At 68.5% G+C, this 57,671-nt stretch carries 50 protein-coding genes, 3 tRNA genes and 1 pseudogene (2 of these 54 cut by a window edge); 22 read left to right on the plus strand and 32 right to left on the minus strand.

The window, feature by feature from the left end; all coding sequences use genetic code 11:
• A protein-coding gene (locus ITJ57_RS15050; RefSeq protein WP_194670879.1) for a LacI family DNA-binding transcriptional regulator crosses the window boundary here: on the minus strand, positions 1-512 show its 5' portion. 358 nt of this gene lie to the left of the window's left edge; the window shows 512 of its 870 coding nt (coding positions 1-512); the start codon lies at positions 510-512; its stop codon lies off the left edge, out of view.
• 74 nt (positions 513-586) lie between these two features.
• Here ITJ57_RS15050 and ITJ57_RS15055 point away from each other — a divergent pair, with 74 nt between their 5' ends.
• The 5 genes and pseudogenes from ITJ57_RS15055 (at position 587) to ITJ57_RS15075 (ending at position 3,957) form a co-directional block, all read left to right on the plus strand.
• The gene (locus ITJ57_RS15055) at positions 587-1,810 is read left to right on the plus strand and encodes an ROK family transcriptional regulator (protein ID WP_194670880.1); all 1,224 of its coding nucleotides are present in this window, start codon (positions 587-589) and stop codon (positions 1,808-1,810) included.
• Between the two features lie 373 nt (positions 1,811-2,183).
• A pseudogene (locus ITJ57_RS15060) lies at positions 2,184-2,291 on the plus strand (recombinase family protein); the annotation flags it as partial.
• 104 nt (positions 2,292-2,395) lie between these two features.
• On the plus strand, positions 2,396-2,992 hold the full coding sequence (locus ITJ57_RS15065; RefSeq protein WP_194670881.1) for a helix-turn-helix transcriptional regulator: 597 nt from the start codon (positions 2,396-2,398) through the stop codon (positions 2,990-2,992).
• On the plus strand, positions 2,989-3,522 hold the full coding sequence (locus ITJ57_RS15070; protein ID WP_194670882.1) for a tetratricopeptide repeat protein: 534 nt from the start codon (positions 2,989-2,991) through the stop codon (positions 3,520-3,522). The genes ITJ57_RS15065 and ITJ57_RS15070 overlap by 4 nt, the downstream gene beginning before the upstream one ends.
• A gap of 69 nt (positions 3,523-3,591) precedes the next feature.
• Entirely contained in the window at positions 3,592-3,957 is a 366-nt protein-coding gene (locus tag ITJ57_RS15075) for a hypothetical protein (RefSeq protein ID WP_194670883.1), read from the plus strand.
• A 262-nt stretch (positions 3,958-4,219) separates the two neighbouring features.
• On the opposite strand, the gene ITJ57_RS15080 is transcribed toward ITJ57_RS15075, so the two are convergent.
• Positions 4,220-4,330 (minus strand) — tRNA-Ala (locus tag ITJ57_RS15080).
• Between the two features lie 1,099 nt (positions 4,331-5,429).
• Here ITJ57_RS15080 and ITJ57_RS15085 point away from each other — a divergent pair.
• The 3 genes from ITJ57_RS15085 to xerC all read left to right on the plus strand — a co-directional run bounded on the left by ITJ57_RS15085 (position 5,430) and on the right by xerC (position 7,536).
• Entirely contained in the window at positions 5,430-5,729 is a 300-nt protein-coding gene (locus ITJ57_RS15085) for a hypothetical protein (RefSeq protein WP_194670884.1), read from the plus strand.
• 467 nt (positions 5,730-6,196) lie between these two features.
• On the plus strand, positions 6,197-6,385 hold the full coding sequence (locus tag ITJ57_RS15090) for a helix-turn-helix domain-containing protein (RefSeq protein WP_228507278.1): 189 nt from the start codon (positions 6,197-6,199) through the stop codon (positions 6,383-6,385).
• On the plus strand, positions 6,382-7,536 hold the full coding sequence (gene xerC, locus ITJ57_RS15095) for a tyrosine-type recombinase/integrase (RefSeq protein WP_194670885.1): 1,155 nt from the start codon (positions 6,382-6,384) through the stop codon (positions 7,534-7,536). Before ITJ57_RS15090 ends, xerC begins: the two co-directional genes overlap by 4 nt.
• A gap of 174 nt (positions 7,537-7,710) precedes the next feature.
• On the opposite strand, the gene ITJ57_RS15100 is transcribed toward xerC, so the two are convergent.
• The 6 genes from ITJ57_RS15100 to topA all read right to left on the minus strand — a co-directional run bounded on the left by ITJ57_RS15100 (position 7,711) and on the right by topA (position 15,014).
• Positions 7,711-7,786: transfer RNA gene (locus ITJ57_RS15100), tRNA-Thr, on the minus strand.
• A gap of 35 nt (positions 7,787-7,821) precedes the next feature.
• Entirely contained in the window at positions 7,822-8,463 is a 642-nt protein-coding gene (locus ITJ57_RS15105; protein ID WP_056776292.1) for a TetR/AcrR family transcriptional regulator, read from the minus strand.
• A 13-nt stretch (positions 8,464-8,476) separates the two neighbouring features.
• On the minus strand, positions 8,477-10,099 hold the full coding sequence (locus tag ITJ57_RS15110; RefSeq protein ID WP_370582442.1) for an alpha/beta hydrolase: 1,623 nt from the start codon (positions 10,097-10,099) through the stop codon (positions 8,477-8,479).
• Between the two features lie 9 nt (positions 10,100-10,108).
• Positions 10,109-11,242, minus strand: a complete 1,134-nt coding sequence (locus ITJ57_RS15115; RefSeq protein ID WP_194670886.1) for a DNA polymerase III subunit delta' — start codon at positions 11,240-11,242, stop codon at positions 10,109-10,111.
• 242 nt (positions 11,243-11,484) lie between these two features.
• The gene (gene tmk / locus ITJ57_RS15120) at positions 11,485-12,120 is read right to left on the minus strand and encodes a dTMP kinase (protein ID WP_194670887.1); all 636 of its coding nucleotides are present in this window, start codon (positions 12,118-12,120) and stop codon (positions 11,485-11,487) included.
• Entirely contained in the window at positions 12,117-15,014 is a 2,898-nt protein-coding gene (topA, locus tag ITJ57_RS15125; RefSeq protein WP_370582443.1) for a type I DNA topoisomerase, read from the minus strand. Before topA ends, tmk begins: the two co-directional genes overlap by 4 nt.
• A gap of 120 nt (positions 15,015-15,134) precedes the next feature.
• Between topA and ITJ57_RS15130 the strand changes: the two genes are divergently transcribed.
• Positions 15,135-15,380, plus strand: a complete 246-nt coding sequence (locus ITJ57_RS15130; RefSeq protein ID WP_056014545.1) for a hypothetical protein — start codon at positions 15,135-15,137, stop codon at positions 15,378-15,380.
• 19 nt (positions 15,381-15,399) lie between these two features.
• Here ITJ57_RS15130 and ITJ57_RS15135 read toward each other — a convergent pair whose 3' ends face one another.
• Genes ITJ57_RS15135 through ITJ57_RS15145 form a run of 3 tightly spaced genes read right to left on the minus strand, consistent with a single transcriptional unit; the run spans position 15,400 to position 16,382 of the window.
• On the minus strand, positions 15,400-15,816 hold the full coding sequence (locus ITJ57_RS15135; protein ID WP_194670889.1) for an Rv3654c family TadE-like protein: 417 nt from the start codon (positions 15,814-15,816) through the stop codon (positions 15,400-15,402).
• Entirely contained in the window at positions 15,813-16,166 is a 354-nt protein-coding gene (locus ITJ57_RS15140; RefSeq protein ID WP_194670890.1) for a TadE family type IV pilus minor pilin, read from the minus strand. The genes ITJ57_RS15135 and ITJ57_RS15140 overlap by 4 nt, the downstream gene beginning before the upstream one ends.
• Before the next feature lie 3 nt (positions 16,167-16,169).
• Positions 16,170-16,382, minus strand: coding sequence for a DUF4244 domain-containing protein (locus ITJ57_RS15145; RefSeq protein ID WP_194670891.1), 213 nt, complete (start codon positions 16,380-16,382; stop codon positions 16,170-16,172).
• Positions 16,383-16,556: 174 nt separating this feature from the next.
• Between ITJ57_RS15145 and ITJ57_RS15150 the strand changes: the two genes are divergently transcribed.
• Together ITJ57_RS15150 and ITJ57_RS15155 are read left to right on the plus strand one after the other, a co-directional pair.
• On the plus strand, positions 16,557-16,907 hold the full coding sequence (locus ITJ57_RS15150; protein ID WP_370582444.1) for a PadR family transcriptional regulator: 351 nt from the start codon (positions 16,557-16,559) through the stop codon (positions 16,905-16,907).
• Entirely contained in the window at positions 16,904-17,467 is a 564-nt protein-coding gene (locus ITJ57_RS15155; protein WP_228507279.1) for a hypothetical protein, read from the plus strand. Before ITJ57_RS15150 ends, ITJ57_RS15155 begins: the two co-directional genes overlap by 4 nt.
• A 39-nt stretch (positions 17,468-17,506) precedes the next feature.
• Here ITJ57_RS15155 and ITJ57_RS15160 read toward each other — a convergent pair whose 3' ends face one another.
• From ITJ57_RS15160 to ITJ57_RS15170, 3 genes are all read right to left on the minus strand, one after another.
• Positions 17,507-18,574 (minus strand): type II secretion system F family protein, encoded by a 1,068-nt coding sequence (locus ITJ57_RS15160; protein WP_194670892.1) that lies wholly within the window; start codon positions 18,572-18,574, stop codon positions 17,507-17,509.
• The gene (locus tag ITJ57_RS15165; protein ID WP_194670893.1) at positions 18,571-19,605 is read right to left on the minus strand and encodes a TadA family conjugal transfer-associated ATPase; all 1,035 of its coding nucleotides are present in this window, start codon (positions 19,603-19,605) and stop codon (positions 18,571-18,573) included. The genes ITJ57_RS15160 and ITJ57_RS15165 overlap by 4 nt, the downstream gene beginning before the upstream one ends.
• A 172-nt stretch (positions 19,606-19,777) precedes the next feature.
• On the minus strand, positions 19,778-20,857 hold the full coding sequence (locus ITJ57_RS15170; protein WP_370582445.1) for a LacI family DNA-binding transcriptional regulator: 1,080 nt from the start codon (positions 20,855-20,857) through the stop codon (positions 19,778-19,780).
• 151 nt (positions 20,858-21,008) lie between these two features.
• On the opposite strand from ITJ57_RS15170, the gene ITJ57_RS15175 reads away from it, so the two are divergent.
• From ITJ57_RS15175 to acs, 4 genes are all read left to right on the plus strand, one after another.
• The gene (locus ITJ57_RS15175) at positions 21,009-21,956 is read left to right on the plus strand and encodes a nucleoside hydrolase (protein ID WP_194670894.1); all 948 of its coding nucleotides are present in this window, start codon (positions 21,009-21,011) and stop codon (positions 21,954-21,956) included.
• A gap of 53 nt (positions 21,957-22,009) precedes the next feature.
• Complete coding sequence (locus ITJ57_RS15180) at positions 22,010-23,395, plus strand: MFS transporter (protein ID WP_194671487.1); 1,386 nt, start codon at positions 22,010-22,012, stop codon at positions 23,393-23,395.
• A 12-nt stretch (positions 23,396-23,407) separates the two neighbouring features.
• The gene (locus ITJ57_RS15185; protein WP_194670895.1) at positions 23,408-24,346 is read left to right on the plus strand and encodes a ribokinase; all 939 of its coding nucleotides are present in this window, start codon (positions 23,408-23,410) and stop codon (positions 24,344-24,346) included.
• Between the two features lie 454 nt (positions 24,347-24,800).
• The gene (gene acs, locus ITJ57_RS15190; protein WP_194670896.1) at positions 24,801-26,792 is read left to right on the plus strand and encodes an acetate--CoA ligase; all 1,992 of its coding nucleotides are present in this window, start codon (positions 24,801-24,803) and stop codon (positions 26,790-26,792) included.
• A 76-nt stretch (positions 26,793-26,868) separates the two neighbouring features.
• On the opposite strand, the gene ITJ57_RS15195 is transcribed toward acs, so the two are convergent.
• Both ITJ57_RS15195 and ITJ57_RS15200 read right to left on the minus strand, forming a co-directional pair.
• Entirely contained in the window at positions 26,869-27,339 is a 471-nt protein-coding gene (locus tag ITJ57_RS15195; RefSeq protein WP_194670897.1) for a RidA family protein, read from the minus strand.
• Positions 27,340-27,362: 23 nt separating this feature from the next.
• A complete protein-coding gene (locus ITJ57_RS15200; protein WP_164488328.1) occupies positions 27,363-27,518 on the minus strand; it encodes a hypothetical protein in 156 nt (51 codons plus the stop codon).
• A 108-nt stretch (positions 27,519-27,626) separates the two neighbouring features.
• Here ITJ57_RS15200 and ITJ57_RS15205 point away from each other — a divergent pair, with 108 nt between their 5' ends.
• The 3 genes from ITJ57_RS15205 (at position 27,627) to ITJ57_RS15215 (ending at position 33,769) form a co-directional block, all read left to right on the plus strand.
• Positions 27,627-29,969: a transglycosylase domain-containing protein gene (locus ITJ57_RS15205; protein ID WP_194670898.1), complete on the plus strand. Its 2,343-nt coding sequence runs from the start codon at positions 27,627-27,629 to the stop codon at positions 29,967-29,969.
• 120 nt (positions 29,970-30,089) lie between these two features.
• Entirely contained in the window at positions 30,090-32,642 is a 2,553-nt protein-coding gene (locus ITJ57_RS15210) for a transglycosylase domain-containing protein (protein WP_194670899.1), read from the plus strand.
• 152 nt (positions 32,643-32,794) lie between these two features.
• Positions 32,795-33,769, plus strand: coding sequence for a metallophosphoesterase (locus tag ITJ57_RS15215; RefSeq protein WP_228507281.1), 975 nt, complete (start codon positions 32,795-32,797; stop codon positions 33,767-33,769).
• Positions 33,770-34,076: 307 nt separating this feature from the next.
• On the opposite strand, the gene ITJ57_RS15220 is transcribed toward ITJ57_RS15215, so the two are convergent.
• The 4 genes from ITJ57_RS15220 to ITJ57_RS15235 form a co-directional block, all read right to left on the minus strand.
• A tRNA-Pro gene (locus ITJ57_RS15220) sits at positions 34,077-34,150 on the minus strand.
• A 123-nt stretch (positions 34,151-34,273) separates the two neighbouring features.
• Positions 34,274-34,810, minus strand: coding sequence for a hypothetical protein (locus ITJ57_RS15225; RefSeq protein ID WP_194670900.1), 537 nt, complete (start codon positions 34,808-34,810; stop codon positions 34,274-34,276).
• 245 nt (positions 34,811-35,055) lie between these two features.
• On the minus strand, positions 35,056-35,604 hold the full coding sequence (locus tag ITJ57_RS15230; protein ID WP_194670901.1) for a hypothetical protein: 549 nt from the start codon (positions 35,602-35,604) through the stop codon (positions 35,056-35,058).
• Positions 35,605-35,726: 122 nt separating this feature from the next.
• Positions 35,727-37,532, minus strand: a complete 1,806-nt coding sequence (locus ITJ57_RS15235) for a DUF4012 domain-containing protein (RefSeq protein ID WP_194670902.1) — start codon at positions 37,530-37,532, stop codon at positions 35,727-35,729.
• Positions 37,533-37,710: 178 nt separating this feature from the next.
• Here ITJ57_RS15235 and ITJ57_RS15240 point away from each other — a divergent pair, with 178 nt between their 5' ends.
• The gene (locus ITJ57_RS15240) at positions 37,711-38,148 is read left to right on the plus strand and encodes a VanZ family protein (RefSeq protein WP_194670903.1); all 438 of its coding nucleotides are present in this window, start codon (positions 37,711-37,713) and stop codon (positions 38,146-38,148) included.
• On the opposite strand, the gene ITJ57_RS15245 is transcribed toward ITJ57_RS15240, so the two are convergent.
• The 6 genes from ITJ57_RS15245 to ITJ57_RS15270 all read right to left on the minus strand — a co-directional run bounded on the left by ITJ57_RS15245 (position 38,124) and on the right by ITJ57_RS15270 (position 45,033).
• Positions 38,124-39,434: a UDP-glucose/GDP-mannose dehydrogenase family protein gene (locus ITJ57_RS15245; protein ID WP_056014500.1), complete on the minus strand. Its 1,311-nt coding sequence runs from the start codon at positions 39,432-39,434 to the stop codon at positions 38,124-38,126. The two genes, ITJ57_RS15240 and ITJ57_RS15245, sit on opposite strands and share 25 nt — an antisense overlap.
• Entirely contained in the window at positions 39,431-40,081 is a 651-nt protein-coding gene (locus ITJ57_RS15250) for a thymidine kinase (protein ID WP_194670904.1), read from the minus strand. Before ITJ57_RS15250 ends, ITJ57_RS15245 begins: the two co-directional genes overlap by 4 nt.
• A 93-nt stretch (positions 40,082-40,174) precedes the next feature.
• Entirely contained in the window at positions 40,175-41,641 is a 1,467-nt protein-coding gene (locus tag ITJ57_RS15255; RefSeq protein WP_194670905.1) for a malate:quinone oxidoreductase, read from the minus strand.
• Positions 41,642-41,775: 134 nt separating this feature from the next.
• Positions 41,776-42,498, minus strand: coding sequence for an SGNH/GDSL hydrolase family protein (locus tag ITJ57_RS15260; protein ID WP_194670906.1), 723 nt, complete (start codon positions 42,496-42,498; stop codon positions 41,776-41,778).
• Between the two features lie 29 nt (positions 42,499-42,527).
• Positions 42,528-43,595, minus strand: a complete 1,068-nt coding sequence (locus ITJ57_RS15265; RefSeq protein WP_194670907.1) for an aspartate-semialdehyde dehydrogenase — start codon at positions 43,593-43,595, stop codon at positions 42,528-42,530.
• 151 nt (positions 43,596-43,746) lie between these two features.
• Complete coding sequence (locus ITJ57_RS15270; protein WP_056014485.1) at positions 43,747-45,033, minus strand: aspartate kinase; 1,287 nt, start codon at positions 45,031-45,033, stop codon at positions 43,747-43,749.
• Positions 45,034-45,235: 202 nt separating this feature from the next.
• On the opposite strand from ITJ57_RS15270, the gene ITJ57_RS15275 reads away from it, so the two are divergent.
• On the plus strand, positions 45,236-45,985 hold the full coding sequence (locus ITJ57_RS15275) for a GNAT family N-acetyltransferase (protein ID WP_194670908.1): 750 nt from the start codon (positions 45,236-45,238) through the stop codon (positions 45,983-45,985).
• Between the two features lie 9 nt (positions 45,986-45,994).
• On the opposite strand, the gene recR is transcribed toward ITJ57_RS15275, so the two are convergent.
• From recR to ITJ57_RS15305, 6 genes are all read right to left on the minus strand, one after another.
• The gene (gene recR / locus ITJ57_RS15280) at positions 45,995-46,594 is read right to left on the minus strand and encodes a recombination mediator RecR (protein WP_056014479.1); all 600 of its coding nucleotides are present in this window, start codon (positions 46,592-46,594) and stop codon (positions 45,995-45,997) included.
• A 3-nt stretch (positions 46,595-46,597) separates the two neighbouring features.
• Positions 46,598-49,261 (minus strand): DNA polymerase III subunit gamma and tau, encoded by a 2,664-nt coding sequence (locus tag ITJ57_RS15285; protein WP_194670909.1) that lies wholly within the window; start codon positions 49,259-49,261, stop codon positions 46,598-46,600.
• 71 nt (positions 49,262-49,332) lie between these two features.
• Positions 49,333-51,090 (minus strand): beta-galactosidase, encoded by a 1,758-nt coding sequence (locus ITJ57_RS15290; protein WP_194670910.1) that lies wholly within the window; start codon positions 51,088-51,090, stop codon positions 49,333-49,335.
• Between the two features lie 168 nt (positions 51,091-51,258).
• Positions 51,259-52,611: a sugar ABC transporter substrate-binding protein gene (locus ITJ57_RS15295; protein WP_056014470.1), complete on the minus strand. Its 1,353-nt coding sequence runs from the start codon at positions 52,609-52,611 to the stop codon at positions 51,259-51,261.
• Between the two features lie 196 nt (positions 52,612-52,807).
• Complete coding sequence (locus ITJ57_RS15300; protein WP_056014467.1) at positions 52,808-53,758, minus strand: carbohydrate ABC transporter permease; 951 nt, start codon at positions 53,756-53,758, stop codon at positions 52,808-52,810.
• Entirely contained in the window at positions 53,758-54,681 is a 924-nt protein-coding gene (locus ITJ57_RS15305; protein ID WP_056014464.1) for a carbohydrate ABC transporter permease, read from the minus strand. Before ITJ57_RS15305 ends, ITJ57_RS15300 begins: the two co-directional genes overlap by 1 nt.
• 146 nt (positions 54,682-54,827) lie before the next feature.
• Here ITJ57_RS15305 and ITJ57_RS15310 point away from each other — a divergent pair, with 146 nt between their 5' ends.
• Together ITJ57_RS15310 and ITJ57_RS15315 are read left to right on the plus strand one after the other, a co-directional pair.
• A complete protein-coding gene (locus ITJ57_RS15310; RefSeq protein WP_228507283.1) occupies positions 54,828-55,868 on the plus strand; it encodes a LacI family DNA-binding transcriptional regulator in 1,041 nt (346 codons plus the stop codon).
• Positions 55,869-56,201: 333 nt separating this feature from the next.
• Positions 56,202-57,671, plus strand: the 5' end (the start) of a protein-coding gene (locus ITJ57_RS15315; RefSeq protein ID WP_194670911.1) for a glycoside hydrolase. 2,433 nt of this gene lie beyond the right edge of the window; only the first 1,470 of its 3,903 coding nucleotides appear in the window; its start codon is at positions 56,202-56,204; its stop codon lies beyond the right edge, outside the window.

A 57,671-nucleotide genomic window follows, 5' to 3' on the forward strand; every position in this document is an offset into this window, starting at 1 on the left:
CCGATCGAGACGGTGTCCACGTCGGGCAGGTCGGACGCGAGCGTGAACGCCTCCATCCTGGACAGCGTGTGAGTGAGCTCCCTCGGGCCGGTGACGTGCGCGAGCTGCCGGTGCCCGAGCGAGACGAGGTGATCGACGGCCTCGTGCATCGTGACCGCGTCGTTGGTCCAGACCGCCGGGAGGCCCTGCGCCGTCGCCGGTGCACCGATCACGATCGCCGGGATTCCGGACCGCTCGACGAAGGCCACCCGCTCGTCGTCGTCAATGAGGTCCACGAGGATGACGGCGCTCACTGCTCCGTCCTGGTGCCAGCGCCCCAGCTGCAGCAGTTCCTCCTCCCGAGTCGGCAGGACTCGGAGGAGCACCGACAGGCCGTGCGGGCGGACCACGCGATCGATGCCGGCGATGAGCTCGTGGTAGAACGGCTCCTCCCCGTAGATCTCCGAGGCACGGAACAGCGTGAGGCCGATCGGCCTGGGCTGCGCGATAGTCTGTTCGGCGTCGAGACCCATCGGGACGCGGCCTTTCGTGAGAAGTGGTCGTGTGGCCCTCACACTACGCGCTCGAACATCGCCGGGAGGGGAAGATGGCCAGACGTGAGTCCGTGCAGTCGGGTCCCGGCAGCCAGGCGCTCATCGTCGACCTGATCCGCTCGGCCGGCACGATCAGCCGTACCGAACTCACCGAGGCGACGGGCCTGACCCAGCCGTCGATCTCGAACATCGTCCGCCGCCTCATCGAGGACGGGCTCGTCCGTGAGACCGGTCGGGCTGCGCCGAGAGGCGGCAAGCCGCGGACCCTCCTCGAGATCAACGCGAGCGCCAAGTACGGCGTCGGGATCCAGCTCGGGTTCGAGTCGATCACGCTCGTCGCAACCGACGTCCGTGGTGGCGTCGTCGGCCGACAGCTCGTCGACGGGGCGGGCTCGGCCACGCCGGAGCAGGTGACCGACCGGCTGGTCACGCTCTACCGCGACTTCGTCGCCGGCGTCGGGCTCGCGGCGCCGTCGATCGCGGGCGTCGCCGTCGTCGCCCCCGGTCCGATCGCCCAACTCGGCGGTGTCCTTCTCGGCCCGCCCACGCTCGTCCGCTGGGACGACTTCCCCCTGCAGCAGGCGTTGCAGGAGAGCCTCGACGTTCCAGTGGTCGTCGACAACGACGCCGCCGCCGCCGCTGTCGGTGAATTCTGGAGCCGCCAGGTGTCGCGCACGGAGTCCTTCGCGTGCGTCTACATGGGCACGGGGATCGGCGCAGGCATGGTGCTGGGCGGTGCGCTCTATCGTGGTTCAAGCTCGAACGCCGGCGAGCTGGGTCACATCAGCATCGAGGTCGACGGTGTCCCCTGCCACTGCGGCAACCGCGGGTGCCTGGAGCGCTACGCGGCGCCGGCAGCCGTGATGGCGGCGGCCGATGCGGTGCGCGACCGACTCGGGGACTTGGGCCTCGGCTTCGCACCGGACACACTCAGTCGCGATTTCGACCAGCTCGCCCGCGCCGCCGTCAGCGGTCACGAGGCGGCCCTCGACCTCATCCGCTTCTCGGCCGACCGTGTCGCCGCCGCCTCGGTGACCCTCGCAAACCTCCTCGACCTCGATCGGCTCGTCCTCGCTGGCCCCGGCATGGCGGTCGCCGGGTCGCTCTACGCCCGGGCGATCCGCGAACGCCTCGAGCAGCGCTTCTTCGCCAGGCGTGCCCACCCGATCGTCGTCGAGCTCTCCGCCAACCCTCGCGATGCGGCTGCGATCGGTGCCGCGTCGCTCGTCCTGCAGGGCTCGATCGCACCGGGCCACGGCCCGGCACTCACCCGCTGAGGCGCTGCAGCGGTCGCCAGAGTGATCGGCTCGGCGGACAGTTTCCAGGTCATCGACGACTTCTGGATGCGACGAATTCCGGGAAATCGACCGGCCCTATCCCACCTGGGGCGAAGAAGTGGCGGACACAAGCGGTGACGCTCGCCTACAGCTCTTCCGTCGAGAATCCACTGGATGAAGACGTCGACCCAATGGTGAAACCGTAAGCAGGTTCGGTTGGTCCGTTGATCCATGACAAGTCATAGACGCGACGTCCGTCTGGCTTTCGGCGCACCTCGACAGAGAAGCGTTCGCCCTCAACGTCAATCAACATTGATGACAAGGGTACGTCCTCACGGTGAGCGAAGACATCCGGCACGACGAAGTTCGCGCCCCTGCCACGTCGACCGGCCAGCTCATGCTCCACCTGCTCGCCACCCTCGCCGAGTACGAGCGCGAGCTCATCGTCGAACGCATCCACGCCGGCATCGCCGCGGCACGCGATTTCGACAGCTCCGGAGAAATCGTGATCCGGCTATGAGCGCGATGACGCCGATCTGGTAATACGTTAGAACTGAAATCATTTTTCAGATTAGGAATGATGGCATGTCGACCTCTCCGTCACCGCACACCCCCGCCCAGGTCATGAAGGCGCTGGCGCTACCTGTCCGACTCGAAGCCCTCAACTTTCTCATGTCCTCAGGTCCGGCGACATCTTCGACGATTGCTCGGGCGATCGGCGAGAGCCCCTCGAACTGCAGCTACCACCTTCGAGCATTGCTGCGTGTGGGACTCGTGGAGGATGCTGAATCGCCGAGCGCACGAGAACGATTGTGGAAGGCGTCCGTGACCGGGGTGCGCTCGAGCGGTTCGTCCGCAGGACCGGAGGAAGCGCAATCCGCTGCAGATCTCAGCGCGGCGGTCTTGCAACTCGACCAACGCCTCGCCCGCAACTACCTCGCAAATCGTGAGCAGCTCGGCCGAGAGTGGCAGGAAGCCGAGGCGATTTCCAGCTATGCACTGCGCGCCAGCCCCTCCGAAACACGCCAGCTCCTGAAAGACATCGACGCGCTCATCCGCCCTTTCATAGCCCCACTGCGAACAGAGGCACCGACAGACGCCGAGATCGTCCAACTCAGCCTCCAAGCCTTTCTGAAATCAGCGGCAACCACGCCCCCGAACCCGACGAGGACCCCATCATGACCGACACACTGACTCCAGAACTCGAAATCGCCATCACCGTCGGATTCGAGAATCGAGATCGAAACAACATGGCCCCTACCATCGAGTATTTCCATCGCCTCCTAGAGCAGCATCCCGAGAACCCCGCCGTACTCTACGAAGTGGGCGGCTCCTACGACACGGATGGCCAGGAAGAAACAGCAGCGGGCTACTACGAGCAGGCCCTGGCGAAGGGTCTCAGCGGTGACATCAGACGCAGGTGTCTCCTGCAGTACGGTTCAACACTGCGAAATCTGGGACGGCATCACGAGTCACTGGCGACATTCGCGCAGGGACGGGCTGAGCTTCCGGATTCCGACTCGATGCGTATATTCGAGGCGCTTTCGTTTCATGCAGCAGGTCGCTTTGACGAAGGCTTCGGAGAGCTGCTCCTACTCATCGCCGAGCGTCTGGACAGTGCCGAAGTCGTCCGATACGCGGTCGCCATCGAGGGCAATGGCCGTCACCTCATCGACAGGGCCGAATCGGGGACACCCATGATTGTCCGCTGAGGCACTCGACCAGACCAGCTCGAGAACGATCGTTCGCGGTCTGAGTGCACGATCGTGCAAAGTAGACACGTGAACGAAATCCATGCGGAGCTCAGCCGAGAGGCGACCGAGGCCCTGAACGCCTCGATGCCCGATGCAGTCATCACTGCCAGTCGCGCACGAATCGCGATGTATATGCTCTTCACCGCGTGGCTCCTCGTCCCCGCCTTGGGTTTCTTGGTCGCGATCTTCGGCCCGGCGCTCGTCAACAGCTTCCCTGGCTTCGTGACGATGGTCGGCCTGATCGTCTTGGTGTTGATAGCGGTAATGGTGACGGCCTTGGTGATCGCCCTCCGCGCCAAGCGAGCATTCAACCAGATCGCTCAGATCATCCAACGTGAACGCCACGCAACCCTCGTCCGCGTGGTGAATCGCCAGATATTCGTGCGCCGCTAAGTCGCACGTCGCACCAGCGACGCTGAAGGGCGTTTCCGAGGCGATGAAATCCGCGCTCTCCAACCAAGGTCCGAGCCTTACCTGACCGCCGCCGTGCGCCGGTATCCGTGGGCGTTGCTGTCAGCCGTTGCTGTCAGCGTTGCTGTCAATCGGGCCGAGAACCACACCTGACCGCCAAAATGGAGGGGTAATCGCGGATGGGGTCGAGGCAGAAAAAAGCCGCTGACCTGGGTTTTCCAGGGCAACTGCCGGGTGATGCTGGTGGAGCCGCCCAAGGGAATCGAACCCTTGACCTTCTCATTGCGAGTGAGGGCGAGGGGGTCCGCGACAATACGTAGAAGTCCACTCATCAGGCACTTTTCATGCACGCGGCCGCACCAGTCCACCAGGACTAACCCACGTTGCTGTCATGGGCCTCGCATGGCCCGTTCAGCCAGGACGAACTACTTGAGGACCAAGCGACGGCGGTCGCGCACTGGAGACCCGCAGCTGAAAGCTGACTCGGTGGCGGCGCGCTCGTCCTCACCAGTCGCAGCGCTCGATCGAGCGCTGCATGCACGCTGTGGCGGCAGATCGCTTCCCAACAGGGTGCGGCTTGATTCCGCGGGGTATGGCACATTTGCCAAACGTCTGCCACGTATCTCTCTAGCGTGGGCGCCAGCTGAGTCAGCAAGCAAATAGGTGAATGCTCAATGCGCGCCTACGCCGATAGGCGGTAGGCCGGAGCTACCTGAGTCTGACACTTGCCAGAACGGACCTTTTGGTCATGGCCGAGACACTCGCGCACGCCTGCGGTGGCGCCGGCATGATGAGCGGGTAACGTTGAACTGTCGGGCTTAATTCACCAATGTTGTACTCCTGGGATGGCATTCGTTAGACTCATTTCTACCGCCTTATTCGAAAGCGGACGCACGAAGAAGTGCACAAGATGGGGGAACAATGAAACTTAGAGTATTTGCCACTACCGCCGCCGGTGCTGCGATGACTATCGCTGCGATGCTCTTTGCGTCCCCGGCTATAGCAGTACCAGCCGCGGGCGCGGCCCATGAAGCGGGGGCTTCCCAGAGGGCAAACACAAGCGAGGTCTCAGCACAAGGTGCAGCCGCCGTCGATTACGTCGCCGCCGAGGGCAGCGCGGCCGCAGAGGACAGCACATCCGCCCTCCGTAGGCCATGTGACTATGTGTACGGGGCGAAATGCGTCACGTGGGTGACGGACTATTACAGCTGTCACAACATCTTCCAGATCACCACGGACGTCCGGAAGCACAAAGCCTGTGCTTTGTTCATCGACCAGAACATTGTGACGGTCTGGCCGTGATAGGAGCCCGCTCGCGCCACGGTTGTCTCGCGACGCGAGCGGGCGCCTTCGCCCTGGTAGTCAGCCCGCTGCTCCTCTTGACGGCCTGCAGCTCAGAACTCCAGTCATCCTTCTGCACGGACTACCAGCACTCCTGGAACGAGTTCACAAGTGTGCGAGACGACAGCAGCGCGACGCCCGAAGCCTTGATTGCCGCCGGGCAGGAAATCCGTGAGCGCTGGGAAGAACTCCGGACCGACTCCGGGGCGCCCGAAGATGTGACGGGCATGCTCGGCATTTCCCTGAGCACCTTTTCCTCTGCGTGGAGTGCAAGTTCACCGGCAGAGCGAGGAAAGTACGAGCGCTCCCTGGCTAATGAGCGAGGATACATCGCGCTACAGTGTTCGAAAATTGATGCTGACATCGACTTCTCTGGAGACGTATCACCTATCGAAACACCAAAGGTTAATTAACCAGCCACGTCTGTTTAGCGATACAGGAGTTCTACTCTAGAGCGAAAATGTGGGCATCGCCGATATCTGACCTGAAGCAGGACACTGGTGAATTACCCACAAATCGAAGTCGCGCAAGAGACTAGGCTCGGGTAACTCGCCGCCGAACTTGGCCCTGATCTGCAGAGGAGAGAAAGACCCGAGCGCGATCCAGTCTTGAAGAACTCATCTTCATCACGTGGATACAGATCAAACTGAAACTCAGTCCTGGCCCACGCACGTCGATTTCTGTACAGCATCCTGCTAGCGGCTGTGACGAAAATACGACCAATAAGTCCAGCTCCCGAAGCTGATCCTCCCCGAGCAAAGGGAGCGTTATGGTCAGACCACCGATCAACCAGCCATCTCGGGTCCGCCGCTAACGGCGAACACCGGCAAGAGCAGTCGTAGGGCAACCACTCAGGCGCCCAAGGACTGATCGGATCGTCATGCCAATCGACAAGCTACTACTCACCGCCGAAGAAGCAGCAGAATCACTCGGAGTAGGACGCTCCACCGTCTATGACCTCATGAGGCTCGGTCGCCTGTCCAGCGTCAAGATCGGACGTGCCAGACGCATCCCCGTCGCCGCCCTGCACCGCTTTGCCGGGCAGCTCGCAGCTGAAGACCAGGCGTGAGTCAGCGCGCAAACGGTGAGGGGTCGATCTACAAACGAAAGAACGGAACCTGGAGCGGCGCGACGCACGTGCTGGCCCCTGACGGTGCGAGGAAGCGCCGCACCGTCTACGGCCACACGAAAGCCGAGGTGGCCTCCAAACTCCGCGACCTGCAGACCCAGACCGAGGACGGCGTGCCCGCAGCAGTGTCCGGGTGGACTGTGCGGTCCTACTCCGCCTACTGGCTCGAACACATCGCCCCCAACACGCTCCGCCCGACAACGCTCGCGAACTACGAGTGGATCCTGAACAAGCACGTGTTGCCCGCCGTTGGCGGGAAGAAGCTCGAGCAACTCACCCCGCAGAACGTCCGCGAGCTCCACACCGCGGTCGCAAGGACCGGGGTGTCCGCTCACACGGTGCGCCTCGCGCACGCAGTCCTTCGGAGCATCCTCAGCGAAGCGGCGCGCGAGCAGCACATCGCTCGCAATGTCGCCTCGCTGGTCCGGGCTCCGAAGATCGAACATATCGAGGTCGAGCCATGGACAGCCCAGGAAGCGTCGACGTTCCTCGAGTCGAGCCGGGACTCGCAGTTCGCGCAGCTCTACGTCGTCGCGCTGACCCTCGGACTGAGGCGCGGGGAGATCCTCGGACTCCGATGGGCGGACATCAATGCAGAGCGCACCCAACTCCGTGTGAGGCAGACAGCGCACCGTGCCGGTGCCGGCCAGGGCATCACCATCGGTCCGACCAAGACAGCTCGATCGAAACGCACGCTCCCCCTACCCGAGAAGACGGCCACGACACTCCGTGCCCGCGCGAGCATTCAGCAAGCCGACCTCAGGGCAGCGGGTGAGGGGTGGGTCGAGACCGGTCTGGTCTTCACCACGACTCTCGGCACGCCTATCGAACCGAGCAACCTGCGGCGCACCTTCGATAAGGACATCGCGGCTGCGGGCGTCCGCCGGATCCGCTTCCACGACATGCGTCACACCTGTGCGTCGCTGCTGCTCGCGCAGGGAGTGCAGATGCGGGTCGTCATGGAAGTGCTCGGCCACTCCAACATGGCCATCACATCAGACATCTATTCACACGTTGCGCCGACCACGCTCCGGAGCGCATCAGAGGCCATGAACAGCGCGCTCGACGTCAACGATTCAGGGCTGAAGTGAGCGTTCCAGTCCGCGGTCGTCCGCCCCGATCCACTGCCGTTGCTGTACGCGTTGCTGTACGGGACGCCGAATCCCTCACTTGTCCCGCAGATTCGGGCAGGAGAGAAGGACTGTCGGCGGCAAGAAAATAGCCGCTGACCTGGGGTTTCCAGGGCAACGGCCGGGTGATGCTGGTGGAGCCGCCCAAGGGAATCGAACCCTTGACCTTCTCATTACGAGTGAGATGCTCTGCCGACTGAGCTAGGGCGGCGCGTGCGCTGGTCGCCCGGCGCACGAGTATCCATGTTAGCGCAGCTTTTGCACGGTCGTGTACAGCTCGGCGAAAGAACGACGGATCCGCTCCGCGAGCGACCCGGGGGTCGGCGCATCGGCCCAGCAACGCCACGCGTGGCGGAGCCCCGCGAACCCCACCATCGTCATCATCCAACACCGGTCGAAGAGGGCTTCCGAGTCACCCGCGAGCGCGGGCTCGTCGTTCAGCACCCGCCGCTCGACGACCTTGTACAGGCCTTCTTCGAAACCGCGCATGCTCGCGATCCGCGCCCCGAGGAGGTGCGGGTGATCACGCAGTACGTCCTTGCGGAGGTGGTGGATCTCCACGTCCTCGTCGGCATCGCCCACCGTCCGGGCCAACAACTCACCGAGATCGGTGAGAACGTCGGTCGCCGGGCCCGCGGTCAGGAAGGCTTCGAGGGCGTCGCCGTCGGGGATCAACGGGATGTCGCCGATCAGCGCCTCCTCCTTCGTCCCGAAGTAGTTGAAGAAGGTCCGCGGTGAGATCTCCGCCCGTCGGCTCACCTCCTCGACCGTCACGTTCTCGAGGCCGTGCTCCCCCGCGAGCGTCAACACCGCGTGCTGGATCGCCCGACGCGTCGCGAGGCGCTTCCGCTCGCGAAGCCCGAGTTCGGCCGGCACCGTCATGGTCATCGAGGTCCCGCCATCAACTGCACATCGGGTCCTTCGACGGTACGGTGCCGTCGATGAGGTACTGGTCGACCGCCTGGTTCACGCAGTCGCTGCCCTTGTTGTAGCCGGTGTGCCCCTCGCCCTTGTAGGTGATGAGCTGGCCCTGGTCGAGCTGCTCCGCGAGGTTCTGCGCCCACACGTACGGGGTGGCCGGGTCGTTCGTCGTTCCGACGACGAGGATCGGAGCGGCGCCCTTCGCGTGGATCTCGCCACGCTCGGTCCGCGTCTGGTACGGCCAGTTCGCGCAGAACGTGTCGCCGTAGGCCATGTACTCGCCGATCACCGGAGCAGCCTGCTCGAGTTCCTTGGCTTCGTCGGCCATCTTCGTCTTGTCGTCGTCGTAGCTGTAGTCGAGGCAGTTGATCGCGTTGAAGGCCTCGGTCTGGTTGTCGGTGTACTTGCCGGTGTCGCCGCGGCCGTTGTACCCGTCGGCGAACTGGAACGCGATGTCGGTGCGGCCCTGCATGACCTCGTCGAACATCCGACTCAGGTACGGCCAGGCGTCTGCCTGGTACAGCGGGTAGATGATCGCGGTGAGCAGCGTGTTGCCGCCGAGCTCGCGACCGTCGTCGGCGGGGATCGGCTTGGCGTCCACCTCGTCGAGGAGGGTCTTGATCTCCGTCATCGCGTCGTCGACCGAACCGGAGAACGGGCAGTCCGTCCCCGACATGCAGTCCTCGAGGTAGGCGCGCAACGCGCTCTCGAAGCCCTTGGCCTGCTCCTTCACCACCTCGAAGTTCGAGGTCGACGGATCGATCGCACCGTCGAGGACGAGGCGACCGACGTTCTTCGGGAAGAGCTCGGCGTAGGTCGCGCCGAGGAAGGTGCCGTACGAGTAACCGAGGTAGTAGAGCTGCTTGTCGCCGACGGCAGCGCGCAGCATGTCGAGGTCCTTGGCGGCACTCTGCGTGTCGACGAACTCGAGCATCTTCCCGGTCTCCTCCGCACAGGCGTCACCGAAGTCCTTCGCAGCCTTCTCGTTGGCGGCGATCCACTCGTCGGAACCGCGCTCGCCCGGCGTGACGTCGTACAGGTACGCGTCCATCTCCGAATCACTCAGGCAGGTGACGGGCGTCGACTTGCCGACACCACGAGGGTCGAAGCCGACGACGTCGAAGTTCTCCTGGAGGTCCTTGTCGACGGCGAAGTCGAGGCTGTCGGCGACGAGGCTGTAGCCGGAACCACCGGGGCCGCCGGGGTTCATGAAGAGCGAACCGATCGGCTTGCCGTTCGTCGCCTGGTGACGCACGAGTGCGAGGGACAGCTCACCGTCGGACGGGTTGTCCCAGTCGATGGGCGCCTTCGCCGTGGCGCACTCGAAGCCGTCGACGCACCCGCTGGTCTTCCAGTCGAGCTGCTGCTCGTAGAAGGGCTTCAGCGCCGCATCGACGTCGCTGGTCGACGCTGAGGACGACGGCGTCGGTTCGGCTGCCTTCGGGGGCAGGAAGGCGGTGACACATCCACTCAGCGTGAGGGCCGCCACCGCGAGACCGGCGACGAGCGCGACCCGTGCCGTCCGCCGCGCACCGGGACCCCTGCGGCGGGATCCACCGGCCGTTCCCATCGAGGCCGACGGCTGCTGCCTGGGCGAAGTCACAGAGGCTCCCTACCGGACCGCCGACACGAGCATGGCCTCCAAGGCCAGCGCCGGGGCGACGTTCCCTTCGATTCGTGTGCGGGCGACGGAGATCGCCTCCAAGGTATCGATCGTAACCGCAGGTGTCGTCCGCCGAGCGGCTTCCTCGAGTTCCGGACGCAATTCCCGGTTGATGATCGTGGCGTCGTGCCCCAGCTGGAGGAGCACGATGTCGCGATAGAGCGACAGCAGGTCGACCATGATGCGGTCGAGCCCGTCGCGGAGGCTTCGTGTCGCGCGCCGCTTCTGATCCTCCTCCATCGCCCGCACCTGCGAGCGGAGAGCGGGAGGCACCGATTGGCCGGGCTCGACCCCGAGCGACCGCAGCGTGCTCTCGCGCTCGGCCTCGTCCCGCAGTGACGTGTACGCCTTCGCGTCGTCGCCGGCGAGTTCCAGGAGGCGCCCGGCCGTGACCACGGCCTGGCCGGCACTACGGATGTCGAGGACGGCACGGAGCGTGGACTCACGACGTTGCCGCGCTCCGGTGTCGGTTGCCAGACGATGGGCCATCCCGACGTGGCTCTGGGCCTCGCGGGCCGCTCGCTCGGCGATGTCGTGGGCTACACCGTCGCGTCGCTCCAGCAGCTCCGCGACATCGTCGATGGTCGGCACGCCGAGCCGGACGGAGCGCACGCGGGACCGGATCGTCGGCAGGAGGTCCGCCTCGCTGGGCGCGCACAGGACCCAGATCGTGCTGCTCGGCGGCTCCTCGAGCGACTTCAGCAGCAGATTGGAGGTGCGCTCGGTCATGCGGTCGGCGTCTTCCACGACCATGACGCGGAAACGAGCCACGGACGGTGCACGGTAGGCGTTGCGAACCAGGTCGCGGACCTCGTCGATCGTGATGATGACGCGGTCGGTGCTCAGCGCGGACAGGTCGGGGTGGGTGCGAGCTTCAACCTGCCTGCGGGTGACGTCGTCTCCCCCGGGCTCCCGGCTGAGGAGTGCCGCAGCGAACGCGTACGCCAGGGTCGACCGGCCGGAACCCGGCGGACCGGTGATGAGCCAGGCGTGGGTCAGGCCCTTGGGTTCGACCGGGTCCGACGCGGCCTGCAACAACTCGATCGCGTCGCGTTGACCCGTCAAGTCGGTCCAGGAAGCCATGGCTCAACGATACCGGGCGCCACCGACCGCGGCTGGCGGGGGTGCAGGTATCTGAGCCGACGGGCGCTCGCTGAGCCGCCCACCGGTCACTGACCCGCCCACCGGTCACTGAGCTTGCGAAGTGCCGAGCTCACGCCCTCGAGACACCACGCCGCCCTTCGACAAGCTCAGGGACCCGAGTTGGTGTTCAGCCAGGGACCGGAGGTCCCGTCGACAAGCTCGGGGCGCGGCGGGCTGCGCGATCAGAGGAGTGGCGCGATCCGCTCGCGGATGTCGGCCGCGAGCTCCTCGGGCGGCAGGGCGGCGTCGACGACGAGGAACCGCTGCGGTTCCGCCGCCGCGAGTGCGAGGAACGATTCGCGCACGCGGGTGTGGAAATCCTGCGCCTCGGCCTCCAGCCGGTCGAACCGCTTGTTGGCGTTGTCGAGCCGACCTCGGGCGACGGCGACGTCCAGGTCGAGGAGCACGGTGACGTCGGGGAGGAGGTCCTCCGCCGCCCACAGCGAGATGCCCCGGATCTGCCCGGCGTCGAGGACCCGCCCGCTGCCCTGATAGGCGACGGACGAGTCGAGGTAGCGGTCCTGCAACACGATCTCACCGCGGGCGAGTGCCGGGCGCACGACGGTGGCGATGTGGTGGGCGCGGTCCGCGGCGTACAGCAGCGCCTCGGCGCGCGGGGAGATGTCGCCGCGATGGTGCAGCACGATCTCGCGGATCTCGATCCCGAGGTCGCTCCCGCCCGGTTCGCGGGTGCGGACGACGGTGCGACCCTGTTGCTCGAACCACTCGCTCAGCAGTCTCGCCTGCGTCGACTTGCCGACACCGTCTCCGCCCTCGAGGGTGATGAACAGCCCACGCGGGCGCGCTCCCCCGCTCACGTGACGGCGTCGGCCTTGGCCGCAGCCGCCTTGTTGGCAGCACGGGTCGCGGCCGCCTTCTTCGCCGCGGCGGACCGCGCCGTCGACGTCGCCGAGGCGGACTTGGCCGTCGTGGCCTTCGCCGTGGTCGCCTTGGTCGTCGTGGCCCTCTTGGCGGGCGCCTTCTTCGCGGGTGCCTTCTTGGCCGGAGCCTTCTTGGCCGTCTTCGGCTTCGCAGGGCCCTTCGCTCGCTTGTCCGCCAGCAGTTGGACCGCTCGCTCGAAGTCGACGTCTTCGACCTGTTCGCCGCGCGGAATGGTCGCGTTGGTCACCCCGTCGGTGACGTACGCACCGAAGCGACCGTCCTTGATCTTGATCGGCTTGCCGCTCTCCGGGTCCGCTTCGAACTCCTTCAGCGCGCTCGACGCCTTGCGGGCGCCGTACTTCGGCTGAGCGAACAGCTCGACCGCGCCGGGGAGGTCGACGGTGAAGATGTCGTCCTCGGAGGTGAGGGACCGGGTGTCCGTGCCCTTCTTCAAGTAGGGACCGTATCGACCGTTCTGCGCCAGGATCTCCTCGCCGGACTCGGGGTCCGCCCCGACCACGCGCGGCAGGTCGAGGAGCTTGAGCGCGGTCTCGAGGTCGATCGTCGCGAGGTCCATCGACTTGAAGAGCGACGCCGTGCGGGGCTTCTCGGCCGCAGCCTTCTTCTTGGCCGGAGCCTTCTTCTTCGCGCCGGCTGCCGGCTCGGTGACCTCGCCGGTCGCCGTGTCGACGGAGAGTTCCGCCTCGGGCTCCGGGTCGAGTTCCGTGATGTACGGGCCGAATCGGCCGTCCTTCGCGACGATCTCCTTGCCGGTGGCAGGGTTCAGGCCGATGACGCGATCGCCCACGACGGGCGCGTCGATGAGTTCGTGCGCCTTCTCCGGAGTCAGCTCGTCCGGCGCGAGATCCTCGGGCAGGTTGACGCGACGCGGGGTCGGGCCTTCCTCACCCTCAGCGGGAGGCGGGCCGTCCGGCGTCACCTCGAGGTACGGGCCGTACTTGCCGATGCGAAGCGTGACCCCGTCGTCGATGACGATCGAGTTGATGCGGCGAGCGTCGATGTCGCCGAGGTTGTCGATCACCTGGCGGAGGCCGCGGCCGGCGTCGTCTCCGAAGTAGAAGCCCTTGAGCCAGTCGACGCGATCGACCGTTCCGCCGGCGATGCGGTCGAGGTCGTTCTCCATCTCAGCCGTGAAGTCGTACTCGACGAGTTCCTCGAAGTACTCCTCCAGCAGTCGGACGACGCTGAACGCCACCCAGCTCGGGATGAGCGCCTGGCCGCGCTGCGTCACGTAACCGCGGTCGATGATCGTGGAGATGATCGACGCGAACGTCGAGGGTCGGCCGATGCCGAGCTCCTCGAGACGCTTCACCAGGCTCGCCTCGGTGTAGCGCGGCGGCGGCGAGGTCTCGTGGCCCTTCGCCTCCGGGTCGGCGACACCGAGCTGCTGCCCCTCGGTCAGCGGTGGCAGCTTCGCCTCGGCGGCGTCCTCCTGGGAGTTGCGGTCCTCGTCCTGCCCCTCTTCGTACGCGGCGAGGAAGCCACGGAAGGTGATGACGGTACCCGATGCGGTGAACTCGGCACGGCCGACCTCGGTCGCGGACTCGAGCGTGATCGTCGCGGTCGAGCCCTTGGCGTCGGCCATCTGGCTGGCGACGGTGCGCTTCCAGATGAGGTCGTAGAGCTTGAAGTCGTTGCCGCGGAGCGTCGACGCGAGCGAAGACGGCGTGCGGAAGGTATCGCCGGAAGGCCGGATCGCCTCGTGGGCCTCCTGCGCGTTCTTGCTCTTGCCGCTGTAGAGGCGCGGTTTGTCCGGAACCGTCTCGGCTCCGTAGAGGGACGCCGCCTGCTTACGCGCCGCATCGATCGCCTGCTTGCTCAGCGACGGCGAGTCGGTACGCATATAGGTGATGTAGCCGTTCTCGTAGAGCGACTGCGCGACACTCATCGTCTGGCGGGCGGAGAACCGGAGCTTCCGGCCCGCCTCCTGCTGCAACGTCGAGGTGGTGAACGGCGCTGCCGGTCGACGGGAGTACGGCTTCGACTCGACCGAGAGGACGGTCGCCTTCGACTGCTCGAGTGCTGCGGCGAGCGCCGTGGCGCGCTGTTCGTCGAGCGGGACGGCGCTGCCCTTGAGCTGGCCGAGGTCGTCGAAGTCGCGGCCGGTGGCGACGCGGTCGCCGTCAAGACGGACGAGGCGGGCGGTGAAGGGTGCACCGGTGGCCTCTTCGCCCGGGAGGAAGCGGGCGATGACGTCCCAATAGGAGGCGGCGCGGAACGCGAGGCGCTCACGCTCGCGGTCGACGACGAGTCGGGTCGCGGCGGACTGCACGCGTCCGGCGCTCAGCCCAGGACCGACCTTCCGCCAGAGCACCGGGGAGATCTCGTACCCGTAGAGGCGGTCGAGGATGCGGCGGGTCTCCTGGGCGTCGACGAGGTCGGTGTCGAGGGGGCGCGTCTTGTCCTTGGCGGCGAGGATGGCGTCCTTGGTGATCTCGTGGAACACCATGCGGCTGACCGGGACTTTCGGCTGCAGGACCTGCAGGAGGTGCCAGGCGATCGCCTCGCCTTCGCGGTCCTCATCAGTCGCGAGGAGGAGTTCGTCGGCGTTCTTGAGGGCGCGTTTGAGGTCCGCGACGGTCTTCTTCTTCGCGTCCGAGACGACGTAGTACGGCTCGAAGCCGTTGTCGACGTCGACCGAGAACTTGCCGAGGGAGCCCTTCTTGAGCTCGGCGGGAAGGTTCTTCGGCTCGATGAGATCGCGGATGTGCCCGACCGAGGACAACACCTCGTAGTCGTCACCGAGGTATCCGGCGATCGACTTCATCTTGGTCGGTGACTCTACGATCACGAGTTTCTTGCCTGCCACGAGGCTCCTTCCATCAGCGACACCATACACACGTGCACGGCAGGCTTGTCCAATCGGGAGGCGGGGCACTCGGGTGTCCATCCCCTTGCGTTCTGCGGCGTTGGGAGCAGAATGTGTCCCATGAGTACCCAGACGAACTACACCGTGAAGTTGACCGACGGTCCGCTGGAGGGCAAGACGATCAGCGCCCCGCTCACCGATCAGGGATCGCCGAAGCCCACCGTCGACGTGCCGAGTGGCACGGCCGGCAAGGTCTACCGGTACGCCCGCACGACCGGTGAGGAGTACGACGACTCGGGAGCACCGAGTGCCGTCGACTACCGCTTCCTCGAGGCGGTCTTCACGACCGGATCCGACCAGCCCTGACCCGCCGTGGCGGTACCTCTTAATACGGTGCGTTTCCGGGTGCGCCGTCCGGTCGCCCCGAGGCGTCAGGCGGCGGGCCCGCCCTCGCCGCGACCCTGACGGTGCCGAGCGGGGTCTCGACGATGGCGTCGACGACGACCGTCTCCCCCTCGATGGTGCAGGCCCCGAGCGTGGCCTGGTTGCGGGACGCGACGACGCGCGCAGTGTCGCACGGGAAGCCCGCGACGCGTCCGGACAGGGTGTCCGCGGCGGCCAACGCGGCGGCGTCCGCCGCGTTGGCCGCTCGCTGATGCCCGGCGAGCAGTGTCGCCACGGGGAGGGTGGCGAGGAGGAGCGCGACGAGGGCGCCCATGATGCCCACTGCCAGCACAGAGCCTGCGCCGGTCTCCTCGCGGAACCCGGCTGCACCGAGCCTGCCGCGGCAGCGGCGCTTCATCGTCCGCCAGCGAGGGCACAGGAGGACACCGAGATCGGGATCAGCGCCGCGAGGCCTGAACCACCTGCGGCGTCGACCTGCACGCAGACGAGGTCGCCCTCCGTGCTACTGGCGGTGGTCGCCCCCGGAAGCACCTGCGAGACCCGGCCCGCCGCCGTTCCACCGTCCTCGCCTCGTCCCAGGCTGCGGGCAGCGTCGGCGGCGGCATCGGTCGCGCGGAGCTGGGTCAGGCCCACCTGGATGGCGGAGAGCCCCATCGCCAGCACCAGGACGACGGCGGGGACCACGACGGCGAACTCCGCCGTGACGGAGCCGTCCTCGGAGTGGAGCGATCGGCGACACCGACGCACCGGTCAACCGTTCGCCGTGAGCGCGCGACGGATGAGGTCGGTGAGGATACCCCGCACCTCGTCGCCCCGGAGGATGGCGACGAGGAGTCCCGCGAACCCGACGGCCGCCATCGTCGCCACGGCGTACTCCGCCGTCGCCGACCCTCGCTCGTCCCGCAGGAGGCGTCGCGCCTCACACACGATGTCCTGCTCGATCCGGCTTCCGATCCTGATCATGATGTTCCTTCCCTGCACCGGAGTGCGGTGTCCGTGGCACGAACACCTCCATCGTCCCCGGCGGTGGTAGTCGTCGGACAGACGAGCGGCTCGAGACGGACGCGTGCCCTCGAAGGGCGGCTTGTGGAGCGACTTCCGTTGCACCCTGTCGCTATTCATGGTTGAGTAATAGTCGTGGATGAACTGCTGGGGGGACACGACTCGCAACTCCTCCGAGGGGTGTTGCCGATGCTGATCCTGTCGACCGTGCAGCGCGGCGAGACGTACGGGTACGAACTCGTGGAGCAGCTCCGCGCGCTCGGCCTGACGGACCTCGCCACCGGGGTCGTGTACCCGGTCCTCAGCCGGTTCGAGCGTGACGGCCTGGTGACCGGACGCCGGGTCGCGTCCCGTGGCGGACCGGCACGGAAGTACTACGCGATCACCGAACGAGGAGCAGCGGCGAGGCTCGACGCCATCGCACGCTGGAGGGCGATGACCGACATCGCCGAGCGAGGACTGGACCCAGAGGGAGCCCGACCATGACCGATCGCAAGACCACTCCGACGGACGAGCGATCCGCCGAAGGCACCCCACACCGCCCCGGAGCCGGGGACCGATGGCGTCGCGACACGTACCTGCAGCGCGTGGACTGGCATCTCGAGGCCGTCGTGTCCGGGCGCGAACGCCGGTCGATCGTCCGATCGCTCCGCGAGGACCTCACGGCCGAGCGAAGGCCGATGGCCGCCGCCCTCGCCGACCTCGGCGCTCCCCGAGCGCTTGCCGCCCGATACGCGGAGGACCCGACACGACTCCGGCCGCTGTGGTCGATCGGGGTCATCTGGGGCGGCGTCGCGATCCTCGCCTACTGGTGCGCCTTTGCCCTGTTCACCCTCGGGATGCTCTCGGTCGTCGAGCAGTCGACGCTCACCGAGGCTCATGCACGGTTCTTCTTCGTCGACGTCCTCGCGTTCACCGGTCCGGACGGTATCGGCGTGGGGTGGAACGGCGACCTGGCCTGGCTCCTCGTGCCGACGGTGATCATCTCGGTCGGCGTCCTGCTCGGCGCCCGGTCCTGGCGCGCACTGCAGCGTCCACGGCCCTGAGGCAGCGGCACCGGCGACCACACCGGCGACCACCGGGCCTCAAAATCCCAGCGCGGTCGAGGTGAGGACGCTCAGGAGCAGCGGGGCCACTCCCACGAGGAGGAAGGCAGGCAGCACGCAGACGCCGAGCGGGATCATCAGTCGCGTCGCGAGGACCGCGGCGGCGCGCTCACCGTCGGAACGAGCCTGATCGCGTTGCTGCTGCGCCTCGCTCCGGAGCAGTTCGCCTGCCGGGACACCGGCCCTGGCCGACAGCGCCAGGACCCCGGCGATCGCCTGCTCGTCGTAGGGGACGCGGAATCGCACGCAAGCCTCCTCGACGATCGCCCGTGCGGCCGGAGCGGCGCCGCCGCCCGCCATCGCGACCGCGACGAGGTCGAGCGACAGCCCGGGGGCCGGATCCCGCCTGGCTGCCCGTGCACTCAGCGACGCGCTCCACCGTGCACCGAGCACGAGGAACCCCACGCCGACGACGAGGCAACCGAGCCCAGGGCCCGTCGCGACGAGCGTGTGGAGGGTGTCGAAGCCGAGCGCCATCCCGAGGACCACGGCCACGACCGGCAACCAGAGCACGAGCCGCGCGGTAGCCGCCGGGCCGGCGAGCGCCGTGCCCACGTCTCGGGCGATCCGATCCAGCTCCCGCAACGACCCGGCCAGGTCTCGGAGGCAGACGCCGAGCGGCGCGCCGCTGATGGAGGCGACCTGCCACGCGGCAGCCAAGCCCGCCCAGGCAGTGCGAGCACCGGCACTCGGTTCCTGCTCGGCGATGGCGGCGATGGCCTCCGGCATGTCCCCGCCGCGCACTGCGGCGTCGGCCACGGCGGCGAGTGCGTCCGCATCCGAGCTCGCCTGTGGCCCCGGGTCCACCACGCCGATATCCGACGCGTCGTCATGGACAGGTTCGAGGGCACCGGCTACCGTGACGCCGCCTTGCACGTCCGCAGCGGCCGCGAGATGTGTCCAGGCGCTGCCGGGGGCCACCCCCGCGCCGAGCAGCACTGCCAGACGACGCGTGGTGCGGGCGACGCGCGCGGGGCCGTCATCCTCCGGTGGGGTCGCGCCGGGGAACGCCGCGAGCACGGGGCGAAGCCACCGAGGTGTGATCACGGCAACTCCTCGACCGCGAGACGATCCCGTTCGTCGAGCACGAGTCGACCGACAGCGACCACCTGCCTCCCGGCCGGAAGCCGGGCGAGGTGGACGATGAGCCCGATGGCGCTCGTCGCCTGGCGTGCGACGGCCTCCTGGCTCATGCCGGCGAGCGCACCGAGCGCTTCGAGTCTGGCGGGGACGTCCGTCAACGAGTTCGCGTGCAGGGTGCCCGCGCCGCCGTCGTGGCCGGTGTTGAGGGCCGACAGCAGTTCCCGCACCTCCGGACCGCGACATTCGCCGAGGACGAGGCGGTCGGGCCGCATGCGGAGTGCCTCGCGCAGGAGGCGTTCGAGGTCGATACCGCCCGCACCCTCGAGGTTCGCCTGGCGGGACTGCAACGCGACGACGTGCGGGTGGAGGATCCGGAGCTCGGCGACGTCCTCGATCACGACGAGCCGTTCGGCAGGCGGCGCGAGCCCGAGCAAGGCGCCCAAGAGGGTCGTCTTGCCGGAACCCCCGGCGCCGGTGACGAGGACGTTCACGCGCGTGGCCACGGCCTCACGCAGGAGGTCGGCGACGGTGGACGGGAACATACCGGCGGCCTGCAGGGCTTCGAATCCCAGCGCCTCGTCGCGAGGCACCCGGATGGACAGCAGGGTGCCTCTGGTGGAGACCGGTGGCAACACCACGTGGACCCGGATGCCGTCCTGCAGCCGGACGTCGACGCAGGGCGTCGCTTCGTCGACGTGGCGTCCGCCGCGCGCCACGAGACGGATGGCCAGCGCACGGATGGCCGCCTCGTCCGACTTCCATCCGGCCTCGCGGACGAGACCGGCACCGTGGTCGAGCCAGAGGCCGGAGGTGCCGTTCACGAAGAGGTCGGTGACCCCCGGGTCGGCGAGGTAGGGCGCGAGGGTGCCGAAATCGGCGAGCGCGGTCACCCCGCGGGACTCGTCCGCGCGGGTGGCTTCGGCGTCGCCCACCGCTCCCGGCGGATCGGGTGGGGTGGTGTCGGGCGGCACGGAGACGACGAAACGTTCGGACATGCGGCGAGCGTAGGCGTGGCAGGGACGGCGCTCCCGGTTGGACGAGGCGACCGGCGATGGTGGCGCAGGCGAGGACGACTGTGGAGCGGTGTCGCACCGCGACGAGTCCAGCGGCGCAGGCTCCGCGCGAGCGGCCGGTCGATCGACCAGCTCCTCGACGCGTCAGCCCGGCTCAGCGCCCGATCGTCGACGCGCGCACGACGAGGTCCGCGGCGATCACGGGCGCCGGCACCGCCGTCCGACCCTCGATCTGGGCGAGGAGCTGCTCGGCCCCGGCACGCCCGAGTGCCTCACCGGGCAGCCGCACGCTCGTGAGCGGCGGATCACTGACCACGGACGACGCGAGGTCGTCGAACCCGACCACGGCGAGTTCGCCCGGCACCGGCATGCCCATCGCCCGGGCCGATTGCAGCACCCCGTAGGCGTGCGTGTCGGTCGCGCAGACGAGCGCCGTCACCCCGGCGTCGCGCCACCGCGGCCAGCTGTCGACGAACGCTTCCGCCGCCGCGGCCAGGTCGATGAGACTCTCCGCCCGGTCGTCGGCATGCACCCGCATCCCGCGGAGCGCAGCCTCACGTTCGAGGAGCAGCCGGCGGAGGCGGAAGGTGTCCGTCGCCGTCCGCCCGCCGAGGTAACCGAGTTGGCGGTGCCCGAGCACGTGCAGGTGGTCGAGGAGTGCCCGGACCCCGCCGAGGAGGTCGAAGTCGACCGAGACGGCGCGGCGTTCCGTCGACGGGGCACCCGATGCCGCCTCGACCGTCGACACGGGGAGCCGCGGCGCGTCGAGGAGGACGAGCGGGGTCTCGAGGCGCAACTCGTCGAGGAAGGCCTCACTCGGGGCGTCGACCACCACCCCGGCCGGCCGGAGCGCTGCCAGCCGTCCGAGCGCTGCGGCGGTGGGGACGTCGCCCTCCCCCGTCACCGACACGAGGAGCTGGTAGGTGTCGCCGAGCCCCTCCCGGAGTCCACGGATGACGGCACCGAAGTACGGGTTCGAGGCGTCCGGGGTGACGAAGACGATGAGGTTGCTCGATCCGCTCGCAAGCGCCCTGGCGGCGTGGTCGGCGACGTATCCGAGCTCCGTGATCGCTTGACGGACCCGCTCGGCGTTCTGGGCCGACACGTGACCGGCGTCCTTCCCGTTGGCGACGAGCGACACGGTCGCAACCGACGTCCCCGCGCGCTGCGCGACCATCGCCGCGGTCACCCGCCGGGCACCGCGCGGGCTGGGATCGTTCGACGCGTCAGTCACCCGTCGATCGTATCGGGCACCGGAGCCTCGGTTCCGATGACCCGGATTGGCGAACCTAAAGCGCTTGACGTAAGCTGCTCGCGGCGCACCTGAAGCGCTTTACGTCCGACGCGGCTGGTACCGCGTCGGCACCCCAACGATGTGGAGAACCATGCCCCGCAAGATCATCCTCGACTGCGACCCCGGCCACGACGACGCGATCGCCATCCTCCTGGCGCACGGCAACCCGGAGATCGAGCTGCTCGCCGTCACCACCGTCGTCGGCAACCAGACGCTCCCGAAGGTCACCAGGAACGCCCTCGCCGTCGCCCGCATCGCCGGGATCACCGACGTGCCCTTCGCAGCCGGAGCCGACCGGCCCCTGGTGCGTCCGCTCGAGAACGCCCCGGACATCCACGGCGAGTCGGGCATGGACGGCCCCGTCCTCCCAGACCCGGCGATCGAGCTCGACGGCCGGCACGCCGTCGACCTCATCATCGACCTCGTGATGTCGCACGAGCCGGGCGAGATCACCCTCGTGCCGACCGGCGGCCTGACGAACATCGCCCTCGCCGCCCGCAAGGAACCGCGCATCGTGGACCGGGTGAAGGAGGTCGTCCTCATGGGTGGCGGGTATCACGTCGGCAACTGGTCGGCGGTCGCCGAGTTCAACATCAAGATCGACCCGGAAGCCGCACACATCGTCTTCAACGAGTCCTGGCCCGTCGTGATGGTCGGCCTCGACCTGACGCACCAGGCGCTCGCGACGCCAGAGGTCGTCGAGCAGATCGCCGCCGTCGGCACCGCCCCGGCGCGGTTCGTCGTGGAGCTGCTCGAGTTCTTCGGCACGACCTACAAGGATGCGCAGGGCTTCGACAGTCCGCCAGTGCACGACCCGTGCGCCGTCGCCTACGTGATCGACCCGTCGATCGTGCGCACCGTCAAGGTCCCGATCGACATCGAGCTCACCGGCACGCTCACGCTCGGCATGACGGTCGCCGACTTCCGCCACCCGGCGCCGGACGACTGCAGCACGTGGGCCGCGACCGACCTCGACCACGCGCGTTTCTGGGGACTCGTCACCGACGCGCTCGAGAACATCGGGCAGGTCGAGCTGTGAGCGCCGCGTCCGGCACCACCGGTACGACGCCCGCGGTCCGCGTCGGCGCGCTCATGGTGGCGCTGCTCGCAGCGTGCGTCGCCTTCCAACTGAACGCCAGCATGCTGAGCCCGGCGCTCGTCAGCATGGCGCGTGAGCTGAACACCGACGACGCCACCATCGGCCTCTCGCAGACGATGTTCTTCACCACCGCCGCACTGTTCTCCGTCTTCCTCCCCCGCCTCAGCGACATCGTCGGCCGCAAGCGCGTCCTCACCGGGATGCTCGTCGTCATGCTCGTCGGCACCGTCGTCGCGGCCCTCGCCGTCAACGTCGAGATGCTGTTCGTCGGCCGCATCATCCAGGGCGTGTCAGGTCCCGTCGTACCCATCACCTTGCTCATGCTGCGTGCGGAGGTCACCGACCCCAAGCGGTACGGCGCCATGATGGGCCTCATCACCGCGGTCAACGGCGGGATCGCCGGGATCGACGCCCTCGCCGGCGGCTGGCTCGTCACGAACCACGGCTTCCGGTCCGTCTTCTGGACGATGGCCGTCGTCGCAGCCGTCGCGATCGTCTTCGTCATCCTGTGGGCGGCGAACTCGCAGCCCTCGAAGGGCACGCGGATGGACTGGTGGGGCGTGCTCCCGCTCGTCGTGTCGATCGCCGCACTCCTCACCGCGTTCAACGAGGCCGGCAAGCTCGCATCAGCGAACTGGTTGCTCGTCGGCGGGTTCATCGTGGTCGCCATCGTCGCGTTCGCGATCTTCTGGACCGTCGAGAACCGTGTTGCAGAGCCGCTCGTGGCGACCAGGTACCTCCGTCAGCGCAGCACGTGGGCGCTCCTCCTGACGACCCTGCTCACCATGACCGGGGTCTTCGCCGTGGTCAACGGCCTCGTCACCTCCCTCGCGCAGAACGCCGACGCCGGGTTCAGCATGGAGGCCGACCTCGCCTCCCTCGCGTTCCTCACCCCGTACGCCCTCGTCGGCTGGATCGTCGGTCCGTTCGCCGGTCGTCTCGCGCCGACCATCGGCTACCTGAACGTGCTCCGCATCGGGCTCGTCGGCAGCATCGTCTCGATCGTCGTCATGGCCCTCGTCGGCGTCCACTCCCTGCCGGTCCTCATCGCGACGACGGTCCTGATCGGGGCGACGTACGCGGGCATCGGCAACATCATGCTCAACGGACTCGGCATCGTCCTGTCGCCGAAGGAGAACCCGGGGTTCCTGCCCGGGTTGAACGCGGGCGCCTTCAACCTGGGCGCCGGTCTCAGCTTCGTCGTGCTTCCCGCGGTGCAGATCGCCGTAGCGCCGAACGGTGGGACGTCGACCGCGGGATACACGAGTGCCATGCTGGTCGGCGCGGGCATCACCGCCGTCGCCCTGCTGGTCTCGTTCCTCATCCCGAAGCCGGCGAGCGCGGAGGTCCGTTCCGCCGATGCCGTTTCGGCGAGCTGAGAGAGGGACATCATGCAGCGTCCACGCATCGTCGTCGTCGGGTCCTTGAACGCCGACCTCGTCGTCCGTACCGCCCGCTTTCCCCAACCCGGGGAGACACTCACCGGATCCGAACTCGCCGTCATCCCCGGTGGCAAGGGCGCCAATCAGGCGGTCGCCGCCGGACGACTCGGCGGCGACGTCACGATGGTCGGCGCCGTCGGTGACGACGCGAACGGCTCGATGCTGCTCGAGTCGCTCTCGGACGCCGGGGTCGACGTGACCCGGATCGCGCGCCGGGACGACACTGCGACGGGTACCGCGGTGATCACCGTCGACGATGCCGGCGAGAACACGATCATCGTCTCGCCGGGAGCCAACGGGACGCTCGCGCCGGAGCGGATCGGCGGGGCGTGGTCGGCACTGGACGGTGCCGGGGTCGTGTGCCTGTGCCTCGAGGTCCCACTGGAGACCGTGCTCGAGGCCGCGCAGCGCGGTGCAGCGGCAGGCGCGGTCGTCCTGCTCAACCTCTCCCCCTTCGGCCCCGTGCCCGAGGAACTCCTGCAGGCGACGGGCGTGCTCCTCGTGAACGAGCACGAGGCGGCCGAGCTCTCCGGCGTGGATCCCGAGGAGTCCGGTTGGGCGGCGATGGCCTCCGCACTGCGCGACCGAGGTGTCCGACGAGCCGTCGTCACGACGGGGGCTGCCGGGAGCGTCGTCATCGACGAGGGGACGGATGCGGTCGTCGTGCGTTCACCGAAGGTCACGGCGGTCGATACGACCGGCTGTGGCGACGCGTTCATGGGTGCCCTCGCCCGGAGGCTCGCCGCCGGGGACACGCTCGTCGACGCGGCACGGTTCGCCTCAGCGGTCGGGAGCTATGCGGCGACGGGAGCCGGCGCGCAGGCCTCCTACCCGAGCGAGGAGCAGCTCGAGGTGTTCCGCGAGGAGCATCCCGTCGCATCCGACTGAGCTGGAGCCAGTCAGGACGCCCGTGCCACCGGAACCCCGGAGGCGCGGGCGTTCTTGCATCAGCCGGGCGTCCCATTCGGAACGACATGGCCTGAGGCCGCCCACGCCGCAGGGTCATCGCCGGAGACAGAAGAAGGCGGCACCCATTGGGGGGAATGGGTGCCGCCTCTGCAGCGCCGGATTGGGGGGAATCGCTGGCACTGCATGCACGAATAAGTATTCGGCCGGGTTCAAGTGTACGCCAGTGAACGGGGAACACAAGCATTCCGATGGCCCCAGATCGAGTGGTTTCCCTACCATGCCCAGATCATTCACAGACTGGTCGCCGGAGTTTGTTCGGATGAGTGACAAATCCGCGAGCGAGAACGCGCTACGCTCGTGCTTGGCACGGACCAGACCGCCGACGCGCGGACAGGTCAGGAACGCGGATTCGCAAGGGAGCGAGAGACACACGATGAGCACTCACATCGACAGCCTGCTGCACGAGGACCGACGGTTCCCGCCGTCGGAGGCGTTCGCCGCCCAAGCGATCGCCGACGCCGGACTGTACGAACAGGCCTCGAACGACCGACTCGCGTTCTGGGCGGACCAGTCCCGCGACCTGCTCACCTGGAGCAAGCCGTTCACCAAGACCCTCGACTGGTCGAACCCACCGTTCGCGACCTGGTTCGAGGACGGCGAGATGAACGTCGCCTACAACTGCCTCGACCGACACGTGGAGGCCGGCAACGGCGACCGCGTCGCGCTCCACTGGGAGGGCGAGCCGGGCGACAGCCGCTCGATCACCTACGCCGAGCTCACCGCAGAGGTCAAGCGGGCGGCGAACCTCTTCACGAGCCTCGGCGTCTCAGCCGGGGACCGTGTCGCCATCTACCTGCCGATGATCCCCGAGGCCATCGTCTCCATGCTGGCCGTCGCGCGCATCGGTGCGGTGCACTCCGTCGTCTTCGGCGGGTTCAGCGCCGACAGCCTCCGCTCCCGCATCGACGACGCCGAGGCGAAGCTCGTCATCACGGCCGACGGCGGCTACCGCAAGGGCAAGGTGTCCGCCTTGAAGCCGGCCGCCGACGCCGCGCTCGCCAGCCGTGGAGAGCTCCCGGAACAGGCGACCGTCGACCACGTGCTCGTGGTCCGTCGCGGCGAGAACGACGTCGAATGGACCGCCGGACGCGACCTCTGGTGGCACGAAGCGATCGCCGACGCGGAGCCCGAGCACGACGCGCAGCCGTTCCCCGCGGAGCAGCCGCTCTTCATCCTGTACACCTCGGGCACCACCGGCAAGCCGAAGGGCATCCTCCACACCTCGGGCGGGTACCTCACGCAGACGGCGTTCACCCACAAGAACGTCTTCGACCTCCACCCCGAGACCGACGTCTACTGGTGCACGGCCGACATCGGTTGGATCACCGGGCACAGCTACGTCACGTACGGCCCCCTCGCCAACGGTGCGACCCAGGTGCTCTACGAGGGCACGCCGGACGCCCCGCATGCGGGCCGATGGTGGGAGATCATCGAGAAGTACGGCGTCAGCATCTTCTACACGGCGCCGACCGCGATCCGATCGTTCATGAAGCTCGGCCGGACCATCCCCAAGCAGTTCGACCTCTCGTCGATCCGCCTCCTCGGCTCGGTCGGCGAACCCATCAACCCCGAGGCGTGGATGTGGTACCGGAAGATCATCGGGAACAAGCTCGCCCCGATCGTCGACACCTGGTGGCAGACCGAGACGGGCGCGATCATGGTCTCGGCCCTCCCCGGTGTCACCTCCACGAAGCCGGGCAGCGCGCAGGTGCCGATCCCCGGCATCTCGATCGACGTCGTCGACGAGGCGGGCGAAGCCGTCGGTGCCGGTGGCGGCGGGTTGCTCGTCGTGACCGAACCCTGGCCGTCGATGCTCCGCGGGATCTGGGGAGACCCGGAACGGTTCAAGGAGACCTACTGGGAGAAGTTCTGGGACGTCGAGGGCGGACCGTTCTACTTCGCCGGCGACGGCGCCCGGCTCGACTCGGACCGCGACGTCTGGCTGCTCGGCCGCGTCGACGACGTCATGAACGTGTCCGGGCACCGGCTGTCGACCGCGGAGATCGAGTCCGCGCTGGTCGCCAACGAGATGGTGGCCGAGTCCGCCGTCGTCGGTGCGGCAGACGAGACGACGGGCCAAGCGGTGGTCGCGTTCGTCATCATCAAGGAGTCGCACCTCGAGCAAGCCTCCGGGCTCGCGGACATCACGGGCGCCCTGCGCAGCTGGGTCGGCGAGCAGATCGGGCCGATCGCCCGACCGCGCGAGGTCTACCTGGTGAACGAGCTGCCGAAGACCCGCTCGGGCAAGATCATGCGTCGCCTCCTGCGCGACGTCGCCGAAGGCCGGGAGGTGGGCGACACCACGACGCTCGCCGACACCACCGTCATGCAGATCATCACCGACAAGATGGTGAAGAACAGCTAGGCGAGTGCTCCATGCACGAGAGCCGGACGGAATCGCGGATTCCATCCGGCTCTCGTGCGTATGACGCAGGGACTCGCTACGCGAACTCGACGATGAGCTCCACCTCGACGGGCGAGTCGAGCGGGAGCACCGCGACGCCGACAGCCGAACGGGCGTGCACACCGAGGTCACCGAAGATCTCGCCGAGGACCTCGGAGGCTCCGTTGATGACGCCGGGCTGGCCGGTGAACGCCGGGTCGGAGGCGACGAAGCCGACGACCTTCACGATGCGGGTGACGCGGTCGAGCGAACCGATCTGGCTCTCCACCGCGGCAAGCGCGTTGAGCGCGCAGGTGCGGGCGTAAGCCTTCGCGTCGGCGGGCGAGACCAGGCCGTCGCCCTGACCGACCTTGCCGGTGGCCGGGAGTCTGCCGTCGGTCATCGGCAGCTGACCGGAGGTGAAGACGTGGTCGCCGGACACGACCGCGGGGATGTACGCGGCCACGGGCGGAACGACGGTGGGCAGGGTGATGTCGAGCTCGGCGAGTCGATCGGCGATCTGGGACATGGGGGCTCCTCCGGGTCGTGTGGTCAGTCGGCGATGGGTCGTTTGAGGTAGGCGACGAGGCCGCCCTCAGGACCGGTGACGACCTGGACGAGCTCCCAGCCGTCCCCGCCCCAGTTGTTCAGGATGGCTGCCGTGTTGTGGATCATCAACGGCGTGGTGAGGTACTCCCAGCGGGTCATGTCTCTCCTCGATCGGGCGCTCCGCACAGCGAGGCGGATGCGCAGGGGACGGACGTGGCGGGCACCGGGTGAAGCTCGCTCACAGTTTCTCCGCTTACCTTCGATCCTATGCCTGAACCACGTACCCCCGCGAAGACGGTCGTGCAGAGCGTCCTCGGCTTCGTCGGCCTGAGCGTCGCCGCCGGTGTCCTCGCGACCGCTGCGGTCACCCCCGCCATCGCGATGACGGGCCTCGCCACGTCCACTGGCATCACCGTCTTCGACGGTCTCCCCGACTACCTGCAGCTCGACTCGCTCGCCCAGAAGTCGAGCATCTACGCGAAGGACTCCGCCGGCAACCCGGTGCTCCTCGCCTCCTTCTACGACCAGAACCGCATCGAGGACAGCTGGGATCAGATCTCCCAGTTCGCGAAGGACGCGGCCGTCTCGGCCGAGGACCCGCGCTTCTTCGACCACGGTGGCATCGACCTCGCGGGCACGGTCCGCGCCGTCGTCAACAACGCCGCCGGCGGGTCCACGCAGGGTGGCTCCTCGATCACGCAGCAGTATGTGAAGAACGTGCTCGTGCAGAAGGCCGAGGCGATCCCGGATGCTGCCGAGAGCAAGAAGGCCTATGAAGAGGCGACGGCCACGACCCCGGAGCGCAAGCTCAAGGAGATGCGGCTCGCGATCGGCCTGGAGAAGACGTACGGCAAGGAGGACATCCTCCGTGGGTACCTGAACATCTCCGGGTTCGGTGGCCGGGTGTACGGGATCGAGGCCGCCGCGAACTACTACTTCAACACCACCGCCGCGAACCTCACCCTGGAGCAGGCGGCGACCCTCCTCGCGATCGTCAACAACCCCGAGAACCTCCGCATCGACAAGCCGGACAACGCCGACAACGGGGCCGCGAACGGGTACGCGCTGACGAAGACCCGGCGGGACTACGTCCTCGACCAGATGCTCAAGGAGGAGAAGATCTCCCAGGAGCAGCACGACGCAGCCGTCGCGGTCCCGGTGACCCCGACGATCGTGCCACCGGTCACCGGCTGCTCGGCTGCCGCATCGGCCGCCTACTTCTGCGACTACGTCACGAACGTGCTGCAGAACAACGAGATCTTCGGCGCCACCCAGGAGGAGCGCTGGACCAACTTCAAGCGGGGCGGATACAGCGTCTTCACGACCCTCGACCTCGATCTGCAGGGCGCATCACAGACCGCGATCGACGAGTACGTGCCGAAGACGACGACCGAGGCCGACCTCGGCGCCGTCTCGGTGAGCGTGCAGCCCGGCACCGGGCGCATCCTGGCGATGGCGCAGAACAAGGACTACTCGCAGGACCCCGACGTCCTCGCGACGGGCGCCAACTACAGCGCCATCAACTACAACACCGATCAGGCCTACGGCGGTTCGGCCGGGTTCCAGCCCGGGTCGACGTACAAGATCTTCACCCTCACCGACTGGCTGAAGGCAGGCAAGGGCGTCAACGAATCGATCAACGCGAACCGTCGATCCGACTGGGGCACCTTCAAGAACAGTTGCGTCCCCGGTGGGACGGAGCAGGCCGACGCCGGATGGAGTCCGCGGAACGACGAGGGTGAGTCCGGTTCGTACACGGTCCGTCGAGCGACGCAGCAGTCGATCAACACCGCCTTCATCGCGATGGCGCAGGAGCTCGACCTCTGCGACATCAGCAAGACGGCCGAGTCGATGGGTGTCCATCGCGCCGACGGGGCACCGCTGAACAACTCCCCGGCCACGGTGCTCGGGACGAACGAGGTCGCTCCGCTGAGCATGGCGACCGCCTTCGCGACCCTCGCCGCTGGCGGCAAGACCTGCGACCCGATCGCCATCGACTCGATCACGAAGCCCGACGGCTCCACCGCAGAGGTCCCCTCGGCGAACTGCCGCCAGTCCGTCGACGCGAAGGTGGCCGCAGCGGCCGACGACGTCCTCCAAGGGGTGGTGTCGAACGGCACCGCCTCGGCCTCCGGCAGCCGCACCGACGGGGTCGGCGAACTGATCGGCAAGACCGGGACGACGGACAACGCCGAAGCGACGTGGATGAGCGGCGCGAGCACCACCGTCGCGACGGTCGTCGGCACGTTCAACGTCTCCGGGCATGTGAACCTCCGCGACACCTACATCGACGGCACGCAGGTCGCCTCCATGCGGCACCTCATCTGGCCGCAGATCATGTCGGCCGCGCTGGCGAAGTATCCTGGCGGCGACTTCCCGGAGGCCGATCGCGCGACCCTGCAGGGCGACGGGTCCGGCGGCAGCGGCGAGGATGCGACCCCCACGCCGGCGCCGACCGCCGACCCGACGCAGGCACCCACCCAGGCGCCGACACCGGCACCGGGCGACGAGGGTGGCACCGGCGGCACGGGTGAACCCGGCGAACCGGCCGCACCCGGGAACGGCAACAACGGCAACGGGAACGGGAACGGCAACGGCCCTCCGGATTGATCGGGTGGACGGCGGGCGGGCCGGTCGGTCGCCCGGCCTCCCGCCGCCGGCCCGACAACGATCGGGTTTCGACACCGCCCTGAGCGGGCCTTTTTCAGGAATGTCGCTTAGCATCGATCCATGCCTCAACAACATCGCACGGCCACCGGTGTGCTCGGCGGCCTCCTGGGCTTCCTCGGGCTGAGCGTCGCGGCGGGTGTCCTCGTCACCGCGACGGTCACGCCGGCCCTCGCCGTCACCGGGATCGCGACCAACAGCACGATCAACGTGTTCGACGGTCTCCCCGACTACCTGGCCCTCGACGAGCTGGCGCAGAAGTCCAACATCTACGCGACGGACAGCGCGGGCAACCCGCAGCTGCTTGCGTCCTTCTACCAGCAGAACCGCATCGAGGTGGGCTGGGACCAGATCAACCAGTTCGTCAAGGACGCGGCGATCGCGGCTGAAGACCCCCGCTACTACGAGCATGGCGGCGTCGACCTCACCGGAACGATCCGAGCGGTCGCGGTCAGCGCGACGGGGCGCGATCTGCAGGGTGGATCGTCGATCACGCAGCAGTACGTGAAGAACGTGCTCGTGCAGAAGGCCGAGGCCATCACCGACGAGGCCAAGATGAAGGCCGCGTACGAAGAGGCGACGAAGACGACTCCGGAGCGCAAGCTCAAGGAGATGCGCTTCGCCATCGGCCTGGAGAAGCGCTATGGCAAGCAGGACATCCTGCGCGGCTACCTGAACATCACCGGCTTCGGCGGGCGCGTGTACGGCATCGAGGCCGCCGCCAACTACTACTTCAACACGACGGCCGCGAACCTCACCCTCGAGCAGGCGGCGACGCTGCTCGCCGTGGTGAACAACCCGTCGAACCTGCGCTTCGACCAGCCCGAGAACGAGGTGAACGGCGCGGCCGACGGCTACAGCAAGACGAAGGACCGGCGCGACTACATCCTCGGCAAGATGCTCGACGAGAAGAAGATCACGCAGGAGCAGTACGACGCGGCGATCGTCACGGTCATCACCCCGACGATCACGCCGTCGAGCACCGGCTGTATCACGGCTGTGAACGTGAGCCCGGGAGCGGGCTACTTCTGCGATTACGTGACGCGAGTGTTCCAGAACAACCCGATCTTCGGTGCGACCGAGGATGAGCGCTGGGCTGCCTTCAACCGCGGCGGCTACGACGTGTTCACGACCCTCGACCTCGACCTGCAGTACTCGGCGCAGACCGCGCTCGACGCCTACATCCCGCACGCGAGCGATCAGCTCGACATCGGAGCGGTGGCGGTCACCGTCCAGCCGGGCACGGGGCGCATCCTCGCCATGGCGCAGAACAAGGACTACGCGAGCGACGAGGACACCCTCGCCCTCGGCTCGAATTACTCGGCCGTCAACTACAACACCGACGTCGATTACGGCGGATCCACCGGCTTCCAGCCCGGATCGACGTACAAGACCTTCACGCTGGCCGAATGGCTGAAGGAAGGCCACGGGCTGAACGAGGGCGTCGACGGCCGCAAGCGATCGCCGTGGGGCACGTTCAAGGACTCCTGCGCCGACGGCGGCACCGTCTACGCCGGCTCCGACTGGAACCCCGGTAACGACGAGGGTGGCAACGGTGGCCAGTACACCGCGCTCCAGTCGACGAAGCAGTCCATCAACACCGGCTTCATCGCGATGGCGAAGCAGCTCGACCTCTGCGGCATCCGCAAGACGGCCGAGTCGATGGGCGTCCACCGCGCAGACGGCGGGCCGCTGCTCCAGTCCCCCGCGACCGTCCTCGGCACCAACGAGGTCGCGCCGCTCAGCATGGCGACCGCCTTCGCGACCTTCGCGTCCGGTGGCACCACCTGCGACCCGATCGCGATCGACCGCGTCGTGAAGCCTGACGGCACGGAGATCCCGGTCCCGGCGGCCAACTGCCGCGTCGGCCTCGAGGCGAACGTCGCGGCCACGGCCAACGTCGCGCTCCAGGCCACCTTCAACGGCGGCACGACGAGCTCCTCGCGCGTCGGCGACGGCATCCCGCTCATCGGCAAGACGGGTACCACCGACAACAACGAGGCGACGTGGATGAGCGGTGCCAGTACCCAGGCCGCGACGATCGTCGGTGTCTTCAACGCGACCGGCCACGTCAACCTTCGCCGCACGTACTTCGACGCGGGCCAGGTGGCGACGATCAGACACAAGATCTGGCCGCGGATCATGGCGACCGCGAACGCGAAGTTCGGCGGCTCGGCGTTCGGCGACCCGGATCCGTCGCTGATCAACGGCCAGTCGGTCCAGGTGCCCGACGTCGCCGGCAAGACCATCGAAGAGGCGCAGAAGCTGCTCGAGGACGCCGGTTTCGGCTTCGAGAACGGTGGCGCCGGTGACTCTGCGCTGCCGGCGGGCCAGGCCGCCAGCACGAACCCCTCCGGCACCGTCCCGAAGGGCTCCATCGTGACCGTCTACACGAGCAACGGCCTGCTCGGCATCGTCCCTGACGTCAGCGGCGCCGGCACGTACGACGCGGCGAAGGCGGCCATCCAAGGCGCCGGGTTCGCGAACGTGGGCCAGAAGTGTGCCGTCGATCCGGCGGCCACGACCCCGAAGGTGACGGGGGTCGATCCCCCGGCAGGCACGGCGGCGCGCAAGGACGGCAAGGTCACGGTCACGGTCTCCAAGACCAGCTGCTAGCGACTCGCGTCAACCCGAAGGGCCCGGTCGGATACTCCCGACCGGGCCCTTCGGCGTCCTCCACGAGGGGCGCTCCGAGGATCCTCGGAGGGCGCACCCGGTACGCTCGGGGGACGGTCGGAACCACCCGACGACCGAGAAGGAGACGATCGATGGCGGCACCCATGAGCACCGGCGGCAGACTCGGCACCGCGGCGGCCGTCGTAGCCGGCCTCGGCGCCCTCACCTTCGGGTACGCGTCCCTCGTCGAACGCAACGCCTTCACGCTCCGCCGGGTGACCGCTCCCGTCCTGCCACCGGACGCCGTGCCGATCACGGTGCTCCACCTCTCCGACCTCCACATGGCTCCGTGGCAGCGTCGCAAGCAGGCGTGGTTGCGCGAGCTCGCCGAGCTCCGCCCGGACGTCGTCATCAACACCGGCGACAACCTCGGCCACGAGCACGGCATCGACGGTATCCGTGCCGCGCTGTCCGTCTTCGCCGGCGTCCCCGGCGCATTCGTGCACGGCTCGAACGACTACTACGGTCCGAGCGCCAAGAACCCGTTCAAGTACTTCACGCAGACCTCCTCGAAGCACGTCTCCCCGACGACGCTCGACACCGGCGCGCTCGAACGGTTCTTCATGAAGGACCTCGGCTGGCTGGACCTCAACAACGCGGTCGGCGAGATCACCGTTCGCGGGACACGACTCGACCTCTTCGGGGTCGACGACCCGCACAAGCACTTCGACCGCCTGGACACGCTGACAGCCCTCATCGATGAGCGGCTCGACGCGGAGACCCTCTCGACCGACGACCCTGCGTTGGCACACACCGTGACCGTCGGGGTGATGCACGCCCCGTACCGCCGCGTGCTCGACGCGTTCGTGACGCAGGGGGCCCAGTTCATCTTCGCCGGGCACACCCACGGCGGGCAGGTCTGCGTGCCCGGCTACGGCGCGCTCGTGACCAACTGTGACATCCCCCGCAAGCAGGTGAAGGGGCTCAGCGTGTGGCGCCACGCGCTCCGCTCCGCGTACCTCAACGTGTCGGCGGGCCTCGGGACATCCATCTACGCGCCGGTCCGTTTCGCCTGCCGCCCGGAGGCGTCGCTCGTGACGCTGCTCCCCCGCCGCACCGCGGTCTGAGGCGGCTCGGGGCGTACACCGCCCTTCGACAAGCTCAGGGACCGGAGCATCCCCGAAAACAGAGAAGCCCGGCCAGACAATTGCTTGTCTGACCGGGCTAATACTGTCGGGGTAGCGGGATGTGCAACCCGCCGGCTCAGCGGTTCGCCATCCCGAAAAACAGAGAAGCCCGGCCAGACAATTGCTTGCCTGACCGGGCTTTGCTGTCGGGGTAGCGGGATGTGCAACCCGCCGGCTCAGCGGTTCGCCATCCCGAAAAACAGAGAAGCCCGGTCAGACAATTGCTTGTCTGACCGGGCTAATACTGTCGGGGTAGCGGGATTTGAACCCACGACCTCTTCGTCCCGAACGAAGCGCGCTACCAAACTGCGCCACACCCCGATGGCCCGAAGGCCTTGTCTAGGATAGCCGATTTTTCAGCGGCTGTTCGCCACTTCCGAGAATCAGCCGATCCTGGACCGGATCGATCGGGCGGCGTCGTCGACGCCCGACCGGTCCGTGATCTCAGGCCTGCTGGCGGCGGCGCACGAGGACGGTACCGAGCGCTGCGGCACCGACCGCGAGGAGGCCTCCGGCGGCCCACGGGAGGGCCGTTCCGGCGAAGCCGGTGTCGGCGAGGGCGTTGCCCCCGGCGGACGGGTCGGACGCGGCGGCTGCAGCAGCGGCCTCGGACGGGTCCAGGACCGTGAAGTCGGACGAGTCGCTCACGGCGCCCTGGGTCGCCGTCAGCGTGTACGTGCCGGCGGGGTCGGCCGCGGTGTCGATCGACACGTCGATGTCACCGGCCGCGTCGGCGACGGTCGACAGCGTACGGGTGGAGCCGCCTGCAGCGGACGAGTCGATCGTGATCGACACCGTCTGGTTCGCCGCCCAGAAGTCCGAGCAGGAGTAGGTGACCGCGGCGCCCCGGGCGACGCTCGCGGGCGTGATCGAGTTGCAGCTGCCCGGTCCGTAGTTCTCACCCTCGACGGCGCTGGCTGCGGTGGGCAGCGCGACGACGGCGAGGAGGACGAGTGCGGCGGCGGAGAGAGTTCGGTTCATGTGCAGGCCCCTAGGTGCGCGGATGGCGCATGCGGTGCGATGACGCGTCATGCGGACAGTGGGCCTGGAGCCGAGCACTGGTCACTCGTGGCCTCCATGGCCGTCATCATGCTAGGCCAGCGGTTGCCGCCGGAGCCGCCGAAAACCGCGGGATTCCGCGGATGTGACCACCTTTGGGGGTACGGGCACCCTGACCGCCCCGGGCCCACGAGACGTGCTCGCGGACCCGGGACCGGATGACCCGATCAGGCGGTCTTGCGGCGACGGACGGCGAGCGCGGTGACGACGCCGGCGCCGACGACGAGCAGGCCGCCACCGATCCACGGCAGGGCTCCACCGTCGAAGCCGGTCGAGGCGAACTCACGCTCGGAGACCTGGAATGAGGCGCTCTCGGTGGTCGCACCCTGGGTCGCAGTCACCATGCAGGTGCCCGACTTCGTCGCGTCGGTCGAGATCGTCACGGCGAACGCGCGAGCGGCGTCGGCGCTGAACGTCCCGGAGGTGGGGACAGCGCTCTGGCCTGCGGCCTGCTCGGTCGCGTCGGCGGTGTTCGGCTTGGCGGGCGCGGGCACGCTGCAGCCCGGGCCGTCGACCGTGACCGTCACCGGGGTGCCGGGGTCGAAGGTTCCGTCGCAACGGAACACGGTGGACTCCCCCTGGGTCACCGAGACCGGGGTGAGCGTGGCACAGCCGGCGGGGCCGTACGTGGACGAGTCGGTCGCTGCGTTCGCCGCGGTCGGGACCGCGAAGACGGCGAGCAGGCAGAGCGATGCTAGGGCAAGGGTGCGCTTCATGTGTGTATCCCCAAGGAACGTCGAATACCCCTGCGTCCGCCGATTTCGGGTGGGCGTCCGCGCGAGGTTCCTCAGGGTCACGAATTCGGGTGCGTGGCTTCCTAAGGTGTTGTCATGCTATGTCAGGACCCGCAGTGAGGGAAGGTCGAAATCGTCGTTTTGCCCGTGATTCCGGGGGTTGTGACCAGGTTTGGGGGTACGTCGGAGGCCTTGGGAGCGACCACCGTGAAGACGAGTTCGGTCGATGCCCCCGGAGTGAGGGTCACGTCCGTCTGCGCGTAGAGGCGACCATTAGGGTCGGTCACCGCCTTCACCGCGAGGTCGGTTCCGTCACTGGCACCGAGGAGGGCCGCGCCGAGTGGTCCGTGGATCACGACGCGCGTCGCGATGTCGCCGGGAGGGGTGCCGAAGCGCCCGCCCGCGGTCACGTAGTCGGGCAGGGACGTCGCGGCGTCCGCCGGCGCGGTGGACGTGAGGGTGACGGCGACGACGTATTCAGCGCCCTGGCTCGTGCAGCGGGCGTCGCGGAGGTCGACCTTCGTCTCCAGGTAGTAGTCCATCTTCGCCCGGGTGAGGTCCTCGAGGTACACCCCGGTGTACACGGCGTCGTCGTCGGTCGCGGGCGGGATCCCGGCGAGGGTCGTCTGGGCGATGAGCGTCTGCTCGGCGGGCACGGCACTCCAGAGGTGGAGCCGGTTCTCGGCAGCGGATGCCGACAACGCTTCGACGAGCGCGGCGGGGTCCGGTGACCGGGAGATCATGCTCTCGAACACCGAACCCGAGACGGCGGCGAAGAAGGCGTCCTGGACGAGCCGGTCCGGGAACCGCGCGTAGACGTCGCTCAGGAGCGTCTTCGGGGCGTTGTCCGCGGTGAGTTCGGAGCCGTCCGGCAGGGCGACCGGGCCGGTCGCCTGCAGCAGGTGCGCGAGGACGTAGGGGTCGATGGCGACCACGGTGTCGATGGGCACGCCGAACACCCGGGTGCCCATGGCGGCGGCGAGTTCGCCGGTCCGGCTGAAGTCCACCGTGAGGTTGGTGTCCTGGATGTAGGTGCCGAGGTTGTCGGTGTACACGTTCTGCTCGAACGGGGTGAGCGGCAGGACCGGGGCTGGGAACTTGGAGAAGTCGTCGCTGCCGCGGGTCCCGGCGAAGGAGATGACGCCGTTCTCCGCGTGGATGAGCGCCACGGCACCGGCGATGCCGCCGCTCGAGCGGACCTCCGCGTTGTTCTGGATCATCACCATGATGTTCCGCGGTCCCGCACCACCCGCCATGTCGGGCAGGAGGGCCGTGGCGCGCGCGGCGGTGTCGAGCATCGTGCTCGCATCATCGAGGGTCCGCGTGAGCTTCTCGACGGCGTCGGCGACGACCGGGAGGGCACCGTCCGTGCTGATCGTGTCGACGCGACCCGCGATGGCGTCAGCGGCGGCCGCGGCTTCGGCTTCGGCCACCCTCGGAGCGACGTCGCGCAACGGCTCGGTGGCGATCGACCCGTCGCCGGGGAGGAGCGAGGAGAGGTTGACGCGACCGGCGATCTCCACGACCGACGGGATCACCTCGTCCGCCACGTCGTCGGTCGCGGCTGCCGCCTCACGGACCGCGGAGAAGTTCACCCCGAAGAACGGGAGGACCTCGGCGGCGCGCCACACCGGATCGCTCGTCAGGGAGACGGCCTCGCCGGTGTGCGCCGACAACGACCGTCGGGTGGCGTCCGTCCCGCTCGCGTCACCGTCGAGTACGGCCGTCTGGAGGGTCTTGGCATCCGCCTGAGCCGCCTCGAGGGCGGACTTCGCGAGGGATGCGCGGACACCCAGCCACGCTCCGAGGGCGAGGACGACGAGGAGCACGGCCAGCGCGATCCACCAGAGGCGGGACCGTCGGCGACCACTCGTGGGGATGCCGGCAGTCGCCGGGCGTGGGTCAGCCAAGAGTGCTCCTTGTTCGGGTAGGCACAGCCTAGCCGTCAGTCGACGGGCGGAACGGGGCGCTGCACGCCCCCGTTTTGGGGCAAGCGGCCGCCCGTCGACCGGGCCGCGGGCACGCCATGGCCTACGATTGCGAGGTGCCGATGGCACGCCCGACGACCGATCTGGAGCCGCACCGCAGATGACCCGCACACCTCGAATCGTCATCGGGGTCCTGCTGCTGGTCTGCCTGTGCGTCATGCTCGGGATCGCGTTCTGGCCGACGCCCGTCGACGCCGACGGACGGGACACCCTGCTGGCGCTCATCGATCGACTCCAGGCCGCCGGAGCGCCGTCCTGGTTCGACTACCGCTTCGTCGAGTCCGCGGCGAACGTCGTGCTGTTCATCCCGCTCGGTGCACTCCTCGCGCTGGAGCTGCCGCTGAAGCTGTGGTGGATCGCTCCGTTGACGACGACGACGTTCTCCGTCGCCATCGAGCTCGGCCAGACGCTGCTCCCTGCTCGGGTCGCGACGATCGCCGACGTCTACGCGAACGCCGCCGGAGGGCTGCTCGGCGCGACGATCGTGCTCGTCGTCCGACTCCTCGTCAGCGGTCAGGGGCGACCGAGACCGACGTAGCGCCAGCCGGCGCCACGCCACGCGTCGACGTCGAGGCAGTTGCGGCCGTCAACGACGATCTTGCCGGCGGTCAGCGCCGCCACCGCCTCCGGGTCGAGGGCGCGGAACGCCTTCCACTCGGTCACGACCACGACGATGTCGGCGTCGGTCACCGCCTCCTCGGCGGACTCCGCGAACATGAGCTGCGGGTGGAGACGACGCGCGTTGGGCACCGCCTCCGGGTCGAACGCGAGGACCTTCGCACCGAGACCGTTCAGCCCGACGGCCACGTCGAGGGCCGGCGAGTCACGGACGTCGTCGCTGTCGGGCTTGAACGCGAGTCCGAGCACCGCGACACGCTTCTGGTAGGCGCTCCCACCGAGCTCCTCGACGACGAGGTCGACGACCCGCTGACGACGACGGAGGTTGATGGCGTCGACCTCCTTGAGGAACGCGACCGACTCGCCGCGCCCCAGCTCCTCGGCACGCGCGGTGAACGCGCGGATGTCCTTCGGCAGGCAGCCACCGCCGAAGCCGACCCCGGCGTTCAGGAAGCGACGGCCGATGCGCGCGTCGTAACCGATCGCGTCGGCGAGCTCCGTGACGTCCGCGTCCGTGACCTCGGCGATCTCCGCCATGGCGTTGATGAACGAGATCTTCGTGGCGAGGAATGCGTTGGCGGCGACCTTGACGAGCTCGGCGGTCGAGTAGCCGGTGGCGACGAGCGGCGTCCCGGTGGCGAGCGCCTGCGCGTACACCTCGTCGAACGCGGCGCGGGCGACAGCGGCGTCCTCGGGGGCCGGAGGCAGACCGTAGACGAGCCGGTCGGGGGCGATGGTGTCCTGGACGGCGAAGCCCTCGCGGAGGAACTCGGGGTTCCAGGCGAGCACGGCACCCGTGGGGGCGACGAGTTCGGCGAGGCGCGCTGCGGTCCCGACGGGCACGGTCGACTTGCCGACGACGACGTCACCGGCCGACAGGTGCGGGAGGAGCGCCGTCACCGCGGCGTCGACGTAGCGCAGATCGGCCGCATTGGAACCGGCCTTCTGCGGTGTACCGACCGCCACGAAGTGCATGGTCGCCCCGGCGGCGTCGGCCATGTCGGTGCTGAACCGCAGGCGACCGGACTCGACACCGGCGAGGAGGAGCTCAGGCAGTCCCGGCTCGAAGATCGGCGAACGACCGGCAGCGAGCGCCTCGATCTTCGCGGGGTCGACGTCGATGCCGACGACCTCGTGACCGATCGATGCCATGGCGGCCGCGTGCACGGCTCCCAGATAGCCGCAGCCGATGACGGAGAGCTTCATGCGTGTGATCCTTCGCTGGTGGGTCGGACGGTGGGAGAGGTGGACGAGAGTCGGCCGCCGGACTCCTGCAGGTAGCAGACGCCGCAGAGCGATTCGTACGTGACCGTGGTGCCGTCGATGGCGACCTGGTCGCCGTCGAAGACGAAGGTGTCGCCGAACCGGCGCCCGTTGAAGATCGCCTTGCGTCCGCAGCGGCAGATCGTCTTCAGCTCCTCGAGGCTGTGCGACACCTCGAGCAGGCGGCGGCTCCCGGGGAAGGCCACGGTCTGGAAGTCGGTGCGGATGCCGTAGGCGAGGACGGGGATGCCCTCTAACAGGGCGATCCGCAGGAGGCCGTCGACCTGCCCGGCGTGCAAGAACTGCGCCTCGTCGACGAGGAGGCAGCTGACGTCCGCGCCGGTCTCCCCGACGACCCGTCGGCGGTGCTCAGCGAACACCTGGACCGCGTCGTCGTCCGGACCGAGCAGGAAGTCGGCGTCGCGGGTGACGCCCAGGCGACTCACGATGGCGGCGTCGCCCTTGGTGTCGAGGGACGGCTTGGCGAGGAGGACGCGGTGACCGCGTTCCTCGTAGTTGAAGGCAGCCTGGAGCAAGGCGGTGCTCTTGCCGGAGTTCATCGCCCCGTAACGGAAGTACAGTTTCGCCACCAGGCAAGCTTAGGGTTCCGAGACGGCACCTGTTGCATCGCTGGCGAGGACCGTCGACAGCCGTTCACCTGCCCCGGAGCGGTAGAGACCGCGTCAGAGCGAGATGTCGAGCGCCTCGGCGGTGCTGCCGAGCACCTCGGCCGCCTTGGCGGGGGCGTCGTTCAGCGTCGAGCCGTACGTCGGGATCATCTCGCGAAGCCGTGGCTCCCACGCCGTCATGCGGTCGGGGAAGCACTTGCGCAGCACGTCGAGCATGATCGGGACGGCCGTCGAGGCGCCTGGTGACGCACCGAGGAGGCCGGCGATCGTGCCGTCGGCGCCGGTGATGACCTCGGTCCCGAACTGCAGGACGCCGCCCTTGTCCTTGTCCTTCTTCATGACCTGAGCGCGCTGGCCGGCCTCGATGAGGTACCAGTCCTCGTCCTTCGCCGTCGGCAGGAACTCCCGCAGGCTCTCCATCTTCTGCGAGCGGGACTGCAGGAGCTGCCCGACGAGGTAGGTGATCAGGCTCGGGTTGTCCTTCGCGACCGCCAGCATCGGGAAGAGGTTGTGCGGGCGGACCTGGGTGACGAGGTCGAGGATGGAACCACGCTTGAGGAACTTCGGGCTGAACGTCGCGTACGGACCGAAGAGGAGGCTCGCCTGACCGTCCACCACGCGGGTGTCGAGGTGCGGGACCGACATGGGCGGGGCACCGACCGAGGCCTGGCTGTAGACCTTGGCCTGGTGCTTCGACACGACCGCGGGGTTGTCGGTCCGGAGGAACTGGCCGCCGATCGGGAAGACGCCGTAGCCCTTGATCTCGGGGATGCCGGACTTCTGCAGTAGTTTGAGCGCCCATCCACCGGCTCCGACGAACACGAAGCGCGCGTTGATCTCCATCGGCGAGCGGCCGAGCGTCTGCCGACCCCGGATCCGCCAGGTGCCGTCTTTCAGCCGCTTGAGCGAGCGGACCTCGTGGTTCAACCGCACGTGGGCGGACGGCGCCGCGTCGAAGAGCTTGTGGGTGAGCGAACCGAAGTCGACGTCGGTGCCGGCCGTGATCCGCGTGGCGGCGATGCGTTCGCCGACGGCGCGACGGTTGATGAGCAGCGGCGCCCACTCAGCGATGACCGCGGGGTCTTCGGAGAACTCGATGCCCGCGAACAGCGGCTGGTCCTTGAGCGCCTCGTACCGCTTCCGCAGGTACTCGACGTCCTTGTCGCCACGCACGAAGGTCATGTGGGGGGTGGGGTTGATGAACGTGTCGGGCTCGCCGAGCAGGCCCTCCTCCACGAGGTGCGCCCAGAACTGGCGGCTGAGCTGGAACTGCTCGTTGATGCCGATGGCCTTGGCCGGGTCGACCTGACCGTGGGCATCCTGCGGCATGTAGTTCAGCTCGCAGAGCGCCGCGTGACCCGTTCCCGCGTTGTTCCACGGGTTGGAGCTCTCGAGCGCGACGTCGCTGAGGCGCTCGTAGACCTCCACCTTCCAATCAGGCTGCACCTGGTGGATGAGGGCGGCGAGCGTGGCGCTCATGATGCCACCACCAATGAGGGCTACGTCGATGGTTTCGGTCACCAGAGCAGTCTAGTCGCGGCGAGGCACGAGCTCTCCACGCGCGCGAGGTCAGTGATCGTCATTCGTCGGATAGCTCGATGTCGAGACAGTTGCCCGCGACGTGCGCGGCGTCCGCTCGACTGCCGAGTGGAGCCTCAGCGTCCGGGGAGTGCGGGCGACAGGGCGTCGAGCTCCTCGAGCATCCGTTGCGCGATGTGCGCGTACCCGGCATCGCTCGGGTGCAGACCGTCGGCGGAGATCCAGGTCGCGGGATCCTCGTCGAGCCAGTGCGATGCCCCCGAGATGTAGTCGGCGTCGATCGTGTCGGCGGCGTCGTGGACCCAGCCGATGATCTGCTCCAGCGAGTCGGGACGCTCCGCCGTGAACCACCAGGGCTCGACGACGACGATCCGCGTCCCGGGCAGGCCGTCGCGCAGGCGCTGGAACTCCGGCAGGATCGCCTCCCGGATCGCCTCCTCGTTGCCCGTCCACTCGAAGTTGTCGTTGATGCCGAGCGCGATGATGAGCACCTCGGGGTGCTGCGCGATGACGTCGGCCGCGACATCGCCGACCTGGTCGCGCTTGCGGACGAAGCCGAGCCCCGGGTACCCGGCGTTGTACTCCGTCCACCCCTCGGCCTGGGCGACGAGCGAGGACCAGCGGGCCGCGGGCGCCGACGCCGCGGACCCCTTCGTGTACGAGTCTCCGTAGAACGCGACCAGCGGACCGACCGCCACCTCCGCGCCGGACCCGGCACGCGCCACGGTGGTCTGCTGCACGTCAGCACGCAGACCGCTCACGGTGACGACCGCGGCCACCGCGACGGCGGCGGCGATGAAGGCGACGAACCAGCGTCGGCGCAGGCGTGGGCGCGACATGTCTCCCCTGTCGGGTTCCGGGGAGCCCGTCAGACCGACGCGGGCTGCGCGAGCAGCTCGGCGGCGACGAGTTCGGCGATCTGCACCGCGTTGAGCGCTGCACCCTTGCGGAGGTTGTCGTTCGAGATGAAGAGCGCGAGGCCCTTCCCGGCCGGAGCGCTCTGGTCGGGCCTGATGCGCCCGACGAACGACGGGTCGGCACCGGCGGCCTCGAGGGGCGTCGGGACGTCGGAGAGCTGGACACCGGGGGCGTCGCGCAGCAGCTCGATCGCGCGCTCCGCCGAGAGGTCGTTCGTGAACTCGGCGTTGATCGAGAGTGAGTGGCCGGTGAAGACCGGCACGCGCACGCACGTGCCGGAGACGAGCAGCTCCGGCAGCTCGAGGATCTTGCGGCTCTCGTTGCGCAGCTTCTTCTCCTCGTCGGTCTCCCCGAGGCCGTCGTCCACGATGGACCCGGCCAGCGGGATGACGTCGAAGGCGATCGGCGCGACGTACTTCTCGGGTGCCGGGAAGTCGATGGCGGAACCGTCGTGCACGAGGCGCGTGAGGTCGCCCTGGGCGACGGCGGCCTCGATCTGGCCGGCGAGCTCGGCAGCGCCGGCGAGGCCGGAACCGGACACGGCCTGGTAGGTGTTCACGATGAGGCGCGACAGCCCGGCCTCGGCGTCCAGCACCTTGAGCACCGGCATGGCGGCCATAGTGGTGCAGTTCGGGTTCGCGACGATGCCCTTCACCGCGTCCTTGATGGCGTACGGGTTCACCTCGCTGACGACGAGCGGGACCTCGGGGTCCATGCGCCACGCGCTGGAGTTGTCGATGACGAGCGCACCGGCGGCGGCGAAGCGCGGGGCGTGCGTCCGCGAACCGGTCGCGCCGGCGGAGAACAGGGCGATATCGATGCCACTGGGGTCTGCCGTCTCGACGTCCTCGACGACGATGTCCTGGCCGCGGAACGGCAGGGTCGTGCCCGCGGACCGCGCGGTCGCGAAGAAGCGGATCTCGCTGATCGGGAACTCGCGCTCCTCCAGCAGGCGGCGCATGACTTTGCCGACCTGACCGGTCGCTCCGACCACACCGACACGTACACCGTTGCTCATGGGGATTCCTCTGGGATCAGGGGTTGTTGTGAACCATCTTGCATCAGGATCGGCCGTGCCGACCCCCTGGGTGGACCATCCGGTGCCTCGAGTCGACCAACCGGTCCCTCAGACGACCGTCCGGCCCCTGAGCTTGTCGAAGGGCGGAGGGCTAGCGGCCGGTACCGCCGTGGACGACGGCCTCGTCCTCGCCGTCGAGACCGAACGCGGAGTGCACCACGTTGGCGGCCTTGTTCAGGGTGTCGGCGCGCGTCACGACCGAGATGCGGATCTCACTCGTCGAGATCATCTCGATGTTGATCCCCGCAGCGCTGAGCGCCTCGAAGAGCTTCGCGGACACACCCGTGTTCGTGCGCATGCCGGCGCCGACGAGCGCGAGCTTGCCGATCTGGTCGTCGTGCTGGATGGCCGAGAAGCCCACCCGCCCCTGCTCGGCGGCGAGGGCGCGCAGCACCTGCTGCGCCTCGGGCTTCGGAAGCGTGAAGGAGATGTCGGTGACGCCGGAGACGGCGGTCGACACGTTCTGCACGATCATGTCGACGTTGCCGCCGGACTTCGCGACGATCGTGAAGATCTCCGCCGCCTTGCCGGGCAGGTCGGGGACGCCGACGACGGTGATCTTCGCTTCGCTGAGGTCGGTCGCGACTCCGGCGACGATGGGCTGCTCCATGGGTGCTTCACCTGCTCCTGGGTTGTTGCGGCCCGCATCGTTCAGGACGAGCGTGCCTTCGTTGTTGTTGAAGGACGAGCGGACGTGGAGCGTCACGCCGTGACGGCGTGCGTACTCGACGGCGCGGATGTAGAGGACCTTCGCGCCCGAGGCGGCGAGCTCCAGCATCTCCTCGCTGGAGATGCGGTCGATCTTGCGCGCCTTCGGCACGACCCGTGGATCGGAGGTGAAGATGCCGTCGACGTCGGTGTAGATCTCGCAGACGTCGGCGTCGAGGGCGGCGGCGAGGGCGACGGCCGTGGTGTCCGAGCCGCCTCGCCCGAGCGTCGTGATGTCGCGGGTGTCGCGGTTGAAGCCCTGGAACCCGGCGACGATGACGATCGCGCCGTCGTCGAGGGCCTCGCGCAAGCGGACCGGGGTGACGTCGACGATGCGGGCGGCGCCGTGCTGGGCGTCCGTGATCATGCCGGCCTGGCTGCCGGTGAAGGAGCGGGCGACGTAGCCCATGCTGCTGATGGCCATCGCGAGGAGCGCCATCGAGATGCGCTCACCGCTCGAGAGGAGCATGTCGAGCTCACGCGGCGCCGGGATGGGCGTGACCTCGTGGGCGAGGTCGAGCAGTTCGTCGGTCGTGTCGCCCATCGCCGAGACGGCGACGACGACCTCGTTGCCCGCTTTGCGGGTCTCGACGATGCGCTTCGCCACGCGCTTGATGCTCTCGGCGTCAGCGACGGATGACCCGCCGAACTTCTGCACGATCAATGCCATCGGATCTCCTGGGGAAGTCGGTGCGGGCACGAGCGGCCCCGCGATCATCCTACCCATCCGAGCATTCCGCGCCGTTCATGTGACGACCCGCTCCCGGTGGCAGGGGATCCGCTCCGCAGCAGGACGCTTCGGCCCGTCCGGTCCTGCTGCCAAGCCGATCTCCTGCGGCGGGGAGGCGGGTGAGCCTCGGTAGGGTTGGCGCATGCAACAGGACGACGCTCGGGTGCTCGCGACGGTGCGCCGCCTCTGGCAGGGGCTCGCCTCGCCGACCGCACGGTTCACCCCGGGACGTGTGGCGGTCGTCGTGAACGCCGGGTCGATGGCCTGCCCGCCCGGCTGGATCGGCGTCGTCGAGATCGCCGGCAGTGCTCTCGCGATCGTGCCCGAGGAGGAGACCGCGAGACGGCTGGCCATCGAGGACGAATCACCGAAGAACGTCGGCACCGTCGACTTCCTGCGATCCCGGATGCAGATCGCCGAGGTCCTCGGGCCGGCGACCCTCGACTACCTGCTGCCCGGCCGGTTCACGCCCGCCGAGGAGATCGACGTGGTCGCGAGCAAGGCGAGCGACCCGGCCATCGAGTCCATGCTGTCGAAGGTGGGCGACGATGAGGCCTCGGAGAGCGGGATCTTCGGGATCACCTCTCCCCTGTTCTCCGTGCGGGACCACGGACGTGTGCTGGCCGTCGCCGGCTACCGCTCCTGGCCGCTCGGGGTCGCACACGTGACGGCGCTGACGGCACCGGAGGCTCGCGGGACCGGTCTCGCGACTCGGCTCGCCTCGACCGCCGTCGAGCACGCGCTCGAGCACAACCTGCTCCCCCAATGGCGGGCGGCCGACACGAACCCCGGATCGCGAGCGGTCGCGAGGAAGCTCGGCTTCTCCGCTGTCGGTCGGCAGCTCTCGGTGCGGCCGGTGGTCGCCGAGTGGCCCTCACCGTCCGCCGACTGAGCGGCCGACTCAGCCGCTGACGACGGTGCGGCCCTCGAACGCGCGTCCGAGGGTGACCTCGTCGGCGTACTCGAGGTCGCCGCCGACGGGCAGGCCGGAGGCGAGTCGGGTGATGCGGATCCCCATCGGGAGCAGCAGCCGACTGAGGTAGGTGGCGGTCGCTTCGCCCTCGAGGTTCGGGTCGGTCGCGATGATGACCTCGGTGACCGTACCGTCGGCCAGACGCTGCATGAGCCGACGGATGTTGAGGTCGTCCGGCCCGACGCCGTCGATGGGGCTGATGGCACCCCCGAGCACGTGGTAGAACCCACGGAACTCGCGCGTGCGCTCGATCGCGACGACGTCCTTCGGCTCTTCGACGACGCAGATGAGTGCCGGGTTGCGTCGCGGATCGCGGCACACACTGCAGAGGTTCTGCTCGGAGATGTTGCCGCAGATCTCGCAGAACTTCACCTTCTCGCGCACGACGGTGAGCAGCTCGGCGAGCTTCGACACGTCGAACGACTCCGTCTGGAGGATGTGGAACGCGATGCGCTGCGCCGACTTCGGACCGATGCCCGGCAGTCGCCCGAACTCGTCGATCAGATCTTGGACGATTCCCTCGTACATGGCCTACCGCCCTCCGGAGCGCGGCTCGTGCGGCTGCTCCTCGATGAATGTGGCGCCGAGGAGCTCGCGGACGACGCTCTCGCCGTACCGGTTGTCGCCCGCCGGATGGGATCCCGCCGACGCCGGAGGCGCCTGACGCATCTTGACGAGCGGCTGCCGGCGCTCCGCCACGGGTGGGGCGGCCGAGGCGGCCGGCGCCGGAGTGGCGGGAGCCGAGGCCGCCGCCGCGGGCGCCGGGGCGTCGTAGGGGTCGGGGTACGGCGGCTCGTCGTCCGGCGGCGGTGCGTCCGCGTCGGACGGGATCGAGACCACGTCCCAGGTGACGGTCCGCGAGCCGAGCGCGTCGCCGTTGGCGGGACCTCGGGCGGGCGCCTGCTGGCGCGGCGGTGCGGCCTGCTGGCGCGAGGCGGGCGGGGTGGTCGTCGGCGTGGGAGCTGCGGAACCGGTGGGCTGGGCGGGCTGCCCTTCGACAAGCTCAGGGACCGGAGATGGGGGCGTCGAGGAGGCAGGCGCCGGAGACGAGGTAGGCCCCTCGACAGGCGCCGGGACCGGGGATGGTGGCGTCGCGGAGGCGGGCCCACGTGACGAGGTGGGCCCTTCGACAGGCTCAGGGACCGAGGACGGTTGCGGCGCCGAGGCAGGGACCGGAGACGGCTCAGGGACCGAGGACGGTTGCGACGCCGAGGCAGGGGCCGGGGACGGCTCGGGGTCGTCGGCCGGCGGGGCGACCGTCGCCCAGGAGGAGGACGAGACCGATGCGCGCTCCTCGACCGGTGCCGCAGGCGACGGAGCAGGAGCCGACGACTCGACGGCGGGCGTTCCCGGGCCGGTGGATGCGGGCTCGACCGAGGACGCGGCGTCCGCTCCTCCGGCAGGCGCGACCGTCGGCCACGAGGGACGCGACCCTGCCGAGGCGGAGCCGGCTGACGACGCCGGAGCGGAAGGCGCCGGGACGTTCTGCGGCAGGCTCGGCGTCGACCAGGCGGACGGCTCCGAGGAGGCGGGGCCTGACGCCGGCGCAGCGGCGCGGACCGCCGGCGGCTCCTCGGCCCCCGCGACCTTGGCGAGGTACTTGACCCGCACGCCGAGGACGTCGAGCACCGCGGTGCGCAGGACCTCGGCCACCCCGGTGCCCGGGGCGTGGCGGGCCTTGAAATCGTTGAGGTCGCTGTTGTTCGCGAACAGGAGGGTGAGGACCTCGTCGTCGGAGTAGCCACCGACCTGGGCGTTGACGACGATCATCCACGCCTTGCGGTCGGCCTTCTCGACGCGGGCGACGATCTCCGGCCAGGCGTCGCGGACGAGCTGCAAGGTGACCGGGCCGACGCGGGGCGCAGCCGGGGCCGGGGCCGGAGCCGGAGGGGCGACCGGCTCGGGGACCGGAGACGACGCGGAAGCCGGGGCCGGCGTGGAAGACGGCCCCGAGGCCGGGACGGCGGCGACCGAGGCGGACGCCGGAACCGACGCCGACGGCGCCACAGCTGCTGGGTCGGCGGCGACGCCGTCGACACCGATACGGCGCTCGAGGCGCTCGACCCGGACGAGCGCGCCACGGGCGGAGTCGTCGGCCGCGGGGACGAGGATGCGGGCCATCATGAGTTCGAGGTGGAGCCGCGGCGAGGTCGCGCCCGTCATCTGGGTGAGCGCCTCGTTGACGACGTCCGCCGTGCGGGACAGCTCGGCGATGCCGAACGCCCGTGCCTGGCCGAGCATCTTGTCGAGTTCGTCCTGGGGCAGACCGCGCAGCACGGCGGCCGCGTTCTCGCCGGTGGCGGCGACGACGATGAGGTCGCGGAGCCGTTCGAGCAGGTCGTCGACGAAGCGGCGTGGGTCCTGACCCGTCTGGATAACGCGGTCGACCGTGCTGAACGCGGCTCCGGAATCACGCGCGGCGAGGGCGTCGACGACCTCGTCGAGCAGCGCGGTGTGCGTGTAGCCGAGCAGCGCGACCGCGCGTTCGTAGTCGACCGAGTCGCCCTCCGAGCCGGCCATCAGCTGGTCGAGCAGCGACAGGGTGTCGCGGGCCGAACCGCCACCGGCACGGACCACGAGCGGCAGGACGCCCGGCTCGACGCCGACGTGCTCGCTGTCGCAGAGCTGCTGCACGTAGTCGAGCATCTGGGCCGGCGGGATGAGCCGGAACGGGTAGTGGTGGGTGCGCGAACGGATGGTGCCGATCACCTTGTCGGGCTCGGTCGTCGCGAAGATGAACTTCACGTGCTCCGGCGGCTCCTCGACGATCTTCAGCAGCGCGTTGAAGCCCTGCGGAGTGACCATGTGCGCCTCGTCGAGGATGAAGATCTTGTAGCGGTCGCGGGCCGGCGCGAAGATGGCGCGCTCGCGGAGGTCGCGGGCGTCATCGACACCGTTGTGGCTGGCGGCGTCGATCTCGACGACGTCGAGCGACCCCGAGCCGTCGCGCGAGAGGTCGACGCAGCTCGCGCAGACGCCGCAGGGGGTGTCGGTCGGGCCCTCGGCGCAGTTGAGGCAGCGCGCCAGGATCCGGGCCGAGGTCGTCTTGCCACAGCCTCGCGGACCGCTGAACAGATAGGCGTGATTGACCCGGTTGGTGCGCAGGGCCGTCATGAGGGGATCGGTGACCTGCGCCTGACCGATCATCTCGGCGAACGTCTCGGGCCGATACCGGCGATACAGAGCAGTGACCACCCACCAATGGTAGCCGTCGCCTCCGACATCGGGGCCGCTGCCGGAAGCGGACGGCCGTCGCTCAGGCGGGCCTAGAACTCCACGGGACCGAGCGACGGACGGGCCAGGAAGGAGAGCTCCGGCGAGGTCAACGCGTGGAACTCGAACACGGTGAACCGGTTCGCCCCCGCACGCAACTGACCACCCGGGACGTAGAGCGTGTGCTGCGGCCCTCTCGACCAGTAGCGGCCGAGCAGGAAGCCGTTCACCCACACGAGTCCCTTGCCCCAGTCGACGGTGTCGAGGAACAGGTCGGTGGGCGCCTCGAGCGTGACGGTCGCGGTGAGCAGCACCGGTCCGGCACCGCTGATCGGTGCGCCAGGCACCTGTGAGGCCGCGGCGTCGACGACCTCGTCGAGTCGGTCGAGGGCGACGGGCGCGATCCCCCAGTCCGTCAGTTCGACGCCGTCGAGCGACACCGGCCCGATGATCCCCTTGGGCTCGCCCAGGCGCTTGCCGTAGTTGACGCGTCCCTGGTTCTCGAGGAGGAGTTCGAGCGTCTCGCCCGCCGGGATCACGAGGGAACGTTCCTGGAACTCGCGGGTCAGCGTCCCGACCGGCGCGCCGTCGACGGACACGACGACGCGGTCGCGTACCTCGCCGAACCGCAGCACGCCGCCACGTCCGCCGAGCTCCGCGCGGTAGCGGGCGAGACCGCTGAAGGCCCCGAGTTCGTCCATCGTCGGGATCCGGTCGAACGCTTCGAGTGGTGCGAGCACATCGGCGACCTTCGCGAAGGACACCTCCGACTCGAAGGCGGCGGTGAACGCCGGCGCGTCCGTCGCGGCGGGCGGGACGTCCGTCGGCACCTCGGCGTACTTCGCGATCACGTCGCGGAAGGCGAAGAACTTCTCCGTCGGGTGGCCGGCCTCGTCGAGCGGGGCGTCGTAGTCGTAGGACGTGACGTGGGAGCGGTACTGCCCCTTGTCGTTCGCACCGCCGGTGAATCCGAAGTTCGTCCCGCCGTGGAACATGTAGATGTTGACCGATGCACCGGTCGCGAGCAGCGCGTCGAGGTCGGCGGCCGTCTCCGCCACCGGGGTCGTGTGGTGGTGCTCCCCCCAGTGGTCGAACCACCCGTCCCAAAACTCCGAGCACATGAGAGGCCCGGTCGGCTGGTGCTCCCGCAGCGTCGCGAGGCGTTCGAGCGAGCGGCTGCCGAAGGAACCGGTCTTGTGGAGTTCGGGGATGCTGCCGTCCTCGAGCATCTGCGGGGTCGGCTGGTCGACCGTCGTCAGCGGCACGGTGATCCCGAGCTCGCGGGTCCAGGCGGTCAGCGTGCGGAGGTAGTCGTGGTCGTCCCCGTAGGCGCCGTACTCGTTCTCGACCTGCACGAGGATGACGGGACCGCCGCGGTCGATCTGCCGCGTGGCGACGATCGGGAGGAGGGCCTCGAAGTACTCGCGGACGGCCGCGAGGTACCGGGGCTCGCTGCGACGCAGTCCGAGCTCCGGGTCGTGGAGCAGCCAGCCCGGCAGGCCGCCGTTGTCCCACTCGGCGCAGATGTAGGGGCCGGGGCGCACGATCGCGTACATGCCGGCGTCGGCGATGAGGTCGAGGAAGCGCTCGAGGTCGTTGGAGCCGCTGGTGTCGAACACGCCGCGCGCGGGACTGTGCTGGTTCCAGGCCACGTACGTCTCGATCGTGTTGAGCCCCATGAGCTTCGCCTTCGCGATGCGGTCCGCCCATTGCTCGGGGTGCACCCGGAAGTAGTGGAGGGCTCCGGAGAGGATCCGGAACGGCTGGCCGTCGAGCAGGAAGTCGTCGGCGCCGATGGAGAACGTGGGCATGCTGGGGCTCCGTGATGAAGAGGTCGGGATGGAGCGACCGTGGCCGGCCCGACGAGACCCTGAGGGTCCGTCGACCGGCCACGGTCGATGCTGCTGGTGGTGCAGGTGCCCGCGGTGAGACCGCAGGCCGCGCCACCGGCTCCGGGAGGGACCGGAGCCGGTGGACGACTACTTCTCGGTGACCGTGAAGCCCTGCGTGTTGCCGTACTCGACGAGCTGCTTCTGCCAGTCGGCCAGACCGTCGTTCAGGTCGGCCCGGTTGGCGTAGGACTGCCCGACGGTGTCCGCGAAGATGCTGTTCGCGTAGACCTGGTAGGGCAGGTACTGCCAACCCGTCGACACGTCCTTGGCACCCTGGACGAGCACCTCGTTGATCTTCTGTCCACCGAAGTACTCGGGGGCGGCGGAGAGGAACTCGTCGGAGTTCAGGTCGGCGGTGGTCGCCGGGAAGCCGCCGTTGTCGAGGAAGACCTTGACGCTCTCCTCGTCGTTGTTCAGCCACTTGAGGAAGCCCGCGGCGAGCGCCGGGTTCTTGCTCTGCTTCAGCACGACCTGGCCACCGCCACCGTTCTCGGCGTTGGCCGGCTTGCCGTCGTAGGTCGGGATCGGGGCGACGCGCCACTGGCCGGAGGCCTCGGCGACGGACGACTCGAGCACACCGGGCATCCAAGCGCCCGTGATGAGCGTCGCGATGCTGCCGTTGCCGAGCGACTTGTACCAGTCGTCGCTCCACCCGGGGACGTCGGAGAGCAGGTCGCCCTCGACGAGCTGGTTCCAGGTGTCGGCCCACTTCTTCGAGCCCTCGTCGGCGAGGTTGACGCTCACCTTGGTGCCGTCGGCGGTGAACGGACGACCGCCGGCCTGCCAGATCATGCTGGTCGCGAAGCCGGAGTCACCGGAGTCGTTGGTGATGTACTTCGACGGGTCGGCGGTGTGCAGCTGGGCTGCGGCGGCGATGTACTCGTCCCAGGTGGTCGGGACGGCGATGCCGTACTGGTCGAACACCGTCTTGTTGTAGAACATGGCCATTGGGCCGGAGTCCTGCGGGAGGGCGTACAGGCCGTCGCCGATGTTGACGGAGCTCCACGGGCCGGGGCTGTAGTCGTCCTTGAGGTCGCCGAAGCCGTAGGCGTTGAGGTCGACGAGGGAGTCGCTCAGCGCGAACTGCGGGATGGCGTAGTACTCGACCTGCGCGACGTCGGGGGCACCCTTGCCGGCCTTGATCGCGTTCTGCAGCTTCGTGTACTCGGTGGTGTTGGTGCCGGCGTTGACGAGGTTGACCTTGACCTTGGGGTAGGCCTTCTCGAACGCGGCGACCTGGGCCTCGGCGGACGGGGTCCACGACCAGTAGGTGAGCTCGCCACCGGCCTCGAGGGCCGATTCGATGTCCTTCGCGTCGCCAGAGGCGGTGGTGCCGCCACCGGACGAGCAGGCGACGAGCGAGGCTCCGATCATCGCGGACGCGACGGCCGCCGTGGCCGCGCGGCGCAGGACCGTGCGGGACGGTGAGATGCGCTTCATGGGTGTTTCCTTTCACTGCGTTGGGAGGAGGAGTGGTGCTGGTGGCCCTTCGACAAGCTCAGGGACCGGGGGAAAGCGGTTGTGGGACGGGGCCCTTCGACAAGCTCAGGGACCGGGGAGGGAGCTCAGGGACCGGGAGGGAGTTCAGGGACCGGGGAGGGAGTTCAGGGACCGGGGAGGGAGTTCAGGGAGCGGATCATCCCTTGACGCTGCCGGCGCTGAGGCCGGACTGCCAGAAGCGCTGCAGGAAGAGGAACGCGATGACGATCGGGACGATGGTCAGGAGCGATCCGGTGATCACGAGGTTGAAGATCGGCTGGGCCGCGACACCCGTGGCCTGTGCGCTCCATTGGCTGAGGCCGACGGTGAGCGGATACCAGGTGGGTTCGGAGAGCATGATCAGCGGCAGGAAGTAGTTGTTCCAGGTCGCGACGATCGCGAAGAGGAGGACCGTGACGATGCCGGGACCGAGCAGCCGGAGCGAGATCGTGAAGAAGGTGCGGAACTCACCCGCGCCGTCCATCCGCGCCGCTTCGAGCAGTTCGGTGGGCACCGCGTCGACCGCATACGTCCAGATCAGGTAGAGGCCGAACGGGCTCACGAGCGAGGGCAGGATGACGGCCCACGGGGTGTTCGTCAGGCCGAGCTGGCTGAACATGAGGAACGTCGGCACGGCGAGCGCGGTGCCCGGCACCGCGATGGAGCCGAGGATGATCGCGAAGACCGCACGCTTGCCCGGGAACCGGAACTTCGCGAGCCCGTAGCCGCCGATCGTCGCGAGGAGGGTCGCCCCGCCGGCGCCGACGACCACGTAGAGGAGCGTGTTGCCGAACCAGCCGACGAACTGTCCGTCGCGGTAGGTCACGGTGTCGACGATGTTCTGCCACAGGTTGAACCCGCCGTCGCCGAACCAGAGGCCGAAGGAGGAGAAGAGGTCGGGCTGGGACTTCGTCGCGTTGATGACGAGCCAGAGGATCGGGACGACGGAGTAGATGAGGAACACGGCCATGACGATCGTCAGGACGAGCGAGCGCTTGCGGCGCGGATCGTGGCGCTTCCGGGTGGGGCGGTCGAAGGCGCGTGCGTTGCGGGCGGTGCTCGTCGAGACGGTCTGCGGACGCACGGTGGGGTTCGAGACGGTGGCCATCAGCTGTTCTCCTGTCGGGAGCCGCGCACCTGCACGACGTAGGCGATGACGGCGGTGATGACGCCCATGATGATCGCGACCGTGGCCGCGAGGTTGAACTGCTGACCCGCGAAGGACAGGTTGTAGGCGTACATGTTCGGCGTGAAGTTGCTTGTGATCACGTTGGGGGCGAGGTTCTTCAGCAGGTTCGGCTCGTTGAAGAGCTGGAAGGACCCGATGACGGAGAAGATCGTCGCGATGACGAGCGCGCCGCGGAGGGCGGGGATCTTGATGCTGAAGACCGTGCGGAACTGTCCGGCGCCGTCGATCTCGGCCGCCTCGTAGATCTCGCCGGGGACCACCCGGAGGGCGGCGTAGAAGATGAGCATGTTGTAGCCCATGAACTCCCACGTGACGATGTTGCCGATGGAGGCGAGGACGGCCTGCGAGCTGAACGGCTCGAGGATCTGCGCGCCGACGAGGTCGTTGAAGCTGCCCGCGAGTCCGAACTGGTCGCCGTAGATGAAGCCCCAGATGAGCGCTGCGACGACGCCGGGCACCGCGTACGGCAGGAAGAGGGCGATGCGGAAGAAGGCGGCGCCGTGCAGTCGGGCACTGTCGAGTGCGAGTGCGGCCGTGAGGGACAGGGCCAGCATGATCGGCACCTGCACGACGAAGAACAGCGCGACGCGGCCGAACGGCTCCCAGAACTTCGGGTCCTGGAAGACCTGGAGGTAGTTGTCGAACCCGACGAAGGCGTTGCCACCGATGAGCTTCTCCTGGAAGAAGCTGAGGTAGAGCGCGTAGACGAGGGGCGCGATGATCATCAGCGCGAAGACGATCATGAAGGGGGCGATGAACGCCCACCCCTTCCAATCCCGGCGGTCGCGGCGGTGGACGCGGACCGCTGGTGGCCGGCCGGTGCGAGCGGTCGTGGTGGTCATGGGCAGCTTCCTTGCTGGATTCGGGTGGAACCGTCGTGCGGTGTGGCGTGGTGGGGGTGTCGCCGGTGATGTTTACGTCAACATCTGTTCGGTACCATAGCATGTTCACGTCAACATGCAAGGATGGATGCGACGATAGGGAGACCATGACGGACACGACCCAGCGAGCGCCTGGCCGCGCCAGACGTGCGCCCTCCATGGCGGACGTCGCCGCCCACGCCGGCGTCTCCTCGCAGACGGTGTCGCGCGTCGCGAACGGGCTGACGAACGTCGACGACGGCACCCGCGACCGCGTCCTCGAAGCGATGACCGAGCTCGGCTACCGCCCGAACCGGGCCGCCCGCGCCCTCCGGTCCGGCCGGACCCGCAGCATCGGCATCACGATGTTCACCCTCTCCTCCTACGGCAACATGCGCACGCTCGACGCGATCACCGTGCAGGCGGCGCGGGCCGGGTACTCCGTCACCGTCGTCCCGGTCGAGTACCCGACGCAGCGCGATGTCGCCGTCGCCCTCGACAGCCTCCGCGAGCAGGACGTCGACGGGCTCATCATCGTGATCGAGTCGCACATCGTCGACGGCGCCGACGTCGAGCTGCCGGCCGGCCTGCCCGTCGTCGTCATCGACTCGGCCGCGCGCACCGACTACCCGGTCGTCGACAACGACCAGGCGCAGGGTGCGGCGTTGGCGACCCAGCACCTCCTCGACCTCGGGCACCAGGGCGTGTGGCACATCGCCGGTCCCCGCACCTCCTACTCGGCGGCCCGTCGTGAGCAGAGCTGGGGCGACACCCTGCGCGCGGCCGGCATCACGCCGCCGCCCGCGTTCCGTGGCGACTGGTCGACGACCTCCGGCTACGAGATCGGCCTCGAGATCGCCGAGCGCCCGGAGATCACCGCCGTCTTCGCCTCGAACGACCAGATGGCGCTCGGACTCCTGCGCGCCCTGCACGAGCGGGGGCGTGCCGTGCCGGAGTCGATCAGCGTGGTCGGCTTCGACGACACCCCGGAGTCGGACTCCTTCTGGCCGCCGCTCACGACCGTGCACCAGGACTTCGACGAGATCGGGCGCCGGGCGATCACGACGCTCCTCCGCGAGATCGAGGAGGGCCCGTCGGCGTCCTCCGAGCCGTTGACGCCGACCCGTCTCGTCGTGCGAGCGAGCACCGCTCCCCCACCCACGCACTGACCGGCACCCGTCCGGTCATTGAGCTGCACCCGTCCGGTCATTGAGCTGCACCCGTCCGGTCATTGAGCTGCACCCGTCCGGTCATTGAGCTTGTCGAAATGCCCACCTCCGCACTTCGACAGGCTCAGTGACCGGAAACGGGGAGCTCAGTGACCGGAAACGGGGAGCTCAGTGACCGGAAACGGGGAGCTCAGTGACCGGCTCATCCTTGACACCCGAGCGAGGGGTCGCCCATACTCGTCGGAAATGTTGACGTGAACACGGTGGCATGACGCTCCGAAATGTTCACGTGAACATCGATCTGCACCACGGCCTCCAACGAAGGAACCACCGATGACACTGCCGTCACCAGTCCGCCGCCGAACGATCGGAGCGACCGTCGCCGTCGCCCTCGGCATCGCCGCGATCGCACCAGCACTCGCCACCGTGGAGGCGCCGCCGGCCGCCGCCGCGGAGGGCACCGCCCTGACCATCACACCGAACCCCGCCTACCAGAACGAAGCCTTCGAGGGCTGGGGCACGAGCCTGGTCTGGTTCGCCAACGCGACCGGCGACTACCCGGCCGACGTCCGCCAGGACCTGTTCGACAAGGTGTTCGGCGAGGACGGACTCAACCTCAACATCGCCCGCTACAACATCGGCGGCGGCAACGCCAGCGACGTCCCGCCCTACCTCCGCGCCGGCGGCGCCGTCGACGGCTGGTGGAACCCCGAGCTCGGCGCGAGCGACGCCGACGGGCCTATCACCTCCGACTACGCCGACCGCGACCGCTACGCCGCGGCCTGGGACGCCGACGACCCGGCCTCCTACGACTTCACGGCCGACGAGACCCAGCGCTGGTGGCTCACGGCCCTCAAGGACAAGATCACCAAGTGGGAGGCGTTCAGCAACTCCCCGCCGTACTTCATGACCGAGAGCGGCTACGTCTCCGGCAACGTCAACGCCGCCGACGAGCAGCTGAAACCCGAGAGCGTCGACGACTTCGTCGCGTACCTCACCACCGTGGTCGACCACCTCGAGGCCGACACCGGCATCGACTTCGACACGATCGACCCGTTCAACGAACCGAACACGAACTATTGGGGCACGCAGATCGACGAGGCCACGGGTTGGCCGAAGGGCGGCCGGCAGGAGGGCGCGCACATCGGGCCCGCCATGCAGGACACCGTGATCAAGGCCCTCGCGGAGCGCCTGGCTGCCGAGGGCACGTCCACGGAGGCGGTCATCGCCGCGATGGACGAGACCAACCCAGGCATCTTCGCCACGAACTGGAACGGCTGGTCACAGGCCGCCAAGGACCTCGTGACGCAGCTCAACGTCCACAGTTACGGACAGGGCGGCAGCGTCGTCGCACGCGACATCGCGAAGACCGCCGGCAAGCCGCTCTGGATGAGCGAGGTCGAAGGCGACTGGGACTCCAGCGGCAAGCACAACCTCACGAACATCGACAACGGCATCGGCATGGCGACGCACCTCATCGACGACCTCCGGAACCTCGAGCCGACGGCTTGGGTCCTCTGGCAGCCGGTCGAGGACCTCTACAACATGGAGAAGGTCGAGAAGCTCAACTGGGGCAGCGTCCTCATCGACTTCGACTGCAACGCCGAGGGCGACTCCGAGCGCCGCATCGCCGACGGTGACGCCGACCCGAGCTGCTCCGTGCAGACGAACGCGAAGTACAACACGCTCCGGAACTTCACCCACTACGTGCAGCCCGGCGACCACCTCATCCCGTCCACCGATGCGGAGACCACCACGGCCCTGCGCGCCGACGGCACCGGCGTGAACCTCGTCCACGCGAAC

Source organism: Plantibacter sp. VKM Ac-2880, assembly GCF_015351235.1.
GTDB lineage: Bacteria > Actinomycetota > Actinomycetes > Actinomycetales > Microbacteriaceae > Plantibacter.

Coding starts and splice junctions, on each gene's coding strand:
- ITJ57_RS15055 (WP_194670880.1), top strand. CDS start 587: ATGGCCAGACGTGAGTCCGTGCAGTCGGGTCCCGGCAGCCAGGCGCTC.
- ITJ57_RS15065 (WP_194670881.1), top strand. CDS start 2,396: ATGTCGACCTCTCCGTCACCGCACACCCCCGCCCAGGTCATGAAGGCG.
- ITJ57_RS15070 (WP_194670882.1), top strand. CDS start 2,989: ATGACCGACACACTGACTCCAGAACTCGAAATCGCCATCACCGTCGGA.
- ITJ57_RS15090 (WP_228507278.1), top strand. CDS start 6,197: ATGCCAATCGACAAGCTACTACTCACCGCCGAAGAAGCAGCAGAATCA.
- ITJ57_RS15105 (WP_056776292.1), bottom strand. CDS start 8,463: ATGACCATGACGGTGCCGGCCGAACTCGGGCTTCGCGAGCGGAAGCGC.
- ITJ57_RS15115 (WP_194670886.1), bottom strand. CDS start 11,242: ATGGCTTCCTGGACCGACTTGACGGGTCAACGCGACGCGATCGAGTTG.
- ITJ57_RS15130 (WP_056014545.1), top strand. CDS start 15,135: ATGAGTACCCAGACGAACTACACCGTGAAGTTGACCGACGGTCCGCTG.
- ITJ57_RS15135 (WP_194670889.1), bottom strand. CDS start 15,816: ATGAAGCGCCGCTGCCGCGGCAGGCTCGGTGCAGCCGGGTTCCGCGAG.
- ITJ57_RS15145 (WP_194670891.1), bottom strand. CDS start 16,382: ATGATCAGGATCGGAAGCCGGATCGAGCAGGACATCGTGTGTGAGGCG.
- ITJ57_RS15155 (WP_228507279.1), top strand. CDS start 16,904: ATGACCGATCGCAAGACCACTCCGACGGACGAGCGATCCGCCGAAGGC.
- ITJ57_RS15165 (WP_194670893.1), bottom strand. CDS start 19,605: ATGTCCGAACGTTTCGTCGTCTCCGTGCCGCCCGACACCACCCCACCC.
- ITJ57_RS15175 (WP_194670894.1), top strand. CDS start 21,009: ATGCCCCGCAAGATCATCCTCGACTGCGACCCCGGCCACGACGACGCG.
- ITJ57_RS15180 (WP_194671487.1), top strand. CDS start 22,010: ATGGTGGCGCTGCTCGCAGCGTGCGTCGCCTTCCAACTGAACGCCAGC.
- ITJ57_RS15185 (WP_194670895.1), top strand. CDS start 23,408: ATGCAGCGTCCACGCATCGTCGTCGTCGGGTCCTTGAACGCCGACCTC.
- acs (WP_194670896.1), top strand. CDS start 24,801: ATGAGCACTCACATCGACAGCCTGCTGCACGAGGACCGACGGTTCCCG.
- ITJ57_RS15195 (WP_194670897.1), bottom strand. CDS start 27,339: ATGTCCCAGATCGCCGATCGACTCGCCGAGCTCGACATCACCCTGCCC.
- ITJ57_RS15200 (WP_164488328.1), bottom strand. CDS start 27,518: ATGACCCGCTGGGAGTACCTCACCACGCCGTTGATGATCCACAACACG.
- ITJ57_RS15205 (WP_194670898.1), top strand. CDS start 27,627: ATGCCTGAACCACGTACCCCCGCGAAGACGGTCGTGCAGAGCGTCCTC.
- ITJ57_RS15210 (WP_194670899.1), top strand. CDS start 30,090: ATGCCTCAACAACATCGCACGGCCACCGGTGTGCTCGGCGGCCTCCTG.
- ITJ57_RS15215 (WP_228507281.1), top strand. CDS start 32,795: ATGGCGGCACCCATGAGCACCGGCGGCAGACTCGGCACCGCGGCGGCC.
- ITJ57_RS15225 (WP_194670900.1), bottom strand. CDS start 34,810: ATGAACCGAACTCTCTCCGCCGCCGCACTCGTCCTCCTCGCCGTCGTC.
- ITJ57_RS15230 (WP_194670901.1), bottom strand. CDS start 35,604: ATGAAGCGCACCCTTGCCCTAGCATCGCTCTGCCTGCTCGCCGTCTTC.
- ITJ57_RS15240 (WP_194670903.1), top strand. CDS start 37,711: ATGACCCGCACACCTCGAATCGTCATCGGGGTCCTGCTGCTGGTCTGC.
- ITJ57_RS15245 (WP_056014500.1), bottom strand. CDS start 39,434: ATGAAGCTCTCCGTCATCGGCTGCGGCTATCTGGGAGCCGTGCACGCG.
- ITJ57_RS15260 (WP_194670906.1), bottom strand. CDS start 42,498: ATGTCGCGCCCACGCCTGCGCCGACGCTGGTTCGTCGCCTTCATCGCC.
- ITJ57_RS15265 (WP_194670907.1), bottom strand. CDS start 43,595: ATGAGCAACGGTGTACGTGTCGGTGTGGTCGGAGCGACCGGTCAGGTC.
- ITJ57_RS15270 (WP_056014485.1), bottom strand. CDS start 45,033: ATGGCATTGATCGTGCAGAAGTTCGGCGGGTCATCCGTCGCTGACGCC.
- ITJ57_RS15275 (WP_194670908.1), top strand. CDS start 45,236: ATGCAACAGGACGACGCTCGGGTGCTCGCGACGGTGCGCCGCCTCTGG.
- recR (WP_056014479.1), bottom strand. CDS start 46,594: ATGTACGAGGGAATCGTCCAAGATCTGATCGACGAGTTCGGGCGACTG.
- ITJ57_RS15290 (WP_194670910.1), bottom strand. CDS start 51,090: ATGCCCACGTTCTCCATCGGCGCCGACGACTTCCTGCTCGACGGCCAG.
- ITJ57_RS15295 (WP_056014470.1), bottom strand. CDS start 52,611: ATGAAGCGCATCTCACCGTCCCGCACGGTCCTGCGCCGCGCGGCCACG.
- ITJ57_RS15300 (WP_056014467.1), bottom strand. CDS start 53,758: ATGGCCACCGTCTCGAACCCCACCGTGCGTCCGCAGACCGTCTCGACG.
- ITJ57_RS15305 (WP_056014464.1), bottom strand. CDS start 54,681: ATGACCACCACGACCGCTCGCACCGGCCGGCCACCAGCGGTCCGCGTC.
- ITJ57_RS15310 (WP_228507283.1), top strand. CDS start 54,828: ATGACGGACACGACCCAGCGAGCGCCTGGCCGCGCCAGACGTGCGCCC.